Source organism: Neisseria sp. HMSC061B04, from assembly GCF_001836705.1.
Lineage (GTDB): Bacteria > Pseudomonadota > Gammaproteobacteria > Burkholderiales > Neisseriaceae > Neisseria.
On record NZ_KV830194.1, the window covers coordinates 1 to 41,786 of the forward strand.

General features: G+C 52.2%; 44 protein-coding genes, 2 tRNA genes and 4 pseudogenes. 22 read left to right on the top strand and 28 right to left on the bottom strand.

The features are described from left to right. Window positions 1-95 (top strand): annotated as a pseudogene (locus HMPREF2661_RS11455) (IS1595 family transposase); the annotation flags it as partial. 20 nt (window positions 96-115) lie between these two features. Here HMPREF2661_RS11455 and HMPREF2661_RS06745 read toward each other — a convergent pair. Beyond that, window positions 116-517, bottom strand: a complete 402-nt coding sequence (locus HMPREF2661_RS06745; protein WP_049322482.1) for a hypothetical protein — start codon at window positions 515-517, stop codon at window positions 116-118. A gap of 190 nt (window positions 518-707) precedes the next feature. On the opposite strand from HMPREF2661_RS06745, the gene thiE reads away from it, so the two are divergent. The 3 genes from thiE (at window position 708) to HMPREF2661_RS06760 (ending at window position 2,469) form a co-directional block, all read left to right on the top strand. Further along, window positions 708-1,325 carry a thiamine phosphate synthase gene (gene thiE, locus HMPREF2661_RS06750; protein ID WP_049347766.1) on the top strand — a complete coding sequence of 206 codons (618 nt, stop codon included), beginning with the start codon at window positions 708-710 and terminating at the stop codon, window positions 1,323-1,325. 42 nt (window positions 1,326-1,367) lie between these two features. Next, a complete protein-coding gene (gene thiS, locus HMPREF2661_RS06755; protein ID WP_070822893.1) occupies window positions 1,368-1,562 on the top strand; it encodes a sulfur carrier protein ThiS in 195 nt (64 codons plus the stop codon). 118 nt (window positions 1,563-1,680) lie between these two features. Further along, window positions 1,681-2,469 (top strand): thiazole synthase, encoded by a 789-nt coding sequence (locus HMPREF2661_RS06760; RefSeq protein WP_049332237.1) that lies wholly within the window; start codon window positions 1,681-1,683, stop codon window positions 2,467-2,469. Between the two features lie 71 nt (window positions 2,470-2,540). On the opposite strand, the gene HMPREF2661_RS06765 is transcribed toward HMPREF2661_RS06760, so the two are convergent. The 9 genes from HMPREF2661_RS06765 to HMPREF2661_RS06805 all read right to left on the bottom strand — a co-directional run bounded on the left by HMPREF2661_RS06765 (window position 2,541) and on the right by HMPREF2661_RS06805 (window position 8,416). Next, on the bottom strand, window positions 2,541-3,308 hold the full coding sequence (locus tag HMPREF2661_RS06765) for a uracil-DNA glycosylase family protein (protein WP_070822896.1): 768 nt from the start codon (window positions 3,306-3,308) through the stop codon (window positions 2,541-2,543). Next, window positions 3,302-3,745, bottom strand: a complete 444-nt coding sequence (gene rimI, locus HMPREF2661_RS06770) for a ribosomal protein S18-alanine N-acetyltransferase (protein ID WP_070822899.1) — start codon at window positions 3,743-3,745, stop codon at window positions 3,302-3,304. The genes HMPREF2661_RS06765 and rimI overlap by 7 nt, the downstream gene beginning before the upstream one ends. Next, window positions 3,742-4,416: a tRNA (adenosine(37)-N6)-threonylcarbamoyltransferase complex dimerization subunit type 1 TsaB gene (tsaB, locus tag HMPREF2661_RS06775; RefSeq protein WP_070822902.1), complete on the bottom strand. Its 675-nt coding sequence runs from the start codon at window positions 4,414-4,416 to the stop codon at window positions 3,742-3,744. Before tsaB ends, rimI begins: the two co-directional genes overlap by 4 nt. Before the next feature lie 162 nt (window positions 4,417-4,578). Beyond that, window positions 4,579-5,253: a glutathione S-transferase family protein gene (locus tag HMPREF2661_RS06780; protein WP_070822905.1), complete on the bottom strand. Its 675-nt coding sequence runs from the start codon at window positions 5,251-5,253 to the stop codon at window positions 4,579-4,581. 8 nt (window positions 5,254-5,261) lie between these two features. After that, complete coding sequence (locus tag HMPREF2661_RS06785) at window positions 5,262-5,657, bottom strand: DarG family dialkylresorcinol biosynthesis protein (RefSeq protein WP_049332227.1); 396 nt, start codon at window positions 5,655-5,657, stop codon at window positions 5,262-5,264. Further along, window positions 5,658-6,824 (bottom strand): beta-ketoacyl-ACP synthase III, encoded by a 1,167-nt coding sequence (locus tag HMPREF2661_RS06790; protein ID WP_070822907.1) that lies wholly within the window; start codon window positions 6,822-6,824, stop codon window positions 5,658-5,660. 19 nt (window positions 6,825-6,843) lie between these two features. Further along, window positions 6,844-7,089 (bottom strand): GNAT family N-acetyltransferase, encoded by a 246-nt coding sequence (locus HMPREF2661_RS06795; RefSeq protein WP_070822957.1) that lies wholly within the window; start codon window positions 7,087-7,089, stop codon window positions 6,844-6,846. Between the two features lie 34 nt (window positions 7,090-7,123). After that, complete coding sequence (locus HMPREF2661_RS06800) at window positions 7,124-8,032, bottom strand: hypothetical protein (protein ID WP_070822910.1); 909 nt, start codon at window positions 8,030-8,032, stop codon at window positions 7,124-7,126. A gap of 308 nt (window positions 8,033-8,340) precedes the next feature. After that, window positions 8,341-8,416 (bottom strand) — tRNA-Phe (locus HMPREF2661_RS06805). Between the two features lie 204 nt (window positions 8,417-8,620). Between HMPREF2661_RS06805 and HMPREF2661_RS06810 the strand changes: the two genes are divergently transcribed. Beyond that, the gene (locus tag HMPREF2661_RS06810; RefSeq protein ID WP_070822913.1) at window positions 8,621-9,181 is read left to right on the top strand and encodes a hypothetical protein; all 561 of its coding nucleotides are present in this window, start codon (window positions 8,621-8,623) and stop codon (window positions 9,179-9,181) included. Between the two features lie 47 nt (window positions 9,182-9,228). Here the strand turns inward: HMPREF2661_RS06810 and coaD are convergent, their stop codons facing one another. The 3 genes from coaD to HMPREF2661_RS06825 form a co-directional block, all read right to left on the bottom strand. Next, on the bottom strand, window positions 9,229-9,741 hold the full coding sequence (gene coaD, locus HMPREF2661_RS06815; protein WP_070822916.1) for a pantetheine-phosphate adenylyltransferase: 513 nt from the start codon (window positions 9,739-9,741) through the stop codon (window positions 9,229-9,231). Between the two features lie 107 nt (window positions 9,742-9,848). After that, window positions 9,849-10,535 (bottom strand): Bax inhibitor-1 family protein, encoded by a 687-nt coding sequence (locus HMPREF2661_RS06820; protein WP_070712093.1) that lies wholly within the window; start codon window positions 10,533-10,535, stop codon window positions 9,849-9,851. 162 nt (window positions 10,536-10,697) lie between these two features. Further along, entirely contained in the window at window positions 10,698-10,973 is a 276-nt protein-coding gene (locus HMPREF2661_RS06825) for an oxidative damage protection protein (RefSeq protein WP_003682648.1), read from the bottom strand. Between the two features lie 127 nt (window positions 10,974-11,100). Between HMPREF2661_RS06825 and glnE the strand changes: the two genes are divergently transcribed. Together glnE and HMPREF2661_RS06835 are read left to right on the top strand one after the other, a co-directional pair. After that, the gene (gene glnE / locus HMPREF2661_RS06830) at window positions 11,101-13,785 is read left to right on the top strand and encodes a bifunctional [glutamate--ammonia ligase]-adenylyl-L-tyrosine phosphorylase/[glutamate--ammonia-ligase] adenylyltransferase (protein ID WP_070822918.1); all 2,685 of its coding nucleotides are present in this window, start codon (window positions 11,101-11,103) and stop codon (window positions 13,783-13,785) included. A 90-nt stretch (window positions 13,786-13,875) separates the two neighbouring features. Then, a complete protein-coding gene (locus HMPREF2661_RS06835) occupies window positions 13,876-14,388 on the top strand; it encodes an SH3 domain-containing protein (protein WP_049323718.1) in 513 nt (170 codons plus the stop codon). A gap of 111 nt (window positions 14,389-14,499) precedes the next feature. On the opposite strand, the gene HMPREF2661_RS06840 is transcribed toward HMPREF2661_RS06835, so the two are convergent. Continuing rightward, a complete protein-coding gene (locus HMPREF2661_RS06840; protein ID WP_049323719.1) occupies window positions 14,500-14,727 on the bottom strand; it encodes a hypothetical protein in 228 nt (75 codons plus the stop codon). Between the two features lie 321 nt (window positions 14,728-15,048). Between HMPREF2661_RS06840 and HMPREF2661_RS06845 the strand changes: the two genes are divergently transcribed. The 4 genes from HMPREF2661_RS06845 to HMPREF2661_RS06860 all read left to right on the top strand — a co-directional run bounded on the left by HMPREF2661_RS06845 (window position 15,049) and on the right by HMPREF2661_RS06860 (window position 19,754). Then, entirely contained in the window at window positions 15,049-16,143 is a 1,095-nt protein-coding gene (locus HMPREF2661_RS06845) for an FAD-dependent oxidoreductase (RefSeq protein ID WP_070822921.1), read from the top strand. A 168-nt stretch (window positions 16,144-16,311) separates the two neighbouring features. After that, window positions 16,312-18,375, top strand: a complete 2,064-nt coding sequence (gene glyS / locus HMPREF2661_RS06850; RefSeq protein WP_070822924.1) for a glycine--tRNA ligase subunit beta — start codon at window positions 16,312-16,314, stop codon at window positions 18,373-18,375. 164 nt (window positions 18,376-18,539) lie between these two features. Further along, window positions 18,540-19,619 (top strand): iron-sulfur cluster carrier protein ApbC, encoded by a 1,080-nt coding sequence (gene apbC, locus HMPREF2661_RS06855; protein WP_049323723.1) that lies wholly within the window; start codon window positions 18,540-18,542, stop codon window positions 19,617-19,619. A 59-nt stretch (window positions 19,620-19,678) separates the two neighbouring features. Continuing rightward, window positions 19,679-19,754, top strand: a tRNA-Lys gene (locus tag HMPREF2661_RS06860). A 195-nt stretch (window positions 19,755-19,949) separates the two neighbouring features. Here HMPREF2661_RS06860 and HMPREF2661_RS06865 read toward each other — a convergent pair. The 5 genes from HMPREF2661_RS06865 to HMPREF2661_RS06885 all read right to left on the bottom strand — a co-directional run bounded on the left by HMPREF2661_RS06865 (window position 19,950) and on the right by HMPREF2661_RS06885 (window position 24,884). Beyond that, entirely contained in the window at window positions 19,950-21,203 is a 1,254-nt protein-coding gene (locus HMPREF2661_RS06865) for an ABC transporter permease (RefSeq protein WP_049323070.1), read from the bottom strand. Further along, window positions 21,200-22,114 (bottom strand): ABC transporter ATP-binding protein, encoded by a 915-nt coding sequence (locus HMPREF2661_RS06870; protein WP_070822927.1) that lies wholly within the window; start codon window positions 22,112-22,114, stop codon window positions 21,200-21,202. Before HMPREF2661_RS06870 ends, HMPREF2661_RS06865 begins: the two co-directional genes overlap by 4 nt. A 27-nt stretch (window positions 22,115-22,141) precedes the next feature. After that, a complete protein-coding gene (locus HMPREF2661_RS06875; protein ID WP_049323072.1) occupies window positions 22,142-22,885 on the bottom strand; it encodes an SH3 domain-containing protein in 744 nt (247 codons plus the stop codon). Between the two features lie 81 nt (window positions 22,886-22,966). After that, a complete protein-coding gene (locus HMPREF2661_RS06880; protein ID WP_049323073.1) occupies window positions 22,967-23,965 on the bottom strand; it encodes a BtrH-related acyltransferase DarH in 999 nt (332 codons plus the stop codon). 70 nt (window positions 23,966-24,035) lie between these two features. Beyond that, window positions 24,036-24,884: an RnfABCDGE type electron transport complex subunit B gene (locus tag HMPREF2661_RS06885; RefSeq protein ID WP_070822930.1), complete on the bottom strand. Its 849-nt coding sequence runs from the start codon at window positions 24,882-24,884 to the stop codon at window positions 24,036-24,038. A gap of 1 nt (window position 24,885) precedes the next feature. On the opposite strand from HMPREF2661_RS06885, the gene HMPREF2661_RS06890 reads away from it, so the two are divergent. Both HMPREF2661_RS06890 and HMPREF2661_RS06895 read left to right on the top strand, forming a co-directional pair. Then, window positions 24,886-25,065, top strand: coding sequence for a hypothetical protein (locus HMPREF2661_RS06890; protein ID WP_049323086.1), 180 nt, complete (start codon window positions 24,886-24,888; stop codon window positions 25,063-25,065). A 6-nt stretch (window positions 25,066-25,071) separates the two neighbouring features. Further along, window positions 25,072-25,539 (top strand): YchJ family protein, encoded by a 468-nt coding sequence (locus HMPREF2661_RS06895; protein WP_049323076.1) that lies wholly within the window; start codon window positions 25,072-25,074, stop codon window positions 25,537-25,539. 263 nt (window positions 25,540-25,802) lie between these two features. Here the strand turns inward: HMPREF2661_RS06895 and HMPREF2661_RS06900 are convergent, their stop codons facing one another. Then, entirely contained in the window at window positions 25,803-26,591 is a 789-nt protein-coding gene (locus tag HMPREF2661_RS06900) for an inositol monophosphatase family protein (protein WP_003748211.1), read from the bottom strand. 166 nt (window positions 26,592-26,757) lie between these two features. Here HMPREF2661_RS06900 and HMPREF2661_RS06905 point away from each other — a divergent pair, with 166 nt between their 5' ends. From HMPREF2661_RS06905 to HMPREF2661_RS06920, 4 genes are all read left to right on the top strand, one after another. Continuing rightward, the gene (locus HMPREF2661_RS06905) at window positions 26,758-27,483 is read left to right on the top strand and encodes a 16S rRNA (uracil(1498)-N(3))-methyltransferase (protein WP_049323077.1); all 726 of its coding nucleotides are present in this window, start codon (window positions 26,758-26,760) and stop codon (window positions 27,481-27,483) included. An 83-nt stretch (window positions 27,484-27,566) separates the two neighbouring features. Then, the gene (locus tag HMPREF2661_RS06910; RefSeq protein ID WP_003748215.1) at window positions 27,567-27,857 is read left to right on the top strand and encodes an acyl carrier protein; all 291 of its coding nucleotides are present in this window, start codon (window positions 27,567-27,569) and stop codon (window positions 27,855-27,857) included. Next, on the top strand, window positions 27,854-28,912 hold the full coding sequence (locus HMPREF2661_RS06915) for a beta-ketoacyl synthase N-terminal-like domain-containing protein (RefSeq protein ID WP_070822933.1): 1,059 nt from the start codon (window positions 27,854-27,856) through the stop codon (window positions 28,910-28,912). The genes HMPREF2661_RS06910 and HMPREF2661_RS06915 overlap by 4 nt, the downstream gene beginning before the upstream one ends. Further along, entirely contained in the window at window positions 28,894-29,577 is a 684-nt protein-coding gene (locus HMPREF2661_RS06920; RefSeq protein ID WP_049323079.1) for a hypothetical protein, read from the top strand. The genes HMPREF2661_RS06915 and HMPREF2661_RS06920 overlap by 19 nt, the downstream gene beginning before the upstream one ends. Window positions 29,578-29,687: 110 nt before the next feature. On the opposite strand, the gene HMPREF2661_RS06925 is transcribed toward HMPREF2661_RS06920, so the two are convergent. From HMPREF2661_RS06925 to cyaY, 3 genes are all read right to left on the bottom strand, one after another. Continuing rightward, window positions 29,688-30,914 carry a hypothetical protein gene (locus HMPREF2661_RS06925; protein ID WP_234398655.1) on the bottom strand — a complete coding sequence of 409 codons (1,227 nt, stop codon included), beginning with the start codon at window positions 30,912-30,914 and terminating at the stop codon, window positions 29,688-29,690. A 343-nt stretch (window positions 30,915-31,257) separates the two neighbouring features. Beyond that, window positions 31,258-31,764 carry an S-ribosylhomocysteine lyase gene (gene luxS / locus HMPREF2661_RS06930; RefSeq protein ID WP_070822938.1) on the bottom strand — a complete coding sequence of 169 codons (507 nt, stop codon included), beginning with the start codon at window positions 31,762-31,764 and terminating at the stop codon, window positions 31,258-31,260. 54 nt (window positions 31,765-31,818) lie between these two features. Next, the gene (gene cyaY / locus HMPREF2661_RS06935; protein ID WP_049323082.1) at window positions 31,819-32,142 is read right to left on the bottom strand and encodes an iron donor protein CyaY; all 324 of its coding nucleotides are present in this window, start codon (window positions 32,140-32,142) and stop codon (window positions 31,819-31,821) included. A gap of 71 nt (window positions 32,143-32,213) precedes the next feature. Between cyaY and HMPREF2661_RS06940 the strand changes: the two genes are divergently transcribed. After that, window positions 32,214-32,384: an LPS translocon maturation chaperone LptM gene (locus tag HMPREF2661_RS06940; protein WP_036472795.1), complete on the top strand. Its 171-nt coding sequence runs from the start codon at window positions 32,214-32,216 to the stop codon at window positions 32,382-32,384. Window positions 32,385-32,400: 16 nt separating this feature from the next. After that, on the top strand, window positions 32,401-33,621 hold the full coding sequence (gene lysA, locus HMPREF2661_RS06945) for a diaminopimelate decarboxylase (RefSeq protein WP_070822941.1): 1,221 nt from the start codon (window positions 32,401-32,403) through the stop codon (window positions 33,619-33,621). Window positions 33,622-33,723: 102 nt separating this feature from the next. On the opposite strand, the gene HMPREF2661_RS06950 is transcribed toward lysA, so the two are convergent. Further along, window positions 33,724-33,951, bottom strand: a complete 228-nt coding sequence (locus HMPREF2661_RS06950; protein WP_049323085.1) for a SlyX family protein — start codon at window positions 33,949-33,951, stop codon at window positions 33,724-33,726. Window position 33,952: 1 nt separating this feature from the next. Further along, entirely contained in the window at window positions 33,953-35,326 is a 1,374-nt protein-coding gene (locus HMPREF2661_RS06955; RefSeq protein WP_070822944.1) for a Na+/H+ antiporter family protein, read from the bottom strand. Window positions 35,327-35,675: 349 nt separating this feature from the next. Here HMPREF2661_RS06955 and HMPREF2661_RS06960 point away from each other — a divergent pair, with 349 nt between their 5' ends. The 3 genes from HMPREF2661_RS06960 (at window position 35,676) to HMPREF2661_RS06970 (ending at window position 40,308) form a co-directional block, all read left to right on the top strand. Then, window positions 35,676-36,995 (top strand): MFS transporter, encoded by a 1,320-nt coding sequence (locus HMPREF2661_RS06960; protein ID WP_070822946.1) that lies wholly within the window; start codon window positions 35,676-35,678, stop codon window positions 36,993-36,995. A 317-nt stretch (window positions 36,996-37,312) separates the two neighbouring features. Beyond that, entirely contained in the window at window positions 37,313-39,928 is a 2,616-nt protein-coding gene (adhE, locus tag HMPREF2661_RS06965) for a bifunctional acetaldehyde-CoA/alcohol dehydrogenase (RefSeq protein ID WP_070822949.1), read from the top strand. 125 nt (window positions 39,929-40,053) lie between these two features. Further along, the gene (locus HMPREF2661_RS06970) at window positions 40,054-40,308 is read left to right on the top strand and encodes a helix-turn-helix domain-containing protein (protein ID WP_070822952.1); all 255 of its coding nucleotides are present in this window, start codon (window positions 40,054-40,056) and stop codon (window positions 40,306-40,308) included. Window positions 40,309-41,003: 695 nt separating this feature from the next. Here the strand turns inward: HMPREF2661_RS06970 and HMPREF2661_RS11785 are convergent. From HMPREF2661_RS11785 to HMPREF2661_RS11830, 3 pseudogenes are all read right to left on the bottom strand, one after another. Continuing rightward, window positions 41,004-41,510 (bottom strand): annotated as a pseudogene (locus HMPREF2661_RS11785) (site-specific DNA-methyltransferase). After that, a pseudogene (locus tag HMPREF2661_RS11790) lies at window positions 41,503-41,672 on the bottom strand (restriction endonuclease); the annotation flags it as partial. The pseudogenes HMPREF2661_RS11785 and HMPREF2661_RS11790, both read right to left, overlap by 8 nt. Then, window positions 41,639-41,786 (bottom strand): annotated as a pseudogene (locus HMPREF2661_RS11830) (hypothetical protein); the annotation flags it as partial. The pseudogenes HMPREF2661_RS11830 and HMPREF2661_RS11790, both read right to left, overlap by 34 nt.

Below are 41,786 nucleotides of genomic sequence, written 5' to 3' on the forward strand. Positions count from 1 at the left end.
CTTTCCCGCTGTTCTTGAAAGAATGCGAATTTCGATTTAACTTCGGCACACCGTCTCAACAGCTTAAAATCCTGCGAGATTGGTGTGGAATTTAGGGCTAATCTACGTCAGCCCCTTAGTTTTTGATGACGTTTACGGCGTAATGGGCAGTAGTGTTACGGCGGGCTTGGGCGCGCATCATATAGACCTGCACTTTATATTTGCCCGATTGGGTAGCGATACCGTCAAATTTATCGCCTTGTGCCGAACCGTTAAATACGGCTTCATCGCCTTTGGGCGCCCATACGTTGAAATAGGCGTTGGGGTTGCCGGTTTTGCTGATGCGCAGGCGGTCGCCCTTGCGTACGGAGAACGAATGCTCGGCGGTTTGATAGCCGGTGATTTTGCCGGAAAAACGCTGCTTGGTTTGTTTGTGTGCCGAAGCTGGTTTTGAAGCTTCCGCTTTTTTAGGCGTGGCAGCATTTGAATAAGTGGCAAACAGTAAGGGAAGGGCGGCTAACAAGAGAAATTTTTTCATGGGTTGGGTCTCCGAATGTGGAGCGCCAATATGCACTCATTTTGATAACCCATCAGTATGTTCATATTTTTATAAAGCCAAAGCCGAATAGGGCAATATTCATTTTTTCAATCAGGCCGTCTGAAAACAAATATTATTCAGACGGCCTTTTCTGATAATATAACAACGAATTATTCCTTTCGGAGCCGTTATGACCTTCCCGCCACTCAAATCTCCCCTGAAATTTTACGCCGTTGTTCCCACTGCTGACTGGGTCGAGCGCATGGTCAAAGCAGGTGCCGACACGGTGCAACTGCGCTGTAAAATCCTGCATGGCGACGAGTTGAAACGCGAAATCGAACGTTGCGTCGTAGCCTGTCAAAACAGTGCAACCCAGCTTTTCATCAACGACCACTGGCGCGAAGCGATTGCCGCAGGTGCATACGGCGTGCATCTCGGGCAGGAAGACATGGACACTGCCGACCTAGCCGCGATTGAAGCTGCCGGTTTGCGCTTGGGCTTGAGTACGCACTCTGTTGCCGAACTCGATCGCGCCTTGTCCGTACAACCTAGCTACGTCGCCAGCGGCGCGATTTTCCCGACCACGACCAAGCAAATGCCCACCGCCCCGCAAGGTTTGGACAAACTGCGCGAATACGTCAGACAGGCAGGCGGCACGCCCGTCGTCGCCATCGGCGGCATCGATTTGAACAACGCCGAAGCCGTACTTGCCACCGGCGTTTCCTCACTCGCCGTCGTCCGCGCCGTGACCGAAGCGGAAAATCCCGACGCGGTGGTTAAAGCGTTTCAGGCTTTGTGGGATGAATAAGGCCGTCTGAAAATAAGAAGCCCGATAAGAGGAGCAAACATCATGAAGATTATATTAAACAATGAAGCCATCACATTAAACGGCACAACCATCGCCGACCTTATCGCCCAAACCGCGCCGCAAAAACCGTTTGCCGTTGCCGTCAATACCCAGTTTGTCGCCAAAGGCTCGTATGCGGAAACGGTTTTGAACGAAAACGACAAAGTGGACATCGTGCGCCCGGTAGTCGGTGGGTAAACGATTTGTAATCAATAGGTTGGGTATTTGCGCCCGACTTTTTCCTATTTGAATATCGGGCAGGGTTGCCCGATTGCCTTATGCTTAAAATCTAAAAAACAATACAAAGGAATTCATCATGTTTACCCTATACGGAGAAACTTTCCCTTCACGGCTGCTGCTCGGTACGGCTGCTTATCCGACGCCGGAAATCCTCAAGCAGTCTGTCCAAATCGCGCAACCGGCGATGATTACCGTTTCATTGCGCCGTGCCGGCAGCGGCGGCGAAGCGCACGGGCAGGGTTTTTGGTCGTTGTTGGAAGAAATGGGCGTGCCTGTGTTACCCAATACCGCAGGCTGTCAAAGCGTGCAGGAAGCTGTGACCACTGCGCAAATGGCGCGCGAAGTGTTTGATACCGATTGGATCAAGCTCGAACTTATCGGCGATGATGACACGTTGCAGCCCGATGTGTTCCAACTCGTCGAAGCGGCGGAAATTCTGATTAAAGACGGATTCAAAGTGCTGCCTTATTGCACCGAAGACTTGATTGCCTGCCGACGACTGCTTGACGCAGGCTGTCAGGCGTTGATGCCGTGGGCGGCACCGATTGGCACGGGTTTGGGCGCGGTTCATGCTTATGCGCTGAAAGTTCTGCGCGAACGTCTGCCCGACACGCCGTTGATTATCGATGCCGGTTTGGGTTTGCCTTCGCAGGCGGCGCAAGTGATGGAATGGGGCTTTGACGGCGTGTTGCTGAATACCGCCGTTTCCCGCAGCGGCGATCCGGTCAATATGGCACGCGCTTTTGCACTTGCGGTCGAGTCGGGCCGTCTGGCCTATGAGGCGGAACCTGTGGAGGCACGTGAGAAAGCGCGCGCCAGTACGCCGACGGTGGGTCAGCCTTTTTGGCATTCGGCGGAATATTGATAAACATTAGGGTGTGTCGAACACGCCCTTTTTTGTTAGTGAAAAATCTGATTTCAGGTTAAACAGAATGTTCAGACGGCCTTGGCCAAAAGCTGTTTCAATGGCTTTAAGATTTGCCATGCCTGCGCTTTGAGTTGCGGCTGCATCAGCAGGCGGGCGGGGTGGGGAATGACGAAATGCGGCCGCTTCCCGCACAATTCGTTCATCAGTCCGATCATGTCGGGGCTGTCGAAGATTTTGCCGAGAAACAATACTGCGCGCGCTTGCGAAGCGGTCAGCTCGTCTTGCATTTCGGCAAGCTCGGCGCGGATGTGTTCGGCATCGGGCAGGGCGGTGAACACGGGCGCGGTTTTGACCCATGCGGTTTTGTGCGCCTGCTCGGGCTTGAGACCGATAGCGGCTAGGATGTTGTCGAGAAGCGTGCCGACGTCGCCGCTAAACAGCGTACCGTGCAGGCTGTCTTCGGTGGATGGGCAAATGCTGACCACCATGATTTCAGACGGCCTGATGGTTACGTCAAGACGGGGCAGATTGTCTGAATGCGCGGCTTTTTCTGTTTTTGTCGGTATTTCGGCCATGGCTTTGGGCGCCGCTTCGGGAACGCGGACAGCCGGTTTGGCCGTTTGCGCAGTGGCAATGGCGGCAGTGCGTGCCTGTTGGGCGCCTGCGGATAAAGTGCGCACGGCTTGCGCGGTATCGGCAGCAATGGTTTTGGGGCGGACGGGCGCGGCTGATAGTGCGGCTTGAGGCGCGGCATGGATGATTTCGGCGTTTCGGTTCAGCCACATCGGGCCCAAGCCCAAGGCTTCGTGCAGGTGCAGGTAGCGGCTGCTTAACATGATTTCTCCATCAATACGGCATCTTCGCTGCCACCGTCGGGTAGGGCGTAGTAGTTTTTTCGGTGGCCGCAGGTTTGGAAGCCGTGTTTGCGGTAGAGCTGTTGCGCGGTTTCATTGCTTGCGCGGACTTCGAGCAGCAATCGGGTTGCGCCTTGCTGTTGCACTGCATTTTGCCAGTGTTGCAGCAGGGCGGACGCAATGCCTTGGCGGCGGTATTCGGGCGCGACGGCAATCAGGTGCAGTTCGGATTCGTCAAACACGGTTTGCCACACGATAAAGCCGGTAATTTGGTGGTCTGCCTGGCTGAGCCAAACGCTGTCGGGATGGTGTTGAACCGCCGATTCAAACTGCTGCGCCGTCCACGGCGAAGGATTGCCTTGTGCGTCGATGGCGGCAAGGGTGGGGCAGTCGGCAAGTACGGCTGGGCGCAGGTTCACGGTTTGGCCTTTTGTTGGGCTTGCTCTTGCGCGGTCAGGGCAATTTTGTTGCGGACGTAGAGCAGCTCGGCGTGTGCCGCATCGGTGGCAACATAGCGGCCGCTGCGGGCAAGTTTAAGATAGTCGGCAGCGGTCGGCATATCAGCCTGACCGTCAAAAGGCGGTTTGTCGGCGAGGGCAAAGGCATTGCCGATGCCGCCGCTAGGCGTTTTGCCTTCGGGCGCGGTAATGGCGGCGGCTTTGCCAACCGTGTAATCGCTCAAGCGGACGTGGTTTTGCGTATCAAACCATGCGTAGAACACTTCGCCCATACGCGCATCGGTGGCCGCCAGCACGCAGCTGGATGGCGGTAGCAATGAAGCGGCAGCATCGAGGCAGGGAATGCCGATCATGGGCATGTCAAACGGCGTGGCCAAACCTTGTGCAACTGCCGCGCCGATACGCAGGCCGGTAAATGCGCCGGGGCCTTGTGCATAGACGATGCAGCCCAAATCGGCGGCCGTGATGCCCGCTTCTTTAAAGAGACGTTCGATTTGCGGCAGGATTTGTTCGGATTGCTTGGTGCCGACGTTTTCGTGAAACAGGCGGATTTCGCCTTGATGTTCCAATGCGATGGACAGAAAGGATGTGCTGGTGTCGATGGCAAGAGTCGGGAGATTGTCGGTTGGCATGGTGTTATTTTTTAGAAGGATATGGGTTGCCATTATAGTGGAACGTCGAGGGGGAACAAAGCATTCGGGCGGCGCGTTGGTAAAAACGCCGTTTACGGCAAAGCTATTCGATAAGTGAACCAAGGTTTCAGGCCGTCTGAAAACGTTTCAGACGGCCTTGTTTTATTTGTCGAGTTTCAATAAAGGCGAACCTGCTTTTTCAACGGCGCGACGGTAGGCTCCATGCGCTTCGATGCGTTGCAAATAAGCGCGGATATTGGGGTAATCGGCGAAATCGAAGCGGTCGGCCGCGGCTTGCAGCGGATAGCTCATCATGATGTCGGCACCGCTGAGGCTGTTGCCGACCAACCATTCGCGGTTTTCCAGCTCGCTGTCGATGTGGGCAAGATGCAGCGCGGCTTGCGGATGGATAAAGCTGCTTTTGACGCTGCCGCTGATTTTGCGGGCAATCGGTTTGATGAAAAACGGCATGGGCGCGCTTTCAATCCGGCGGAACACCAGTCCGAGCAGCAATAACGGCATCAGCGAACCTTCGGCGTAATGCAGCCAGCGTTGATATTGCCAGTATTCGCGGCTGCCGCGTTCGGGCATCAGACGGCCGTTGCCGTAGGTTTGAATCAGATAGTCGGTAATCGCGCCGCTTTCCGCCAAGATAAAGCCGTCATCATCCAATAAAGGCGATTTGCCCAAGGGATGAATGGCTTTGAGTTCGTCAGGGGCGAGCAAAGTGTCGGGATGGCGGCGGTAGGTTTGCAGGCGGTAGGGCGTACCGAGGATTTCAAGCAGCCAAACAATGCGCAGGGCACGGGATTGGTCGAGCGAATGCAGGGTAATCATGAGGGGCTTTAGATATCGGTTTGTTTGAGGCCGTCTATGCTGATTTGGCAGGCATCGGCGTATTTTTGCAGGGTTTTGGCCGGTAGTTTGGCGAACACTTCGGGACGGAAATGCCGACGCAGCTGCCATTTCCATACGCCTGCCGCCATGGCCAAGCCGGTTTCATCATAACGGCAGCGGAACATATGGTAGTACAGCGGCGAATATTCGCCTTTTTCGACGGCTTCGCGCGCGGCCTGAGTTTGGGCATCGAGTTCGCACACTGCCATTTCGGTGGCGTAGGCTTCGTCCTGCCAACCGTTGCTGGTGGCCGCTTCGTAGTGGCCGTCGCGGGTGCCGTAGATGACTTTGCGGTGGCCGTGGTAGCTGGCGCTGTTGTCTTGAGGGATGTCGTCAATCTTCATTCAGACGGCCTTTACTGCTTCCAAAAGCATGAAACATGTTGAAAAACGGCCGCTTTCCGGAACGTAACACAGGATTTTTTGGCCGTGTTCGATGGGGAAAGTGCGCATAAATTCTTCAAGGATGATGTAAATCGAGGCCGAACCCGTGTTGCCCTTGCTGTGCAGATTGGTAAACCATTTTTCCTGCGGAATGTCGAAGCCGATATTTTTCAGGCCGTCTGAAAGGCGGTCGCGGAAAAAGCCGGAAGAGTAGTGGGGCAGGAACCAATCGATTTCTTCGGCGCGGATACCGTGTTTGGCGGCGATTTGGGAGAGGGGTTTTTCCACCGTATAGCGGACGATGTTTTCGTTCAATAGTTTGACGTCCTGTTTGACCGCCATCAGGCTGTGGCGGCGGCCGTAATCGGCATCGGCGTGTTTCCAGCCTTCAAATACGCCGTCGCGGAATTCTGCGCCGGCATACATGCAGGGCGGCATTTCGTTGGCGTAGGAAAGCAGGTCTATCCAATGGATTTTCAGGCTGAGGCCGTCTGAATTGGGACGGTCGGACAGATACACCGCGCCTGCACCGTCAGACAGCATCCAGCGCAAAAAGTCTTTTTCAAACCCGATTTCGGGGGACGCGTTTTCCAGTTTTTTATGGTCGGTTTCACTTTGGAACACTTCGCCGCGCATGACCGCCGAGGCGTTTTCGGAGGCAACGGAAACCGCATGTGCGTGTTCGCCGGTGCGTACGGTGTTGTAGGCGTGTTTCATCGCCGCCATACCTGCCGCGCATACGCCTGCCATGCTGAACACTTCGCAAGGCGGCATATCCAGCAAACCATGCACCATCACGCCGTGTCCGGGCATGGTTTGGTCGGGATAGGAAGTGGCGCAGGCCAGGCTGCCGATGGTTTCTGCCGAAACGCCTTGGGCAAACAGGCCGTTGACTGCTTCGGCGGCCAACTCGGCATTGGTGTGCGTCGTGCGGCGGCTTTCGGGATCGATGGCGTAATGGCGCGACAAAATGCCGTTGGAGCGCAAAATCATGCGGCGCACGCGTGAAGGCACATCGCCTGCCATGCCGAGGACGGCTTCCATTTCGTCATTGCCGACGGGGGCGTTGGGCAAGAAGGCAGAAACGCGGTTGAGATAAACGTCTTTGAGTGTGTTATTCGATGTCATGATGTGTTTGTCAAAATAATCAACCGATAAACCGCGCCGCGTAGTCGCAGCTTGCAGTCAACGGGATATGGTGTGTTTCGGCATATTCCATCAGCGCATCCACCAGCAGTTTGGCAATGCCGCGATGACGGAAGTTGGGCGAGACCTCGGTATGGTTTACGTCCCAGCTGCCGTTGTGTTCGGTATAGCTGATGTAGCCTGCTTCCAAACCGTCAATATCGATTTGAAAGCGACGGCGTTCGGGGTAGTGGATAACTTCGGGCATGATGGATTCCTGGTTTGAGGCCGTCTGAAAAGTATTATCTGCCTGACGGTTGCGCATAATAGTCCGCCAGCTTTTTCAGACGGCCTTTGAGCAGCGGATGCAGCAGCTTTTTCAAAATTATGCTGACAGGCAAAACCACCAAAATCATCGCCAATAAAAAGACGATGTAAAAGCACAGCAGCGCACGGCGCAAAAGCGGAGAAATACGGCCTGCCACCATCAAAAGCTTGCCCCAGACGAAGAAGCTGCGGCCGGCGGCGCGTTCGCTGAAAATCAGTTTTTCATTCACTGTCACCGCGCCCATGTTTTGAAACAGGGTTTCGTCCAAAGGCTGTTGGTTTAACAGCGCATCGCGCAATTTCGTCCCAAACCGCGCCGCATCTGCCAATTCTTCTTCAGCAATGCCGGCGGAGGGCAAGGAGCGGAAATAGCGTTTGTCGCCGGTCAGCATCCAGGCGGGCGTGGTAATGAAACTAGCCGCGCTGTTGCAGGCATCGATTTTTACGATGTTGCCGATGAGTTTGGCGCCGTTTTGTTTCAGCAAAGATTTCATTTTTTCCTGCGCGCCCAGCCACATATTGCGGCAGCCGATAAGCGTGATGACCGGTTTGCCGTCCAGCAGGCGGTGCGTTTCTTCGCGTTGCAAAAAGGCGGTCATCGGTTGCGAAGGGGAGAGGAACCAAACAGTGTAGGCAATGACCACCACATCGTAATCTTCGGACGGAATGTGCGGCGGCAGAATCGGGGCGGGTTTTAAATGGACGGTTTCAGGAAAGGTATCGAAAAAACGCCAAAACGGCCACGGAAACGGAAACGCCTGCTCCGGGACGATATTGACGCAATCGACCTGTATGCCGGCTGTTTGCAACGGCGCGGCAAAATTTCGCGCTAGACTGGAGAGCTGCCCCGTTTGCGAGTAATGCACGATCAGCACTTTTTTCATTATCTTCCCTACAATGAGTAAGTTATGGTTGGTTTGGACGGTATTATATAGTAAACCGACCGGCCTTGAACTTTATTCATATTCAGTATGTTCGCGAAGGTTTCAGCCGATTTGGATGGAAGCGCCGTATTCTGTCGGAATGGGGCGGTGAAGAGAATTTTTATGCCATGCCAACATGAACAACGGCCGTCTGAAATTTTTCAGACGGCCTTGTGTGGAAATCGGGACGCATGGTCTGGAACGGGATTTGCGCTAAGTATGGAGTGCAAATCGTATAGACAAAAAAATAACCGCTTCAAGGCGGTTGGTGGTGGCCAGAGGCGGAATCGAACCGCCGACACACGGATTTTCAATCCGTTGCTCTACCAACTGAGCTATCTGGCCTTCGCGTGTTTCGTTGCGAGATGTGAATTAAACCAAATTTCGTTGCCTTGTGCAAGCGTTTGTAGGCTTTATTTTTGAGGTGGTAAATTAAGATTTTGTTTTGTATTGAATTATTTTTCGTTTTAATTGGCGGTTTTTAAGTTTGCCGGTTTGATTTTCAGACGGCCTAAGATACAATCGGCTTTTTTGCTTTGGATTTATGCCATGCTGTATGTGTTTGTTCGTGATATGTGGGATGTTTTGCGTTTGCGCTATCGTTCGCCGGAGACGTATTTGTATTCGCCTTTAGTGATGGCGGCGGTGTTGCTGCTGTTGGGCGTGGTGAACGCGGCCAACATGTCGCCTTTGTTTGGCAGCGGCGCGGCGGCGGTGTGCCTGTCGGTGATTTTAGTGATGGTGAAATGGTTGGTGTTGAGCCGCTCGATGCGCAAGGTGCTGCATTATTACGGTGCGCCCCGGCTGCCTTTGTGGGGCTTTATTTTGGTGTCTGAGGCTTTGCTCTTGCCATTGTTGCTGGTGTTGTATGTGCCGGCGTTGGCTGCGTTTGCGCTGTTGTGGCAGGCTTGGGTGTTTGTGGTGCAGGTACGCGGTTTGATGTGGATGGGGAATGCGACGATAGGCCGTGTTTTGGTGGGTTATGTGTTGTATGGTATCGGCATGTTGTGCGTGGGTACGGTGATTTTGATGTTGTTTATTAACGCCGGTTGGTTGGATATGGAAACGTTAAAACAAAACCTGCAGGCGGTGATGTCTGCCCGTCAATAATCAATGAAATTTGGAAGGCCGTCTGAAATGTTCGGACGGCCTTAGTTTTATGTGTTTGTTTCGTGGTCTTGCAGGATTTTTTGATAGACGGGGGCGGGGAGGTAGCGGCCTATCATGTCGCGCCAGCCTTGTGGACCGACCAGGCCTTTGACCATGGTGGAGGATACTTCGGCTATTTCGCGCGGCGGCATTAGGAAGACGGTGGAGATTTCGGGGGCGATGTCGCTGTTGATGTAGCGCATCGAGCGTTCGTATTCGTAGTCGGCGGCGGAACGGATGCCGCGGACGATGAAATTGGCTTTGGCCTCGCGGGCGTAATCGACCAAAAAGCGGTTTTCAAACACGCTGATGCGGACGTTGGGGAAGGAGTGGGTAATGGCATCGAGCATGGCGCGGCGTTCTTCTATACTGTAGGTGCTGCGCTTTTCGGGATTGGTGCCGATGGCGACGATGAGTTCGTCAAAGAGGGATTGGGCTTCCTGTATCATCCACAGGTGGCCGAGGGTGGGTGGGTCGAAGCTGCCTGCGTACACGGCACGGCGCGGAGTGGTCGTGGTCATTTTGGGTTGGGAATGGGGTTTGTGTGGCGTTCAGGATAGGGGAGTTTGCCGGTGATGTCAAAAATCAAAAAGGCCGTCTGAAATTTCAGACGGCCTTTGCGGCTTTATCAGTCGTCACCGCTGAGAGAGATGAGGATTCTCAAGAGGCTGCTGAAGATGTTATAGATGGAGATGAAGATGGTCAGCGCCGCGCTGATGTGGCTGTCTTCGCCGCCGTCGATAACGGTACGCACCTGCCACATAATCATCAGGGAACTGAAGACAACGAAGCCGGCCGCGATGGTCAGGCTCAGGGCAGGGATGTTGAGGAAGATGTTGGCCACAACGGCAATCATGAGCACGATGGCGCCGGCACCGAGGAAGCTGCCGAGTTTGTTCATGTTCATTGTGGTGCGGCGTGCCATGGCGGACATGGTGAAGAATACGCCGGCGGTCATGGCGGCGGCCGTGCCGACGATTTGCGCGCCGTTGTTAATCGCCAGGGCGTATTGCAGCATAGGGCTGATGGCAAGGCCCATGCCGAAAGTGAAGATCATCAACAGGGCGACGCCGACGTTGCTGTAACGGTTTTTCTCGATCAGGAAGGTCATGCCGTAGAAGAAGCCGAAGAAGGCGGCCAGGGCAACCCAGTATGAGCCGAACATGGCGAAAATGTTAAAGCCTGTTTTGGCGGAAAAGAACGCGCCGGCAATGGCAGGAATGAAAGACAGGCCGAGCAGGCGGTAGGTTTTTTGCAGGACGGTATTTTTGGCAACCGAGCCTTGCGAGGTATAGTCGTAAACGTCGTTTTGCATGGCGTTTGCTCCAGTGTGGATTGAAATGAATGAAATTTGGATTTTAACAGAAAATCATGGGTTTGTATGATTTATCTGTTCTATTTGTCTAATATGCGGGGCAATCGGGAATTTTAAAGGCCGTCTGAAAATCGGGTTTCAGACGGCCTCGGCGTTTAATGCTTATTTAGGCTCTTGCGGAACGTAGCCTTGTACGGCATCTGCGCCGTCGCCGAAGAAGTATTGTTCCATCTGCTGGGCGAGGTATTCGCGCGCGCGCGGATCGGCAAGGCTTAGGCGGTTTTCGTTGATGAGCATGGTTTGGTGGCGGGTCCATGCCATCCATGCTTCTTGGGAAACGTTTTCGAAGATGCGTTTGCCCAGCTCGTTGGGCAGCGGCGGAAATTTCATGCCTTCGGCTTCTTTGCCGAGTTTGACGCAGTGAACCATACGGGTCATGGCGGTTTCCTTATGATGGGTTGCAAAGTTGGTATTTTAGCCGATTGCACGGATAGGGGAAAGCGTGGGTTTCAGACGGCCTGAAACCTTGCTATGATGGTCTTTTCTGTTTATTCAGGCAAAGATTATGAACCGCCTCGAAACCGCCCGCCGTTATTCCCTTTTTCTCGCCCGCAACCTTGATTCAGGCAAACTCAAGCCCGAAATCTTCCTGCCCATGCTGGACAAGGTGTTGACCGAAGCGGATTTCCAAGCCTTTGCCGACTGGGACAAAATCCGCGCGGAAGAAAACGAGGAAGAATTGGCGCGGCAGTTGCGCGAGTTGCGCCGTTATGTGGTGTCGCAGATTATCGTGCGCGATATCAACCGTATCAGCGATTTGAACGAAGTAACCCGCACGATTACGCTGTTTGCCGATTTTGCCGTCAATACCGCGCTGGATTTCGCCTACGCTTATTATCGGGACATGTACGGCACGCCGATCGGGCGTTATACCAAATCGCCACAACATTTGAGCGTGGTGGCGATGGGCAAGGCGGGCGGCTATGAGTTGAACGTGTCTTCCGACATCGATTTGATTTTCGTCTATCCCGAATCGGGCGATACCGACGGCAGGCGCGAGCGGGGCAATCAGGAGTTTTTCACCAAAGTCGGGCAGAAACTGATTGCGCTGTTGAACGACATTACCGCCGACGGGCAGGTGTTCCGCGTCGATATGCGGCTGCGGCCGGACGGCGATTCCGGCGCGTTGGTATTGAGCGAAACCGCGCTGGAGCAATATTTGATTACGCAGGGGCGCGAATGGGAACGCTATGCATGGTGCAAAGGCCGCGTGGTCACGCCGTATCCGAACGACATCAAAGCGTTGGTGCGCCCATTTGTGTTCCGTAAATATCTGGATTACAGCGCATATGAAGCAATGCGCAATCTGCACCGCCAAATCCGCAGCGAAGTCAGCAAAAAAGGCATGGCGGACAACATCAAACTCGGCGCGGGCGGTATCCGCGAAGTTGAATTTATCGCCCAAATTTTCCAAATGATACGCGGCGGCCAAATGCGCGCGCTGCAACTGAAAGGCACGCAGGAAACGCTGAAGAAACTTGCCGAGCTGGGCATCATGCCGTCTGAAAACGTTGAAACCCTGCTGGCTGCCTACCGCTTCCTACGCGACGTCGAACACCGCCTGCAATACTGGGATGACCAGCAAACCCAAACCCTGCCGACCTCGCCCGAACGACAACAACTGCTCGCCGAAAGCATGGGTTTCGACAGTTATGCCGCTTTTTCAGACGGCCTCAATGTGCATCGGAACAAAGTCAATCAGTTGTTCAACGAAATTTTGAGCGAGCCCGAAGAGCAAACGCAAGACAACAGCGAATGGCAATGGGCATGGCAGGAAAAGCCCGACGAAGAAGAACGGCTAGGCCGTCTGAAAGAACACGGGTTCGATGCCGAAACCGTCGCCGCAAGGCTCGACCAAATCCGGCACGGCCATAAATACCGCCATCTCTCCGCCCACGCCCAGCCGCGTTTCGACGCCATTGTGCCGCTGTTGGTACAGGCGGCGGCCGAACAACCCAACCCGACCGATACATTAATGCGGCTGTTTGACTTCCTCGAAAACATCAGCCGCCGCTCCGCCTATCTTGCCTTCCTCAACGAACATCCGCAAACCCTGGCGCAGCTGGCGCAGATTATGAGCCAAAGCTCATGGGTGGCGGCGTATCTGAGCAAATACCCGATTCTGCTGGACGAACTCATCAGCGCGCAGCTTTTGGATACCGCGTTTGACTGGTCGGCACTCGCCGCCGTACTTTCAAACGACCTCAAAGTCTGCGGCGGCGACACCGAAGCGCAAATGGACACCCTGCGCCATTTCCAACACGCCCAAGTCTTCCGCCTCGCCGTTCAAGACCTCGCCGGATTGTGGACGGTAGAATCACTTTCCGACCAGCTCTCCGCCCTTGCTGACATCATTCTCGCCGCCGCCGTGCAGTGTGCGTGGGCGGATATGCCCAAAAAACACCGCGACACGCCGCAATTCGCCGTCGTCGGCTACGGCAAACTGGGCGGTAAAGAGCTCAGCTATTCCTCCGACCTCGACTTGGTCTATCTTTACGACGACCCTCATCCCGATGCAGGCGACGTGTACAGCCGCCTTGCCCGCCGCCTGACCAACTGGCTTTCCGCCGCCACCGGCGCAGGCAGCCTCTACGAAACCGACCTGCGCCTGCGCCCCAACGGCGACGCCGGCTTCCTCGCCCACAGCATCGCCGCCTTCGAAAAATACCAGCGCGAAAACGCCTGGACGTGGGAACACCAGTCCCTCACCCGCGCCCGCTTCATCTGCGGCACACCCGAAATTCAGACGGCCTTCGACCGCATCCGCACCGAAATGCTGACCGCCGAACGCGACCCAACCGTTTTAGCAGGCAAAATCATCGAAATGCGCGAAAAAATGTTCCCCACCCATCCGCCGGTTGACAGCAACGTCAAATACGCGCGCGGCGGTGTGGTCGACGTTGAATTTATCGTCCAATATCTGATACTTGCCCATGCCCGAAAATATCCGCAACTCCTCGATAACTACGGCAACATCGCCCTCTTGAACATCGCCGCCGGCTGCGGCCTCATCGACAAAACCCTCGCCGAACAAAGCCGCACCGCCTACCGCTTCTACCGCCAGCAGCAACACAACACCAAACTGCGCGATGCCAAAAAAACCGAAGTGACGGACGAATTGCTGACCCATTACGGCAATGTGCGAAAACTATGGAAGGAAGTATTCGGGGCAGAAGTGAAGTTCGGATAAGCAGGCGGACGTATTCAGCGTCAAAGCTTGCACGGCAACACAATTTACCGCCACAACAAACTCACTCTAAACATATAAGGAAAACCAACCATGAAGAAAATGGCACTGTTTTTAACGGTTTTACTGTCGTCGGCTGCAGCCCAAGCTGCTGATTACTTTTTGCCTTATACCGAATGCGATGGCTCTGCAAACGTTCGTGCCGCTCCTGATACACGCAGCAAAATCATGACCGTACTGGATTATGAAAGCAAAAAACATAAAATACTCAGTAAACAGGGTAAATGGTTTCATATTCAATTAGACGGGCACCGTACAGGCTACGTCCATCAAAGCCAAGGCTTTATCGTGCACAATTATGTCGTCGCCAGCCCGGACGGATCGGCAAACGTCCGTAGTATCGACTATTTCAAAGGACCGATTGGTCAAGCCGAAATCATTAAAACGCTTCCTAATGGCACTTATGTACAAATTGTCCCGTCTTTAAGAAAAGGCGACTGGCTTTTGTATGACAACCAGGGGGCTTACACAGAAAAAGACGAGTATGGGCATCATGTTTCGATTCAGGGTTATATCCACAAAAGTCAACTTCGACGCGTGGAGTAATAAAGCAAGCAATTTACCCGATAAAGCATACTTTCGGACATAAAGTAGGTACTGTTTTGCAAAGATATAAAAAAGGCCGTCTGAAACTTTTCAGACGGCCTTTTATGGTATTTATTCTTCTTCCTCTTCCGGTTCTGCTTCTGCCTCTGCAGGTTTTTCAAGGAAATTGCCTGCCAACCACAGTAAAGCGCCGCCGCCTGTAATGCCTGCTTTAATCCATAGGGCGGTATCTTCGCCCCATTCGTAAATCCAGGCTAAGACTTTGGGGACGGCGTTCATATAATTCAAACCGAATGCCAATACGCCGAGGATAAATAAAGTACTGCCTAAGCTTTTCATTGTTATTCCTTATAAAATCAAATATATGCATCAAAACAATTCAATAAATGCAGTGATGCCGAGTGAATGAATGTGTCAAGAAATGCCATTATATTCGGTTTTATGTAAAGAAGATATTTTTATCAAAACTGAGTGGCAGGCTGAGGTGATGGGGAACTGCTTGCAGAGGGGAAATTCCGTCTGTTTGTTTATAAGTTATCGGCTTGGTCTGGGCAATCATGATATGCAAAAACTGTTCTCATTTTGTGTCGATATTGTGATAAAGCAAAACAAGTTCTAAAATATGCAGTTCATTTTCATATTAAAAACAAGGAGAAACTGATGTCTAAGATTGCGGTACTCGGCGGCGGCCTTTCCGGTCGCCTTATTGCGTTCCAATTGGCGGAGCAGGGCGTGGCGGTAGAGTTGTTTGAGAAAGGCGAACGTAATGGCGCACAAGCCGCAGCCTATGTTGCCGCCGCCATGCTGGCGCCTTCTTCCGAGGCGGTGGAGGCAACGCCCGAAGTCATCCATTTGGGCAAACAAAGCATTGCGCTTTGGCGCGCGATTGTTGGCCGTCTGAACACGCCGGTGATGATGCAGGAAAAAGGCAGCCTGATTGTTTGGCATACGCAGGACAAGCCGCTTTCTGCCGAGTTTGCCCGTCATTTGAAGCGCGGCGGCGTGCCGGAACACGAAACTATACGTTGGAACGCGGATGAAATCGCGGCCAACGAGCCGCAACTGGCAGGGCGGTTTTCAGACGGCCTGTATCTGCCGGTGGAAGGACAGTTGGACGGACGGCAGGTATTGAATGCGCTTGCCGATGCTTTGGAATCAATGAATGTGCCTTGCCATTGGTTGTGCGAACGCGAAGTCGAAGATTTGGCGGCGCAATACGATTGGGTTATCGACTGCCGCGGTTATGGTGCAAAAGCAGCGTGGAACAGGCCGTCTGAAAGCCAATTGCGCGGCATACGCGGCGAAGTGGCGCGCGTTTACGCGCCAGAAGTCGAGCTGTCCCGCCCCGTGCGCCTGCTGCATCCGCGCTATCCTTTGTATATCGCGCCGAAGGAAAACCATATTTTTGTGATTGGTGCGACCCAAATCGAAAGCGAAAGCCAAGCGCCGGCCAGCGTGCGTTCCGGTTTGGAACTTTTGTCCGCGCTGTATGCCGTGCATCCGGCCTTTGGCGAGGCGAACCTTTTGGAACTGGCCACCGGCCTGCGCCCGACGTTAAACCACCACAATCCTGAAATCCGCTTCAACCGCGAACGCCGCCTGATTGAAGTCAACGGCCTGTTCCGCCACGGCTTTATGATTTCCCCGGCCGTGACCGGCGCAGCCGTGCGTTTGGCCGGTGCGCTGTTTGCCGGAAGCGACATTCCCGAAAGCGACGAAACCAGCGGTTTGCCGTATATCCGCGCTGCGAATTGAAGCCGTTGCGGACGAAGTTGCTTGAAAATCGGGCAAATTGTTTGTGAAAGACAGCCACAGGCCGTCTGAAAATGATAAAATCGCCGTCAATTCAATCAACCTTGCGTCTGAAAACCGCATGATGCCGTTTTCAGATGCCAAACCAATTTCCTATTTAACGATAAGCACATGACAACCCAAACCCTCTTAATCGAACTTCTCACTGAAGAACTTCCGCCAAAGGCCCTCAATAATCTGGGCAACCATTTTGCCGCTTCCGTTGCCGAAGGCTTGGAAAAAGCGCAACTAATTGACGGCGAGGCCGAATACACTGCCTACGCTTCTCCGCGCCGTTTGGCCGTTCAAGTCAAAAACGTGAAGGCCGTTCAAGCCGACCAAAAAATCGTGAAAAAAGGCCCGGCCGTGGCCAATGCCATGAAGGACGGTGCGCCGACTAAGGCTTTGGAAGGTTTTGCGCGCGGTGCGGGTGCGAAAATTGAAGACCTAACCATCATCAACGACGGCAAGCAAGACGTGTACGCCTACGAGTACGTCCAAACCGGCAAACCATTGGGCGAACTCTTGGAAGACATCATCAATGCCGCAGTGAAAAAATTGCCGATTCCGAAAGTCATGCGTTGGGGCAGCAGCACATTCACCTTCGTGCGCCCTGTACACAGCCTGATCGTGCTGCACGGCGGCGACATCGTCAACGTCAGCGTTTTGGGTCTGCAAAGCGGCAACAAAACACTGGGTCACCGCTTCCTCTCCAACGGCGAAATCGCCATTGAAAATGCCGACAGCTACGCCGCACAAATGCGCGAGCAAGGCAAAGTCGTCGCTTCGTTTGCCGAGCGCAAAGCCGCCATTCAGACGGCCTTGAACGAGCAGGCAGGCCGTCTGAACGCGACCGTTGCCGCCGATGAAGCCTTGTTGGACGAAGTGACCGCATTGGTCGAATGGCCTGTGGTATTGGAAGCCGGTTTTGAAGAACACTTCCTCGCCGTGCCGCAAGAATGCCTGATTCTGACCATGCAGCAAAACCAAAAATACTTCCCGCTGCTCGACCAAAACGGCAAGCTGATGAACCGCTTCCTGCTGGTGTCCAACCTGCAAACCGAAGACCCGTCGCACATCATCCAAGGCAACGAACGCGTCTTGCGCGCGCGCCTGTCTGATGCCGAGTTCTTCTACAAACAAGACCAAAAAGCGACTTTAGAAAGCCGCCTGCCCAAGCTGGCAAACGTGGTTTACCACAACAAAATCGGTTCGCAAGCCGAACGCATCGAGCGTCTGCAAAGCATTGCCGCCCACATCGCCAAAGCACTGGGTGCGGATGCCGCCGCAGCCGAACGCGCCGCACGTTTGGCCAAAGCCGACTTGGTGACCGAAATGGTCGGCGAGTTCCCCGAATTGCAAGGCACGATGGGCAAATACTACGCCCGCTTGGACGGTGAAACCGAAGAAATCGCCGAAGCCATCGAGCAACACTACCAACCGCGTTTTGCCGGCGACAATCTGCCGAACGGCAAAGTGGCCACTGCCGTTGCTTTGGCCGACAAACTGGAAACCTTGGTCGGCATTTGGGGCATCGGCTTGATTCCAACCGGCGACAAAGACCCATACGCCCTGCGCCGCGCCGCCTTGGGTATTTTGCGTATGCTGATGCAGTACGGTTTGGACGTAAACGAACTGATTCAGACGGCCTTCGACAGCTTCCCCAAAGGTTTGCTCAACGAAAAAACGCCGTCTGAAACTGCCGACTTCATGCAGGCGCGCTTGGCCGTGTTGCTGCAAAACGATTATCCGCAAGACATCGTTGCCGCCGTATTGGCGAAACAGCCGCGCCGTCTGGACGATTTGACCGCCAAACTGCAAGCCGTTGCCGCGTTCAAACAGCTTCCCGAAGCCGCCGCATTGGCCGCCGCCAACAAACGCGTACAAAACCTGCTGAAAAAAGCCGATGCCGAGTTGGGCGCGGTTAACGAAAGCCTGTTGCAACAAGACGAAGAAAAAGCCCTGTATGCCGCCGCGCAAGGTTTGCAGCCGAAAATCTCCGCCGCCGTTGCCGAAGGCAATTTCCAAACTGCTTTGTCCGAACTGGCTTCCGTCAAACCGCAAGTCGATGCCTTCTTCGACGGCGTGATGGTAATGGCTGAAGATGCCGCCGTGAAACAAAACCGTTTGAACCTGCTGAACCGCTTGGCAGAACAAATGAACGCAGTTGCCGACATTGCGCTCTTGAGCGAATAAGGCTGCGTTTCAGTCAACCCGCTTTTCAGGCTGCCCGATGATTCAGGCAGCCTGAAGTTTTTCGGGCGTATCCCTTACATGGCGTTCAAGGGTATAATTCAGCAGATTTGTCAGGCAGGCAAATCGCGCACATCAAACAATTTCCCACATTCAAGAGGCAGATTATGAATATTCCAGCCATCCGAACCGCACTCGATGCCGTGTTGATTCCCACCACAATACGCACTTTGGGCAGCGAAAAAGCCGTTTCGCTTCTGGAAGAGCGTTCAGACGGCCTGCATATCGGCCTGAAATTCGCGTTCCCGGTTGCCCATATTGCCGCAGACATTGCCAACGCCGTTCAAGAAGCCGTCATTTCGCATACCGGCGATACCCATATACACTTGAGTATCGATACCGAAATCGGTACGCATAAAGTCCAACCCGGCGTAGCAACCATCAAAGGCGTGAAAAATATCATCGCCGTAGCATCGGGCAAAGGCGGCGTCGGCAAATCAACGACCACTGCCAACCTTGCCACCGCAATGGCCAGAATGGGCGCGCGCGTCGGCGTACTCGATGCCGACCTGTATGGCCCAAGCCAGCCCACCATGCTCGGCGTACAAGACCGCAAACCCGACCAACAAAACAAAAAACTCATTCCCGTTGAAGCTGAAAGCGGCATTCAAGTGATGTCCATCGGTTTCCTGGTCGATACCGACCAAGCCGTCGTTTGGCGCGGCCCGATGGTCAGCCAAGCCTTGCAACAACTTATGTTCCAAAGCGAGTGGGACAATGTCGATTATCTCTTCATCGATCTGCCACCCGGTACCGGCGATATCCAATTGACTCTGTCGCAAAAAATCCCCGTGACCGGCTCCGTTGTCGTGACCACGCCGCAAGACATCGCCCTGATTGATGCACGCAAAGCCGTGGATATGTTCAACAAAGTCAATATTCCGATTTTGGGCGTTTTGGAAAACATGTCTGTCCATATTTGCACCAACTGCGGCCATGCCGAAGCAATCTTCGGCGAAGAAGGCGGCAAAAACTTGGCAGAGCGTTTGAATGTACCGTTGCTCGGCCAGCTTCCGTTGAGCCTGCCCGTGCGCGAAGCCATGGACAGCGGCACATCTTTAGCCTTGTTTGAAAACAACCAAACCATCGCCGACATCTACACCGAAGCCGCCTTCCAAATCGCGCTGGCCATTGCCGATAAAGGCAAAGACTTCAGCAGCCGCTTCCCGAAAATCGTCGTCGAATAAAAAAGTTTAAAAAAGGTGTTGACAGCTGTGTGCCCCGTCTCTATAATGCACAGCTTATCGGGTCGTTAGCTCAGTCGGTAGAGCAGCGGACTTTTAATCCGTTGGTCGAGCGTTCGAATCGCTCACGACCCACCAAATATGAAAAACCTGCTTTGAAAAAAGCAGGTTTTTTTGCGTTTGGATTTTAGAATTTTGTTGAGCATATTTTGTTATTGAAACAATCCATAGCACATCAAGCATCAGGCCGTCTGAAAGATATTTTCAGACGGCCTGAAGTTTTATAGGAATGGTTTTGAGAAATAAGTTTGTCTACTTAGGGTAGACAAACGTTTAAAACCTAACTTGAGTCTGCAACTGCCTACGATAAACCAATACGGCAGCAGTCAGCGTGACAAAAGAGAATGCTGACAGTAGAAGCAGATAACGGCTGATCCCGTCCAAGCCGCTGCGGTTGAGCAGCAGTTCTTGAAAAGCCTTTAAGCCCCATGCCATCGGGGAAATCCAGGTGAGTTGCTGCATGGTTTCAGGCATGACGTGTGCAGGGACCATAATGCCGCCGATTGCCGCCATCAGGATGATGCCGCCGCCGCCGAGTACGACAGCGTGTTCGGTAGATTTGGCGCAGACGCTGATTAACAGCGCGTAGCCGAGTGCGGCGGCGCTGACGGCGGCGGACAGCAGCGCGTAGGAAACAAGGCTGCCGTTGAGTATGAGGGCGGGGACGCCGATTTCGGGCAGCAGGTAGCGGCCGAGCAGCAGCATTCCGACAAATTGAAGCTGGTTAATCAGGAAGTAGGGAACCAGTTTGGCGGCAATCAGGCTGGACGCAGAGGCGCGGGCGAGGCGCAGGCGGGTGATGGTGTTGGTCTGGCGTTCCAGCGCCATGACGTTCGACAGCGGTATCATGATGAAAAACATACCGAAAATCAGCCATGCGGGTACGCTGTGCTGTACGGCGTTGGGTTTTTCCACCGTGCCGCTGCCTGCGCTCAGATAGTGTTCTTCCAGCATTTTTTTATCTAAAAAGCTGCGCACGGCGGTGAATTGTTCGTCGTTTTTTTCATCGACTTTTTTCTGGATGTCTTTGCGGATGGAGCGGGGCAGTTTTTTATTGTCGATTTTGATGCCGTCGTTGTTGTCGAAATAGGCGTCCAGCCGCGTTTCGGTGTAGTGCTGCTGCAAAACGCCTTTGACCGCCGCCAGCCATGAAGGCTCGGTATCGGGCGGTACATAGATTTGCAGGGCTTTGTTGTCGGCGATTTTGCCGGAAGCGGGGTTCGGGTTGTGCAGCACCAGTTGGAAACGCTTGTCGTGCAGGCCGTTTTGCGCGTCGGTCAGTTTTTCAGACGACATCCGCGTAACATGAATCTGCTCTTTTTCCAGCGCAGCGGCCAGTGCGGTATTGACGCTGTCGTCTGCCGCGCCGACCAGCGCGATGCGGCTGTCGGTGTGCGGGTCTTGGTCGCGGCTCAGCGCCAACGACATAATCAGCATAAAGGCGATGGGCATCACAAACAACACGGCCAAACCGTGCAGGTCGCGGCAGAGTAGTTTGAGTTCTTTGAGGAGGGAAGAGGTTGTCATTGTGGGTTTTGCTTATCTGTTGCCGGTTCGTCTTTGCGCAGGAAATCAAGGTAAAACGTTTCCAGCGAACCGTGTCCCTGCTGGAAGTAGCGGATTTGCGCGCCGCTTTGTTGCAGGGCGGCGTAAACGGCGGCGGCATCGTGCGCCGTTTCCATCATGCCGCGGCTGTCTACTTGCTTTGCACCCAAGGCGGCCAGCGTTTGAGGCGGCAGCGGCGGTTCGACGGTAAAGCGCACGACACCGGTTTGCGTACTTAAAAGCTCGTCCAAACCGCCGTGGTACACCAGCTTGCCGTGTTGCAGCAGCGCGATTTTGTCGCAAAGCTGCTCGATTTCCGACAGATAGTGCGAGGTGTAAACCACTGTTACCCCCTGCCGCGTCAAATCCGCCACGCTATCGAGGATAAAGCGGCGCGACTGCGGATCGATGCCGACCGTGATTTCGTCGAGGAACACCAGTTGCGGCGTGTTAATCAGGCCGATGGCAAAATTCAGACGACGTTTAAGCCCGCCCGAAAGATGCTTCGCCGCTTTGTTTTTATGGGCGGTCAGGTCGGTCTGTTCCAACAGCGCGTTCAGACGACCTTTGTCGCGCACTTTGTAAAGCGAGGCAAAAAACAGCAGGTTGTCCCACACCGAAAGCTGCGGATAAAACGCAAAATCCTGCGGCACCAAACCGATTTTCTGCCGCTCGCTGCGGCTCAACAGGCGCAAAGGCTTGCCGTCAAACAAAATTTCGCCCTGCCGTACTTCCTGCAAGCCTGCCAAAAGCGACATCAGCGTCGTTTTCCCCGCACCGTTGTGACCGAGCAGCCCCAAACATTCGCCGTCGGCAATGTCGAACGACACATTGTCCAGCGCGGCGGTTTCGGCTTTGGGATAACGGTGGGAGAGGGATTGGATTTGAATCATGGTTTCAGACGGCCTTTCAAGCGATATTTAAATCGCAGCACCCCATAAATAGCGGCGCTGGAATTTGCCGTCCTTAAATATAAAGCAAACGTTGAAAGGACTGCCGTCCGAACCTTGTCTGCCAAACAGATAAAGCGTCTTATCGCTGCCGCGGTAATAGGCTTCCCAGCCTTGATATACATTGCTGCCGCGTGCGGTGGCCGCAAAATCGGGCGAGAACAGTCCTTGCAGTTCGGCAGCGGGAACCGCTTGACCGTTTAGCGTGATGCGTTCAAGCGCGAACACGCTTTTGGGAATGTCGTAGTCTGTACCATAGAAAGGTTTGCCTCGATAGAGCCGCGCGGTGTATTTGTCTTTGTTGATGCCCGAGAAGTCGCTGAGTTTTGGATAGATGCGGCGGGCTACGATGTGTACCGTTTGTCCGTTGCCGGACAAAGTCAGTGTATCGTCATGACCGGATTGTTCGCGCAGGCGGACGAAGTTTTTGTCGGAGGCGGGAAATATCAGACGGCTGTAATGGATGAAACCGTAGTCTTCTGCGGCAGGTTGTTGCAGCTGGGCAGTACAGAAACTCAGGCTGCCTTCACCGCCGTCACCCAAACATTCCAACGGTGTGCCGTTGGGGATTTTTGCCAAAACTTTGGCTTTCAAATCGGGGCTTTCGCGTAAGTTGGTGTGTCCGTCGGCATCATGAACCAAGGCAAAGCCGTCCGGCGGCGCGGCATGGGTTAAGGCGGAACACAAGAATAAGACAGTAGCTAGGTAACGCATTTTTAATTTCTTTTAGTTTTCAGACGGCCTGTAATGTCAAAATAATTCACGGTAGATTAATTAGTACCGCATAAATCTCCATTATTTCAACAATCCCCGCCACAACGCTTCTTCATCATCCGCAATCTTGCGCAAAAACGCGGCAATGTTGCGGCAGCCGTTTTCGGACGGTTTTTTGCATTGTTTCACGCACATGGCTGCGAATTGGCGCCATTGGTCGCCGATGGCGGTCATTTGTTCTGAGGCCTTCTGAAACGCAGGTTCGTTGCAGATATGGGTGGCCTGCTCGAGGAAGTAGGCGTAGATGTAGCGGAAACCTGCGCCGCCTGTGCCGATTTCTTCCTGCATCCGCACCAAATGGCCGAGAAACAGTTTTTGGTATTTTTCATTTTGTTTGGCGGGCAGGGATTCGATTTTTTTGGCTAATGTGCGGATGCCTTTGACGCCGATGAAAAAGACCGGCGCGAGCATGTGTTTGGCGTTTTTGCGTATGGCTTTGCGGATAATGGCGGGCAAGTCTGCCATGATTTGTTCAGACGGCCTGTTGTCTTCCAAGGTGTACATCATGCCTTTTGCCGCCAATACGCCTTTGGCAAAGCGCGCCCGCTGCAAATCTTCGGCGGCGCAGCGTTGTACGGTTTCAAATACGGGGTCGCTGATGAGGTAGTCGTTGCCGTCTTTGCCGTACACCAAAAGATTGTGTGCGTTGAAATGGAAGCGCATTTGCGGCGGGAAGTAGGGCAGCCAGAAGACGGAGGTTTGCAAACCGGCCAGTTTGCCTGAAGACAGCGCGGCATCCAATGCGGCTTGTCCGCTTTGTGCGTCGGAAAATTTGCGGATGGATAATTTCAGCCCCAATGCTTTGCAGGTGTTTTTGATGATGCTGCGCGGCGCGGTACGGTAGGAAACCAGCGGCATGCCGTTTAATTTGATCAGCGGCATCCAGACAAACGTCAGCGCGTGGGCAATGCCGAAAATCATGGCTTCGTCTAAATTGTGGCCATGGTATTTGAGCAGAGTGGACATCACACCGCTTTCGCAATGGGCAGTATGCTGGTGTGGAAATTCTTGTGTGGTCATAAAGTATTGGTTTTCGTGCAATGTTTTCAGACGGCCTGAAGCGGTCGGAATGGGTTTGTTGTTTTGGAAATCAGCGGGCTTCTTTGGCCGCTTCCTGCTCGGCTTTGTGGCGGCGCAGAAATTCGATGGCGGCGGCTTTTTCGGCTTCGTTGCCGTATTTGGCATCACGTTGGGCGCGGCGCAGTTCGGCGCGTTCTTTGGCTTCTTCGATTTGGCGCGCTTTGAAGTCTTCGCGGTTGTCGGAGGAGACGAGTTTGTCCTGTTGCGATTGCGCTTTGGCCATGGCTTTGGCAATCAAATCCATGGGGTTGAATGCAGCGCTTGGTGCGGCTGTTTGGGTTTGTGCCTGTGCGGCCTGTTTAGCTTTGACGGCAGCTTCGCGTTGCGCCAGCAGGGCTTTGCGTTCGGCATCGTCGCGCTGTTTGCGCGCGGTATGGCGTTCAAAACGGCTTTGTGCGTGTTCGGCGGCAGCAAAGCGCGGTTCGGCAGAGGTGCTGAAACGGCGTGCTGACGGCAGGAAGGGCTGCGATACGGGAACCATGTCGATGCAGTCGACGGGGCAGGGGGTAACGCACAAGCCGCAGCCGGTGCATTCGTCGCTGATGACGGTGTGCATCAGTTTGGATGCTCCCATAATGGCATCGACAGGGCAGGCGCGGATGCAGGTGGTACAGCCGATGCAGACGGCTTCGTCAATCAGGGCTACGGCTTTGATTTGTGTTTTTGCCGGCGCGAGGTAGGGTTTGCCCAACAGGTCGGCAATGTCTTTCATGACGGTCTCCCCACCCGGCGCGCACAGGTTTACCGGCGCTTCCCCTGCCAACAGGGCGCGCGCATAGGGTAAGCAGCCTTCATAGCCGCACTCACGGCATTGGGTTTGCGGCAACAGGCGGCTGATGCTTTGGATGGGAATGGTCATCATGGATAGTCAAAATCGAAAAGGCGCATTATATCAGATTGTTGCGTTTATTTTGGCGAAACCTGTTTTGCTTATTTTAGCGAAACTTGCTACGCTCGTTTTAGCGAAACTCGCTGCGCTCGTTTTCAGACGGCCTGAGTCGGGTTTGCATTATAATTTTAAAATTGATTTATTCGGGTAATTAGAAATGACGGCTACACTTTGCCCTTGTCAGTCGGGGCGTGTTTATACGGAATGTTGCGCACCGTTTCATGCGTGTGAGGCGGCGGCCTCGACGGCGGAAGAGTTGATGCGTTCGCGTTACAGTGCGTATGTTTTGCAGGAGATTGACTATATCGTGGACACGACCGTCCCTGTGCAGCAGAATTTGTTGGACAAGCAGGATTTGGCGGCATGGAGTAAGCAAACGCAGTGGTCGGGATTGAAGGTTGTCCGTCATGTACCGTTTGGCAAGCTGCATGCTTTGGTCGAGTTTGAGGCGTATTTTGAAGAGAACGGGCAAACCGAGTGCCATCATGAGTTGTCGGCGTTCGTGAAAATAGACGAACGTTGGTATTTTATTGATCCGACCGTTGCTTTGCCGACGATGAAACAGCCTTGTTTGTGCGGTTCGGGCAAAAAGTTTAAGGCGTGTTGCGGACAGTTTTTCAAGTAGTGATGTGAACAGGCCGTCTGAATGTTCAGACGGCCTGAGCTGTTTTTGCAGATAAAAAAACCATTCATACTAAGGGAGAAGTATGAATGGCCAATACATTGCGGGAAAACGTCTTACTTGCTGCACCGCCCAAAAGGGATGAAAGAGCGGTGTTGTGTCAGCAATTGGTATTCTACCGTTTTTAGTATTAAATGCTGTTAAGAAGTGAAATTATTTCAATAAATTGCAAGATAATCGTGATATTTTGAAGATAAACGGTATCTTCACTGATTTTCGCGAATCCATTTCACCCATTGTTTGAACAGCTCGGGTTGCAAAGCGGCGATGACGGAACGCTTGAAAACGTGCTCGCCGCTCCAGAAATCATCGCCTTCCAAAGTGGTCAGGCAGCCGCCGGCTTCTTCAAAAATCAATGCGCCGGCAGCGTAGTCCCACAGTTTTTGTCCGCCGTGGATGTAAATATCGTAGCGGCCGCTGGCAAGGTAGCACCAATCGAGCGTGCTGCTGCCCATGCTGCGTATCGTGCCGAATGGAGCGAGGGTGTTCATGCGGCTGGCGAGTTTGCCCGAGCGCAGGTATTTAATTTCCACGCCGGCAATGGATTCGCTGAGTTTTTTTTCTACCGAACGCAGCGGCAGCGGCGTACCGTTGAGAAATGCGCCTTTGCCGTGTTCGGCATAGAAACATTCGCCGCTGACCGGATTGTAAATCACGCCCAGCTCGGTGCGCCCGTTTTTAACCAGTGCGACGGATACGGCAAAATGCGGCAAACCGTTGACGAAGTTGTTTGTGCCGTCGATGGGGTCGACAATCCACAGGCCGTCTGAATGTTCGTTCCACAATCGGGTTTGCTCCTGAACGCTCATCTCTTCACCCAACATCGGACAATCTTCCAATAAGGGCAGGGCGGCGGCAAAGGCGGTTTGTGCGGCCAAATCTGCTTCACTCAAAACCGAACCGTCTTCCTTGCGTCGTGACGGCGTGTTCAGAAAACGCGGCATGACTTCGGTTTGGGCGATGTGGCGGACGACTTTCTGTAAACGGTATAGCACGGCATATCCTTGTTTTTTGCAGTTTTGCGCGACAGTGGATTAAAATTCGGGAAGTTTTCAAATTATAGTGGATGAAAGCGAAAGCAGGCAGGAGCATATCGCCGTGTTTCAACTTCATTCATGAAATTTTAAATTTAAATTATATACATGAATAAAGCAGGAAACCATGCCCCGATTTTATGTTGATTTTGCCTTAAGCCCCGACAGCGTGGTCGAATTGCCCGATAATGTGGTGCGCCATCTGAATGTATTGCGCGTGAAAAATACGGAAGAAATCGTGTTGTTCAACGGCAATGGCAAGGCATATCCGGCTTTGCCCGAGGTTTTGGAAAAGCGCCGCGCCAGCGTGCAGATTTTGCGTGAAGAGGCAACGGACAACGAATCGCCGCTGAACATTACTTTGGTGCAGGCGGTATCCGCCGCCGAGCGCATGGATTTCACTTTGCAAAAAAGCGTGGAATTGGGCGTGGCGGAAATTCGCCCGGTCATCAGCGAACGCTGTGTCGTGCGCTTAAGCGGCGAGCGCGCTGAAAAGCGGGTGGCGCGTTGGCAGGAAATCGTCGTTTCGGCGTGTGAACAAAGCGGCCGCAATATTGTGCCGAAGGTTTTGCCGCTGGTGACTTATGCGCAGGCTCTGCAGCAGTTGCCGCAGGAAACGGCCAAACTGTTAATGAGCTTGAACCGCGCTCAAAAACTGAGCGATGTTCAGCCGCAATCCGGCAAAGTCGTGTTTATGGTCGGCCCGGAAGGCGGTTGGACGGAGAAGGAAGAGCAACAGGCGTTTGATGCCGGTTTTCAATCCGTTACGCTCGGCAAACGGGTGTTGCGTACCGAAACCGCCTCACTTGCGGCCATCGCCGCCATGCAGACGCTTTGGGGCGATTTTGCATAAAGTTCGGGCCGTCTGAAAACGAGCGTAGCGAGTTTCGCTAAAACAAGTTGTTGCTTCATGATATAAAAATGGGAGTTTAAAAAATGTCTTACACCTTTACGCTGGCCGAGCACGAGCTGGAAGCGGAATTGAAAAAGTTAATTGTGCAAGAGGCCGATAAGGCCGACGATGTGGATATGGATGATTTCACCGACGATGCGCTTTTGTTTGGCGATGACAGTCCGGTCGGTTTGGATTCGCTTGATGCGCTGCAAATCAGCGTCGCCTTGCAACAGTATTTCCAAGTGCGCCTGCAGGGCGACCGTATGGTGCGCAAACATATGATGTGCGTACGCGATTTGGCAGCGTTTATCCGCGCGGAGCATGGCGCGTGAGTTGGGTTTGCGGTACGGCGGCCACGTCTGCCTTGAATCCGCAAACGGATTTCAGACGGCCTGATGCGGTGTCTTATACGTTTTTAAACCAACCGCAGCAGGCTGCTTATTTCCGTGCATTTGCCGGCAATCACTTGGGGCGGAAGGAACTTGCGGATATTGCCGAACAACATTTGCGTCGAGCCGCCGAACATGCAGGCTGGCCGTCTGAAAGTTGGCATGATGCGCCGGTGTTTATCGGTTCCAGTTCCTATTCCATCTCCGAATATGAAAATGACTATCTTGCGGGCAATAGGGCGGCAGAAGAACACAGTCTGCTTTATCTTGCCGAAGATTTGCGCCGTCGCAGCGGCAATCGGCAGATTTTCAGTTTCGCTACTGCCTGCACTTCATCCGCCCATGCGCTGATTCAGGCAGATAACTGTTTGCGCGGCGGGGCGGAGCGTGCCTTTGTGCTTGGTATTGAAAACCTCAACCGGCTGACTTTGCTGCATTTTCACAGCTTGGGTTTGCTGGCCGAACAGTATCAGCCTTTTGGCGGAAACGGTTTGATTTTAGGCGAAGGTGTTGCCGCACTTGCCTTGTCTTCCGTCGCGCCCGAATCTTCTTCAGGCCGTCTGAAACTTATCGGACACGCTGCCAATACAGGCAATGACCTGATTCAAAGCGATGGCCAAGCGCAAGAACAGGTGATGCGCCGCGCTTTGGGTGTTGCAGGCATCGCTCCTGAAAACATTGCAGCCGTTAAAACACACGGCATCGGCACGGCTGACAGCGATGCCGCTGAATTGGCCGCGCTGGAAAATATATTCGGTACGCTGCCGCCTCTGATGGCGTTCAAGCCGCAAATCGGACACACGCTTGGCGCCACGGCAGCCCTTGAAACAGCCCTGCTTTTATCTGCTTTAAAACAAGGTGGAAGCAGCGATTATCAGGGGCGGGGAATTCGTTTTTCCGAGTACGCGGCTTCACCTAAAGGCGGCTTTTTCTGTTTGGCCAATCAGTTTGGCTTTGGCGGCAGCAACACATCTTTGGTATGGCAATGGCAACCGTAAATCCTAATATCCGTATTACTGCCGCCGTGCGTTTTGATACGGACGCCGGCACCGGCAGTAAAATCCTCAAACAAACGTTAAAGCAGCAAAGTGGTATAGATACCCGCCGTCTTAGCCGGTTGAGTTTGATTGCCGCGCTTGGTGCAGGGCAACTGAAAGAGCAATGCAAAATTCATTCTGATTGCGCCGTTTTTCTCGGTACGCCGTTTTCTTCACCATCCGTGTTTGAAAAAATGGCGGATAATGTATTGAACCATCACGCCGCGATGCCGTTTGACTTCATTGCCAATCTGCACAACGCCCCCGTTTTTCATGCCGCGCAAGCGTTAGGAACGCATGGTGCAACTTTGGTCGTAGCTGTCGACATAGATACTTGCTTTCATCCATTGTTGCTGGCGATGCAATCTTTGCAAAATGGCGGACAAGCTGCGGTTGGTTGGGCATATGAACATCAAGCAGCTCATGCCGATACTCATGAAGGCAGTATTTGGATGTTGCTTGAATCCGGTGTAGAGCAGGGTGTTCCCGTTGTGTTGAATGATGAAGGCACTCAGACTGATAGGCCGTCTGAAAAGCCGCAATATTATTGGCAAAGTATCGCTGATTGGATAGAAGCAGTAATGGCGCACGAGGGTAGGGATGTGAAAAAATGTACTTTGGTGTGATCGACAAATGATTTTAGAGAAAGTATTTGTCTTTTGAATAAATAAGGTTTACACCATTAAAAAGGCCGTCTGAAAATATTTTCAGACGGCCTTTTTGTATCAAAAACCAATTAACGAGACATCTCGCCTTGAATAGCGCGGATATTCGCTTGACGGGCGTTGATGGTACGGGTCAGTTGTTGGATTTTAATCTGATCACCTTTTTGTTTGGCCGCATTCAGCTGTGTTTGAAGGCGGGTAATAGCGGCCTGTTCGTTGCGTACTTCGGTTTGCAATATTTGTTTGCGGGTTTCCTTAGGACTTGGCTTAGGTGCCGGCGTAACCACAGGGGCAGTGCGGATCACAGGGGCTTTGTATTTGCTGTATGAAGAAGCGCGTGATTTGCCCGGACGGTTGCGCAAGATAATATTCAGACGCGGATTGGCGGCTTCGGCTGTGTTGGTTACGCTGGTAATCGGAATATGGGGCAGAATTTTGATATCGTTGTAAACATTGCTCGGATCGAACGGAATATCGGCAGCCGGCTTATATGCCTTAGGGAAAGGCGTTTGCGCAGAGGTTTTGCTTTGATCTACCGGGGAAACCGTTGCAGCCGGTTTATTTGGTACATTTGATTCTACTGTTGGCGTAACAACGGTTTTAATCGTTTGTTCGTTAGCCGTGTTTGTGACGGCTGTTTTTACAGTTTTGGTGTTTTTTGCATTACGTCGGGTCGGAGTTTGGGCTTTGCCTTTACGCTTGGTTTCAACTTTGATAGGTGTTTTGTCAAGTATTTCATCTGAGGCAGTTACGGTTTGGTTATTTTGTTTGGCCGTAGTGCGATCAGGTGTTTTCGGTAAAACAACAGGATTCTGAATAATTGTTTGGGGGGCTTGAATCGCAGATGCTGTCGGGTGGGTTTGCGTAATAGGAATGGTAATGGAGTCGGGTATATTGTTTGGAGTTTGATCAGCCACAGTTTGAGGTTGTGTGGTATCAGGTATGACGTTGAGAACGTCAGTAGTGTCAATTTCAGGTTTTATTGTAGATGGGGTTGTATCACCGAGAATGGCAAGGCCATCAGCAACATTTTTATCAATTTGAGAAGTTAGACGTGCTTGTGCCATCGGAATGGAAATAGGTGCAGGAATACCGTTTTTATTTCGAACAGCTATAACAGGGGTTTGTACGGCAGGTGTTGCACGGGGGGTATTGATGTAGTCAGCGGCGGTGGCTTTGAATTCCGTTGTCTGTACTGTTTTTAAAACCGGCGTGTCGCTTGGAATTGTAACGGTTTTACCGCTTGCTGTTTCAGATTCGGTGAATACGTTTGGTTCTGCAGCAACGCTGCTTTCCACGGTGTTGTTTGTGTCAACTGCGCGGCAGGTATTGTTGAGTGGGTATGAAGCATAAACAGAGATGCCTTCAACATTGCAGACATACTCGGCAGCGTTGGCGGCGGCGGGGAGGGTCAGGCTGAGGGCAATAGCGGTTTTGCAGAAAAACGGTTTCATAAAAGCAATAGAATCAGGTTGTTTGTTTAAAGTGCAATTATACTATGTACATTGTCAGCAACCGCCAACTTATTTTTAGGCGGTGTAAAACTGCGGCTGAAAGGTTGAAAATCGAAATAAAAGGTCTTAGGCCGTCTGAAATTTTCTTTCTCTTAAAGTTTCAGATGGCCTTCGTTGTCATCGCGTATTAAACGTTCAACAGGCTTTCGTCCAATGTCAGCTCTTCGTTTTTATTGACGGCTACTTTGCGTGCCAAAACGTTTTGGGCGATTTTGTGCGCTTCGGCAAGCGAGTGCATCAGGTAAGTACCGCATTGGTATTCGTTCAACTCGGGGATTTTGCTTTGGTCTTGAACGGTCAAAACATCCTGCATTGAAGCGAGCCATGCGTCGGCTACTTTTTGCTCGTCGGGCGTACCGATGAGGCTCATGTAGAAACCGGTGCGGCAGCCCATCGGGGAAATGTCGATGATTTCAACGCCGTTGCCGTTTAAGTGGTCACGCATAAAGCCGGCGAACAAATGCTCCAGCGTGTGAATGCCTTTTTCGGGCAGGATTTCTTTGTTGGGAATGCAAAAACGCAGGTCAAATACGGTAATGGTGTCGCCTTTGGGCGTGGTCATGGTTTTGGCCACGCGTACGGCAGGGGCGTGCATACGGGTGTGGTCGACTTTGAAACTGTCTAGTAGGGGCATTTGGGTATCCTTTGAGGTAAATAGATTTTTAGCGGGTGAGATTTAAAGATTCAATCACAATTCGGCAATATTGACTGCTTCGCCCGAAGCCGCACTCAGTGCTTCGTTCAAAACATCGTAGAAATCCCGTCCGTCGCGTGTTGCCAGCCATTTACCGTTTTGCTCGGCGAAATGGTAGCCGCCGCTTTTGGCGGCAATCCACAATTCTTGGTTGGGCGTGTGGCGGTTGACGATGATTTGCGTGCCGTCCTCGGCTTCGATGGTCAGCACGTTTCCGGCAAACTGGCAGTCGAAATCCCAGCCGTTTTCATCGATTTGGTCTTCAATGTGTTCAAACAATTCTTCGCTCAGGCGGATGAATTCGCTTTCGGTCATCATGGCTTTTTGTGTGTTTTTTGTTTAAGATACCGAATCTTGCCACATTCGTAATGATGAAGAAAGTTTTACTGATGAAATACGGCGTATTTTTTGCAGCGGCAACGGCTCTGCTGCTCTCTGCCTGCGGCTACAAAGGCGACCTCTACCTGCCCAAAGAAGGCGACAAGGCGCGCTTCGGCGTGATTCAAACCGGCTTGAAATTCGATACGGCCAAAGAGCCGACCACTCAAACCAACGATTAAAAAAGACTTCACAAATATGACCTTATCCTGCGAACAAATCCCTTATTCCCACCTTGCCGAGGAATTCGGCACGCCGCTTTATGTGTACAGCAAATCTGCGCTGACCGAGGCGTTTGAAAACTACCAAACCGCGTTTACCGCTTTAAATCCGCTTGTCTGCTACGCGGTTAAAGCCAATGGCAACCTGAGCATCATCAAACACTTTGCTTCTTTGGGGAGCGGTTTTGACATTGTTTCCGGCGGAGAGTTGGCGCGTGTTTTGGCGGCCGGCGGCGATGCGGCGAGAACGATTTTTTCCGGTGTGGGCAAGAGTGAGGCAGAAATTGAATTTGCGCTGAATGCAGGCGTGAAATGTTTCAACATGGAAAGCATTCCCGAAATCGACCGCATTCAGAAAGTTGCTGCGCGTTTGGGTAAAGTCGCTCCGGTTTCCCTGCGCGTCAATCCTGATGTCGATGCCAAAACCCACCCTTATATCTCCACCGGTTTGAAAGCCAACAAATTCGGTATTGCCTATGCCGATGCGCTTGAGGCCTATCGTCATGCCTCCCGACAAAGCCATTTGAAAATCGTCGGTATCGACTGCCACATCGGCTCGCAACTGACCGACCTCAGCCCGCTCATCGAAGCCTGCGAACGTATTTTGGCCTTGGTCGACCAACTGGCAGACGAAGGCATTGTGTTGGAACACTTGGACTTGGGCGGCGGTGTCGGCATTGTTTACCAAGACGAAAATGTGCCTGATTTGGGTGCGTATGCCAAAGAAGTTCAAAAACTGATCGGTACACGCCGTCTGAAACTGGTTCTTGAGCCCGGCCGTAGTTTGGTCGGCAATGCCGGTTCGTTGTTGACGCGCGTTGAATTCGTCAAACACGGCGAAGAGAAAAACTTTGTGATGGTCGATGCGGCGATGAACGATTTGATGCGTCCGGCGCTTTATGATGCCTATCATCACATCGAAGCGGTCGAAACCAAAGACATTGAGCCTTTGACAGCCAATATCGTCGGCCCGATTTGCGAAACCGGCGACTTCCTCGGCAAAGACCGCACCATCGCCTGCGAAGAAGGGGATTTACTGCTTATCCGCAGCGTCGGTGCGTATGGTTCAAGCATGGCGAGCAACTACAACACGCGCAATCGTGCGGCGGAAGTATTGGTTGACGGCAGCGGATACAAACTTATCCGCCAACGTGAAACCGTCGAGCAGCAAATGGCCAACGAATTGGCTTGTTTGTAAGGTTGGATTGTTGAAAAGGCCGTCTGAAAGCTTGACTGACTTTCAGACGGCCTTTGCTATAAAAGAAAAGGGCATGTATCCAACACGCCCTTTTTCAGTTTATCAATAATGCGGTGGAATCTCGTCGCGCAGGCTGTACGGTTCGCGTTCGCCGTTTGCACCTTTGTCCTGCATCCGTTGATACAGCAGCCGCAACTGGCCTTGCTGCAAATCCAAAACCTGCTGCATCTTGGCGATGGTGTCGTTCAGGCTGCCGATTAAATCTTCCTGCAAGGCCGTCTGAATTTCCAGCTCGGTGACGCGGTGTTCCAATTCCTGAATATCGCTCATATTACAGCACCATCGCGGCAATCCAGCCGGCAACCATCAGCGGGATATTGTAGTGGATAAAAGTCGGGATAACCGAATCGCGGATGTGGTCGTGTTGACCGTCGGCGTTCAAACCCATGGTCGGGCCGAGTGTCGAGTCGGAAGCAGGGGAGCCTGCATCGCCCAGCGCACCGGCCGTGCCGACGATGGCGACGGTCGCCATAGGCGAGAAGCCCAAGCTCATGCACAAAGGCACATAAATCGCGGTAATAATCGGCAAAGTCGAGAAGGACGAACCGATGCCCATGGTCACCAGCAAGCCGACGCACAACATGGTTAATGCGGCCATGCCTTTATTGTCGCCGAACAAAGCCATGCTGTGTTCGACCAAAGGCTGAATCTCGCCGGTCGCGTTCATTACGGCGGCGAAACCTTGAGCCGCAATCATAATAAAGCCGACCATCGCCATCATTTTGATGCCTTCGCCGAACACATCGCTGGCGGCGGAGCGGTTCATCACGCCCAACATCATAAACACGGCAAAGCCCAACATAGCGCCCAACACCAGCGAACCATCATACAAAAGCTGAATGGCAAAACACACGGCAATCGCTACGGCCGCCACCAAGCTGCGATAGGTTGAAGGCTCTTGTTGTTGCACTGCCGCACGGTTGTCTTCCGTGTCAGTGGTATTGTTCTGATAAATGCGTGGTTTTCGGTAGTGCAAAAAGGCCAGCAGCAAGCCGGACACCATGCCCAAAGCCGGAATCGCCATTGCGTGCATCACATTGATGCCGCTGGTGTCCATGCCTGCCGAGCGGATATTGCCCAACATGATGTCGTTCAAGAAGATGGCGCCGAAACCGTAAGGCAGGAACATATAAGTCGTTACCAAGCCAAACGTAATCACGCAGGCCACCAAGCGGCGGTCGAGTTTCAAACGGTTGAACACCAACAGCAGCGGCGGAATAATCATCGGGATAAATGCAATATGAATTGGCACAACGTTTTGGCTCATCACGCCCATGCACAAAATAATCGCCAACAGTAACCATTTGACCGCGCCTTCGCCTTTCGCATTGCCTTCGCCGCCGTTGAGCTTGCGGATAATCACGCCGGCGAGCTGTTGCGGCAGGCCGGAATGCGTGATGGCCATGGCAAACGCGCCGAGCATGGCATAAGACAGCGCGATTTGCGCCCCGCCTTTCAGGCCTTCGTTAAAAACAGGAATAATCCCTTGCTGCACCACATCGCCAGCCGCGTTGGTTACATTCTCCAAAGGCATACCGGCCACCAAGCCGCCGACAAACGCGCCGACAGCCAAGCTGAGCACCACATGCACGCGCGATAAAGACAGCACAAGCATGATGATGACCGCAATTACAACCGCATTCATATCGTTCTCCGTTGTTTCAGACGGCCTGTTATGTAAAAACAGGCAATCATCTGTTTACATATTACAAATAAACATCATAACCCAAGCATGAAGCCTTTGCAAAAAACGGCAGGCCGTCTGAAAACCAGACCATCGGTTTCAGACGGCCTGCCGTGAACCCTTATTCAGAGTTTTAATATGGCGTGCGGTTTTTGCGATAAAAATAGCCAAAAAACACGCGCTTCCTATTCTTTGCATAGGGTACCAATGTTAAAATCGACACAATGTCTCGGTTTCAGGTTTGTCACTGAAATTAAAGCATTTATTGCTAAAACCCAATTCAATCATACACAAACAAAGGAAAGAAGTGATGGATATTCTGACGCGGCTGCACAATCTGCCGCCCTCCCGCTTTCATTACAAACTTCTGGTCTTGGTCGGCATAGGTTGGCTGTTTGATGCCATGGATACAGGCTTGGTGTCGTTTGTATTGCCGGCTTTGGGCAAAGATTGGGCGCTGGCTCCGGCGCAGTTGGGTTGGATTGTCAGCATTGCCTTTGTCGGTATGGCCTTGGGCGCGGTATTCAGCGGCTGGCTGGCGGACAGGTTCGGACGGAAAACCGTTTTTGCCGGTACGATGGTGGTGTACAGCATTGCCACAGGTTTGTGCGCGCTCGCGCCTGATTTGACGGTTTTGCTGGTGTGCCGCTTTTTTGTCGGCGTCGGCTTGGGCGGCCAACTGCCCGTCGCCGTGTCGCTGGTCAGCGAATATGCACCGCCGAAAGTACGCGGCCGTTTTATTGTATTACTGGAAAGCTTTTGGGGCTTGGGCTGGCTCTCGGCCGCGTTGGTGTCTTATTTCTTTATTCCGCAAACCGGCTGGCACAGCGCGTTTTTATTCGGCGCCTTGCCCCTGTTTTATGTGCCGTTGGTGTTGAAATTCGTTCCCGAATCCGTGCCTTACCTGCTTTCCCGCGGCAAAACCGACGAAGCGCACCGTTTGGTATCCGCGCTGGAAATTCAATCGGGCATCACGCCGCCGACACAAGCCGTTGCCGCACCGGTCGCCCCGCGCGAACGCATCCGCTTCTTCCAACTTTGGCAACATCCGTTTGCACGGCGCACGCTGATGCTGTGGCTGGTTTGGTTCGGCATCGTGTTTTCGTATTACGGCATTTTCACTTGGTTGCCCAAACTGCTGGTCGAGCAGGGCAATACCGTGGTCAAAACCTTTGAATATGTGTTGGTAATGATTGTTGCGCAACTGCCCGGCTATATAGCCGCCGCGGCCTTGGTGGAAAAAATCGGCCGCAAAGCAACGCTGGCAGGCTTCCTGGCCGCTTGCGCCGCGTGCGCATGGTTTTTCGGGCAAAGCACCACTGCGGCCGAAGTCATGATCTGGGGCAGCCTGATGTCCTTCTTCAACTTGGGCGCATGGGGCGTTTTGTACACCTACACCCCCGAACTCTACCCCTTGCGCTTCCGTGCCTTCGCATCCGGCTGGGCAGGCGCCATCGGCCGCGTCGGCGGCATACTCGCGCCTATGGTAGTGGCAGCGATGGTGGGCAACAGCGGCGGCTTCGGTAATATCTTTATGATGTTTGCCCTGGTTATGCTGCTGATTGTGGCGGTAATCTTGGTATTGGGTGAAGAAACCAAAGGCCGTACGCTGGAAGACATCAGCCAATAAAAGGCAAAGCAAAAAAGGCCGTCTGAAAAATATTTTCAGACGGCCTTTGTTTATTTACGCTTGTAATTTTAATACATCGATTTTCTGTTTTTATCTTAATTACCGAGGAAAGCGACGAAGAATAACCGTCTTTGTTTTTGTGTGGATAAAAATATTATACTTCAAAGAATTAAAATGAATAAACGATAAAATGGCCGTCTGAAAAGTTCAATCATGGTTTGTGATGTAGGTCAAAGCAAAATGTAACTAAATTACCTATAGTTATCGTAGTGAAAATTTATTGACCTTATTGCCACCTTTTATTAAGGAGATACACCATGAACGCATCAGCCGACAACGTCGTCAGCCCAGCCGTAGCCGAGGTAAACAGCCTGGTTGACAAGGGTTTACGGGCATTGGACGAGTTTCTTAAGCTCGATCAGGAGCAGATTGACTTTATTGTTGCCAAAGCCTCTATTGCCGCGCTGGACAAACATGGTGTACTCGCCATGCACGCGGTCGAAGAAACGGGACGCGGCGTGTTTGAGGATAAGGCGACGAAAAACCTGTTTGCCTGCGAAAACGTCGTGCGCCGCCTGCGCGATTTGAAAACCGTGGGCGTCATCAGCGAAAACGATGTAACCGGTATTACTGAAATTGCCGATCCGGTCGGCGTGGTTTGCGGTATCGTGCCGACGACCAATCCGACTTCCACCACCATTTTCAAATCCCTGATTGCACTGAAAACCCGCAATCCGATTATTTTCTCGTTCCACCCGTCCGCCCAGCAGTGTTCCGCCCATGCAGCGCGTATTGTACGCGATGCGGCGATTGCGGCCGGTGCGCCGGAAAACTGTATCCAGTGGATTGAAAAGCCGTCTATGGAAGGCACTTCCGCGCTGATGAAGCATCCGGGCGTGGCAACGATTTTGGCGACCGGCGGTAATGCGATGGTGGAAGCCGCGTATTCTTGCGGCAAACCTGCGCTCGGCGTCGGGGCGGGCAACGTACCTGCTTATGTTGAAAAAACGGCGGACATCAAACAGGTGGCGCACGATATTGTGATGTCGAAATCTTTCGATAACGGCATGGTGTGTGCCAGCGAGCAAGCGGTGATTGCCGATAAAGAGATTTACAAAGAGTTGGCCGAAGAGTTCAAATCCTACGGCGTGTACTTTGCCAACAAAAAAGAAAAAGCCATGCTCGAAGAGTTTATCTTCGGCGTAACGGCGAATTGCGCCAGCTGCGGCGGCGCAAAACTCAATTCCGCCGTTGTGGGCAAACCGGCGGCATGGATTGCCGAACAGGCCGGGTTTAAAGTGCCTGAAAAAACCAACATCATCATCGCCGAATGCCGCGAAGTCGGCCCGAACGAGCCGCTGACCCGCGAAAAACTTTCGCCTGTTTTGGCCATGATTAAGGCGGATTCGACCGAACAAGGTTTGAAGTTCGCCGAAGAAATGGTTGCCTTTGACGGCTTGGGACACTCCGCCGCCATCCATACCGCCGATGAAGAATTGGTCAAAACGTTCGGCTCCCGCGTCAAAGCCCTGCGCGTGATTTGGAATTCGCCTTCCACCTTCGGCGGCATCGGCGACGTGTACAACGCCTTCCTGCCTTCTCTGACCCTTGGTTGCGGCTCTTACGGTAAAAACGCCGTCGGCGGCAACGTCAGCGCAGTCAACCTGTTAAACATCAAAAAAGTAGGCCGTCGGAGAAACAACATGCAATGGTTCAAAGTGCCCGCCAAAATCTATTTTGAACGCGATTCCATCCAATATCTGCAAGACATGAAAGACTGCGAAAAAGTCATGATCGTGACCGACCGTTCGATGGTTGATCTGGGCTTTGTCGATAAAATCACCTACCAGCTCCACCAACGCAAAAACAAAGTGACCATCCAGCTGTTTACCGATGTCGAAGCCGATCCGAGCGTCCAAACCGTCTATAAAGGCACGGATTTGATGCGCAGCTTCCAGCCCGACACCATCATCGCGCTGGGCGGCGGCTCGCCGATGGACGCGGCCAAAGCCATGTGGCTCTTCTACGAGCAGCCGCAAGTCGACTTTGAAGACTTGGTGCAAAAATTCATGGACATCCGCAAACGCGCGTTCCGCTTCCCCGAGTTGGGCCGCAAAGCCAAATTCATCGGCATTCCTACCACATCGGGTACCGGCTCCGAAGTTACGCCGTTTACCGTCATCAGCGACGGCGACAAAAAATATCCGATTGCCGACTACTCGCTGACCCCGACCATTTCGATTGTCGATCCTGCGTTTACCATGCCCGTCCCCGCCAGCGTAACCGCCGATACCGGTTTGGACGTATTAACCCACGCCGTCGAAGCATACGTTTCCGTGCTGGCCAACGACTTTACAGACGGCCTCGCCCTGCAAGCTATCAAGCTCGTGTTCCAATACCTCGAACGCTCCTACAAACACGGTGCGGCCGATCCTGAAGCGCGCGAGCATATGCACAACGCCTCCACCATCGCAGGCATGGCGTTTGCCAATGCGTTCTTGGGCATCAACCACTCGATGGCACACAAAATCGGCGGCAAATATCACGTTCCGCACGGCCGCGCCAACGCCATCCTGCTGCCGCACGTTATCCGCTACAACGGCACGCGCCCGCAGAAAACCGCCACCTGGCCGAAGTACAACTACTACAAAGCCGACCTGAAATATCAGGAAATCGCCCGTACTTTAGGCCTGCCATGCAGCACACCGGCAGAAGGCGTCGAATCCTTCGCCCGCGCCTGCCACGAACTGGCGGTCAACGTCGGCATCAAAATGTCGTTTAAAGAGCAGGGCATCGATGAGAAAACCTTCCTCGACGGCAGAAAAGAACTGGCCATGATGTCTTTTGAAGACCAATGCACCCCGGCCAACCCACGCCTCGCTATGGTCGCCGACATGGAAGAAATCCTGACCAAAGCCTATTACGGCGAATAAAATCGGGTAGATAAAAAGGCCGTCTGAAACCTGAATATAGGGTTTCAGACGGCCTTTCGTATTAGAACTAAAGTTGATACTTATTGTATGTGGAATTTAATTTGCAAACATTAAGAATAGTCATCATGAAATCAGAAATTTTAAAACAATTTGGCAAACATGTTCGTCATTTAAGACAACTCCAGGATTTAAGTCAGGAAGCATTGGCTGAAAAAGCGAATATGCACCGGACTTATATCGGAATGATAGAACGTGGAGACCGTAACCCCGCCCTATTAAATCTTATTCGTTTGGCTAGCGCATTAGATATTTCTTTACCTGAACTTTTAACTTTTAAGGACTATGTTAATGACGGAAACTGTGATAATGAATCTAACTGATTCGTATGGTTTTTTAGAGAAAACGTCGGAAGGACGCTAGGAGATCTAAAACTTGAATATCAAACCAGATTTCCCAAGTTCACCTCTGAAATGAAGATAAATAAAGGCGGGGTAGGGCAGTTTATCGAGAAATTGATAGGACTTAAGAATACAAATTCTTTGACAGATTTTTTTGATGGCGAACTGAAAACCAATAAAGCAGATACAGATGGTGCACCACTAGAGACTATGTTTATCTCGCAGATTTCCAGTAACTTTGATCAGTTAATCAGCGATCAGATAAGCTTTGAAGACAGTTGGATATACTAAAAAATAAAGAATTTGCTATATGTTCCTATTTGTAAAGTCGACAACGATTCTGACCAATGGTACATACAGTCAGCCGATCATGTGCAAATAAATGAAGGGGTGAACTTTTCAGACAGTTAGCTGCTGATTTCACGCAAATTAAAAGTAAGCTGTTATCTGATATTAATTCCGGCGACGGATACATTCATACATCAAACGGTGTGTTTATCCAAATCAGATCAAAAGATTCCAAGCCATACCATCCTATATTTTCTGCACAATATAATCGGAATATTTCAAATAAGAATCATGCATTTTATTTTAAAAAAGAATTCATGCGGGAAGTCCGTGAAATGGCCAGACAGGGTAGGGATGGTATTGTTCGAATAATTTAAGATAAGATGGAGTTACAGCTTTTGTTGTAGTCTTTTCTTTGCTAATTCAAAAAAATCTTCTTCTAGTTCGCAACCACAAAATTTCCGACCATGTTTTAAGGCAGCAACGCCTGTTGTGCCGCTACCCATGAAAGGATCAAAAATTAAATCCCCGATGTTGGAAGCTGACAGTATGCAGCGTTCAAGTAAGGTGAGTAGTTTTTGTGTCGGATGTTTGCCGAATGTTTTTTCGGCTTTATTGGGAGGAGGGAATGTCCAAACACATTTCATCTACCATCCTTTTGTGTTTTCATGGTTTCAGAATGAAACGTATGTTTGGCTTTTGAAGCCGTTATTGGAAAGAAAGTAAGGCGGGTCTGCGAAAATCATATCGAAACAGCCAGTTGGATGTTTTTCCAATATCTTCCGCATGACGTTAAGGGAATTTTTGTTGTAGAGGACAAGGTCGTCTGAAAAAATTTTTTTCAAACGACTTTGATAAATGGCGGCTTCTTCAGCCGGTTTGTCGAAATCACATATAAATTGCCAATAATTCTCCGACTTTTTACGGCTACTGCCCTTTGCGGCAATATTTCTTTGTACTTCAACCGTTTTCAGAATGGCAGAAGAATAAATATTTCTTGTGAATTCAGTATCATGATTTGAAATTAAAACGCCTTGGGAGTTGGGTGCAATTTGTTGATTTTTTTGTAAAGTCCGCGACCAATGAATTCGATCATATTTTGATCACGCAAAATTTGCAATTGTTGGCGGATTTTGTCTTGGGGCTGACGTAGATTAGCAGTTATGCTAGGC

What these genes read in the sequence shown, in the direction of transcription:
- HMPREF2661_RS06780 (WP_070822905.1), bottom strand. Translation starts at nt 5,253, where the DNA reads ATGATTACCCTGCATTCGCTCGACCAATCCCGTGCCCTGCGCATTGTT.
- HMPREF2661_RS06825 (WP_003682648.1), bottom strand. Translation starts at nt 10,973, where the DNA reads ATGACCCGTATGGTTCACTGCGTCAAACTCGGCAAAGAAGCCGAAGGC.
- HMPREF2661_RS06955 (WP_070822944.1), bottom strand. Translation starts at nt 35,326, where the DNA reads ATGAATGCGGTTGTAATTGCGGTCATCATCATGCTTGTGCTGTCTTTA.
- HMPREF2661_RS06885 (WP_070822930.1), bottom strand. Translation starts at nt 24,884, where the DNA reads ATGACCATTCCCATCCAAAGCATCAGCCGCCTGTTGCCGCAAACCCAA.
- apbC (WP_049323723.1), top strand. Translation starts at nt 18,540, where the DNA reads ATGAATATTCCAGCCATCCGAACCGCACTCGATGCCGTGTTGATTCCC.
- HMPREF2661_RS06765 (WP_070822896.1), bottom strand. Translation starts at nt 3,308, where the DNA reads ATGTTAAGCAGCCGCTACCTGCACCTGCACGAAGCCTTGGGCTTGGGC.
- coaD (WP_070822916.1), bottom strand. Translation starts at nt 9,741, where the DNA reads ATGACCACGACCACTCCGCGCCGTGCCGTGTACGCAGGCAGCTTCGAC.
- adhE (WP_070822949.1), top strand. Translation starts at nt 37,313, where the DNA reads ATGAACGCATCAGCCGACAACGTCGTCAGCCCAGCCGTAGCCGAGGTA.
- HMPREF2661_RS06910 (WP_003748215.1), top strand. Translation starts at nt 27,567, where the DNA reads ATGTCTTACACCTTTACGCTGGCCGAGCACGAGCTGGAAGCGGAATTG.
- glnE (WP_070822918.1), top strand. Translation starts at nt 11,101, where the DNA reads ATGAACCGCCTCGAAACCGCCCGCCGTTATTCCCTTTTTCTCGCCCGC.
- HMPREF2661_RS06810 (WP_070822913.1), top strand. Translation starts at nt 8,621, where the DNA reads ATGCTGTATGTGTTTGTTCGTGATATGTGGGATGTTTTGCGTTTGCGC.
- HMPREF2661_RS06820 (WP_070712093.1), bottom strand. Translation starts at nt 10,535, where the DNA reads ATGCAAAACGACGTTTACGACTATACCTCGCAAGGCTCGGTTGCCAAA.
- tsaB (WP_070822902.1), bottom strand. Translation starts at nt 4,416, where the DNA reads ATGCCAACCGACAATCTCCCGACTCTTGCCATCGACACCAGCACATCC.
- HMPREF2661_RS06790 (WP_070822907.1), bottom strand. Translation starts at nt 6,824, where the DNA reads ATGACATCGAATAACACACTCAAAGACGTTTATCTCAACCGCGTTTCT.
- HMPREF2661_RS06785 (WP_049332227.1), bottom strand. Translation starts at nt 5,657, where the DNA reads ATGAAGATTGACGACATCCCTCAAGACAACAGCGCCAGCTACCACGGC.
- HMPREF2661_RS06920 (WP_049323079.1), top strand. Translation starts at nt 28,894, where the DNA reads ATGGCAATGGCAACCGTAAATCCTAATATCCGTATTACTGCCGCCGTG.
- luxS (WP_070822938.1), bottom strand. Translation starts at nt 31,764, where the DNA reads ATGCCCCTACTAGACAGTTTCAAAGTCGACCACACCCGTATGCACGCC.
- HMPREF2661_RS06895 (WP_049323076.1), top strand. Translation starts at nt 25,072, where the DNA reads ATGACGGCTACACTTTGCCCTTGTCAGTCGGGGCGTGTTTATACGGAA.
- HMPREF2661_RS06875 (WP_049323072.1), bottom strand. Translation starts at nt 22,885, where the DNA reads ATGCGTTACCTAGCTACTGTCTTATTCTTGTGTTCCGCCTTAACCCAT.
- HMPREF2661_RS06905 (WP_049323077.1), top strand. Translation starts at nt 26,758, where the DNA reads ATGCCCCGATTTTATGTTGATTTTGCCTTAAGCCCCGACAGCGTGGTC.
- HMPREF2661_RS06840 (WP_049323719.1), bottom strand. Translation starts at nt 14,727, where the DNA reads ATGAAAAGCTTAGGCAGTACTTTATTTATCCTCGGCGTATTGGCATTC.
- HMPREF2661_RS06795 (WP_070822957.1), bottom strand. Translation starts at nt 7,089, where the DNA reads ATGCCCGAAGTTATCCACTACCCCGAACGCCGTCGCTTTCAAATCGAT.
- glyS (WP_070822924.1), top strand. Translation starts at nt 16,312, where the DNA reads ATGACAACCCAAACCCTCTTAATCGAACTTCTCACTGAAGAACTTCCG.
- HMPREF2661_RS06890 (WP_049323086.1), top strand. Translation starts at nt 24,886, where the DNA reads ATGGATAGTCAAAATCGAAAAGGCGCATTATATCAGATTGTTGCGTTT.
- HMPREF2661_RS06800 (WP_070822910.1), bottom strand. Translation starts at nt 8,032, where the DNA reads ATGAAAAAAGTGCTGATCGTGCATTACTCGCAAACGGGGCAGCTCTCC.
- HMPREF2661_RS06880 (WP_049323073.1), bottom strand. Translation starts at nt 23,965, where the DNA reads ATGACCACACAAGAATTTCCACACCAGCATACTGCCCATTGCGAAAGC.
- thiE (WP_049347766.1), top strand. Translation starts at nt 708, where the DNA reads ATGACCTTCCCGCCACTCAAATCTCCCCTGAAATTTTACGCCGTTGTT.
- HMPREF2661_RS06950 (WP_049323085.1), bottom strand. Translation starts at nt 33,951, where the DNA reads ATGAGCGATATTCAGGAATTGGAACACCGCGTCACCGAGCTGGAAATT.
- HMPREF2661_RS06960 (WP_070822946.1), top strand. Translation starts at nt 35,676, where the DNA reads ATGGATATTCTGACGCGGCTGCACAATCTGCCGCCCTCCCGCTTTCAT.
- thiS (WP_070822893.1), top strand. Translation starts at nt 1,368, where the DNA reads ATGAAGATTATATTAAACAATGAAGCCATCACATTAAACGGCACAACC.
- HMPREF2661_RS06760 (WP_049332237.1), top strand. Translation starts at nt 1,681, where the DNA reads ATGTTTACCCTATACGGAGAAACTTTCCCTTCACGGCTGCTGCTCGGT.
- cyaY (WP_049323082.1), bottom strand. Translation starts at nt 32,142, where the DNA reads ATGATGACCGAAAGCGAATTCATCCGCCTGAGCGAAGAATTGTTTGAA.
- HMPREF2661_RS06845 (WP_070822921.1), top strand. Translation starts at nt 15,049, where the DNA reads ATGTCTAAGATTGCGGTACTCGGCGGCGGCCTTTCCGGTCGCCTTATT.
- lysA (WP_070822941.1), top strand. Translation starts at nt 32,401, where the DNA reads ATGACCTTATCCTGCGAACAAATCCCTTATTCCCACCTTGCCGAGGAA.
- HMPREF2661_RS06745 (WP_049322482.1), bottom strand. Translation starts at nt 517, where the DNA reads ATGAAAAAATTTCTCTTGTTAGCCGCCCTTCCCTTACTGTTTGCCACT.
- HMPREF2661_RS06940 (WP_036472795.1), top strand. Translation starts at nt 32,214, where the DNA reads ATGAAATACGGCGTATTTTTTGCAGCGGCAACGGCTCTGCTGCTCTCT.
- HMPREF2661_RS06870 (WP_070822927.1), bottom strand. Translation starts at nt 22,114, where the DNA reads ATGATTCAAATCCAATCCCTCTCCCACCGTTATCCCAAAGCCGAAACC.
- HMPREF2661_RS06970 (WP_070822952.1), top strand. Translation starts at nt 40,054, where the DNA reads ATGAAATCAGAAATTTTAAAACAATTTGGCAAACATGTTCGTCATTTA.
- HMPREF2661_RS06865 (WP_049323070.1), bottom strand. Translation starts at nt 21,203, where the DNA reads ATGACAACCTCTTCCCTCCTCAAAGAACTCAAACTACTCTGCCGCGAC.
- HMPREF2661_RS06835 (WP_049323718.1), top strand. Translation starts at nt 13,876, where the DNA reads ATGAAGAAAATGGCACTGTTTTTAACGGTTTTACTGTCGTCGGCTGCA.